The following is a 42,825-nucleotide window of genomic DNA, read 5'->3' on the forward strand; positions in this document are numbered from 1 at the left end:
AGCTCATCGGCGCTGCCGCTCAAGGTCACCGTCCCCGGCCCGCCCATGCGCAGCACGGCACGCCCCGCCTGCAGCCCACGCGCTTCCAGGTCCCCCGACCCCTGCACCTCGCCCTCGAACTCGCGGATAGTGCCCGCCACGCACACATCGCCCGGCCCGTTCTGGACCGTATTCACGCCCTCGGCCTCCAGGTCGCAGCCGTCGAAGTCGCCCGATCCCCTGACCTCGACCCGCAATGCGCGCGCACGGCCGCGCAGATTCACGTCGCCGGGCCCGCTCAGGCGCGCCACCGCCCGCTCCAGGCGCAAGTCCTCGCCCTCGAGGTCGCCCGAGCCGCTGACACGCGCCGCCAGTTCCCTGCCGATGCCGGCCACCTGCACGTCGCCGGGGCCGGACATGTCCAGCTCGAGCTTGTCCGCCCGCAGCCGGCGCAAATCGAGGTCGCCGCTGCCGCTGCTGGCAACGCGCAGCTCGCGCACCTCGCCGCGGGCGTGCACGTCACCCGGGCCGCTGGACGTCAGGCTGAAGCGCGGGCCGGCCACGCGCTCGAGTTCGACGTCGCCGCTGCCGCTGGTGTCCAGGCTGCGCAAGCCGGCCGCGCCGATACGCACCACGACTTCCTCGTGCTTCTTGCCGAAGCTGAGCTGGATGTTCCAGCGCGACTTTTGCCGCACGACCAGCTTACCGTTGCGCACCGTGGTTTCGATGTCGGCCAGGCGCGCCGGATCGCCCGACAGCTCCAGGCCTGGCGGCCCATCGGTGACGATCACGCGGAACGGTCCGGCCAGTTCGATGGCGTCGAAGGCCGGAACGGTGCGCTTTTCGGTGGTGTGGGGGCCGTGCCTGTCCTGGGCGCTGGCGGGGTGGAGCAGGGTGAGGCCGGCGCAGAGGGCGGCGGTCAGGGTGAGCGGGGCAATGCGCTTGCGTTGGCTATTCATGGTTTCCTTTGTTGTTTTTGTGATGAACACAGCGTCTACGATAAGTGAAATTGAACGAAGATACGCGGTTCAACCGACGAACGAACGAAATGAAGGGGCCAGCGGTCGAAGAAGGGAGCTGAGCCGCGCTTGATTTCCCGTCCGCTCGTTCGCACTTGAGATCCATGTCATTTCGAGGAGTTCGCATGTCCAGCCTGACCGTTCGCAAGATCGACGTCGACCTGTCCCGGGGCTTCAGGCGCCACTGGAACGGTGGCGACGCTTACCGCACCCAGTTGTTCAATGCCTTGTCGATGAGCTTTCCTCGCGGTGAGCAATTGTTCATCGACGCGGTGCGCGACGTGCCCCAGGATTGCCTGACGGACCCGGTACTGCGCGCCGAGGTCAAGGACTTCATCGGCCAGGAAGCGACCCACCGCTACCTGCATGCGCAGTACAACAAGGGGCTCGAAGACCACGGCCTGCCCTACACGCGCGAAGAAAAACTCAAGAAACGCCTCGCCCGTGTCGATAAGCTGGGAGTGCTGGACCGCCTGGCGATCACCTGCGCGCTGGAACACTACACGGCGGTGCTGGCCGACGGCGTGCTGCGCCACCCCGACTGGCTGGCCGGCGCCGAGCCGCACATGAAAACCCTGTGGTACTGGCATGCGGTCGAGGAAACCGAGCACAAGGGCGTAGCCTTCGACGCCTACGTGGCAGCCGGCGGCGGCTACCGGCGCCGGGTGGCGTGGTACCTGCATGCCAGCATCGTGTTTGCCTACGACAGTTTCATGCAGACCCTGCATAACCTGCGCAATGATGGACAATTGTTCCGCCTGCGCACCTGGGGCAGTGCACTCCATACCTGGTTCGGGCGCAGCGGCCTGGCCTGGCACCTGGCGAAACCGGTGCTGGAATACCTGTCGCCGCGCTTCCACCCCTGGCGGCACGACAACCGCAAGCTGATCGAAGATTGGCTGCAAGAAAACAGCGCGTCCTGGCGCCCGGTGCGGGGCAAGGCCGCCTGAGGCGCCTGCTCCCGACTACCGGGCGTGCCGGGCAGGGCGGCGAGATGTCATAATGTGCCTTCCGCAAGCGGGGCGAGAGAGAGGATAAACAAGTGATTCGTTACATGGGCACGCGCAAGAACAATACCGGCGCCACTGTCTACGTCTTTATCGTGAACGGCCTCGAGAAAGAGGTGCGCGAACACGCCCTGAAGCAGCATCCGGGCTGCTACGAAGCCTTGCCGGCCACGGCCAAGGCAAAGATCGCCGCCAACCGCAACTGGCTGTCGAAGGCGTGAGCGTGGGCCGGGTGCGCATCGCTGCCGCTGCCGTTCACGGGCTGGCGCTGGCTTGCGCCTGTTCCTGGGCCGGCGCCGCGGCGCTGCCATCGACCTTCGAGCCGACCGTGGGCGGGGCCTTGCTCTGCCGTAGCCAGCTCGACAACGCTTATTTCCACGCCTACCTGAGCACCGCCTTCGGCCCGCCCTACAAGCACGAGGGCGGGGCCTACTGGTTCAAGCTCGACGCCACCCTGTGGGGCAAGCCCGTCAAGGAAGTCATGGTCAGCGACGACACGAGCGAACTGGTGTTCGTGGCGGCCGTTGCCGACAGCAGGCCGGATGAGCTGGCCGAGGCGATCCGCACCAGCGCCGGCATCCGCCACCGCGCGGTCGACGCCTCGCCGTATCCCTTACGCGTATCAAACCCCGGCAGCGTCATCGCTTATCAGAACAACAAATCCAAAATATACTGCGCAAGATACAAACCCTTGCCGCCGGCACCCTAGCTTCGCATGTACAACCAATACTTCAGCCTGAAGGGCGCGCCGTTCTCGATCGCGCCCGACCCGCGCTACCTGTTCATGAGCGAGCGCCACCGCGAGGCGCTGGCCCACCTGCTGTATGGGATCGGCAGCGGCGGCGGCTTCGTGCTGCTGACCGGCGAAATCGGCGCCGGCAAGACCACGGTTTGCCGCTGTTTCATCGAGCAGGTGCCCGAGAACTGCCGCCTTGCCTACATCTTCAACCCGAAGCTGACCGTGGCCGAGCTGCTGCAGTCGGTGTGCGAGGAATTCCGCATCGCCGTGCCGGCAGGGCAAGGCGGCGTGAAGGCCTATGTCGACGCCATCAACGATTATTTGCTGGCCTCGCATGCCCAGGGGCGCAACAACGTGCTCGTCATCGACGAGGCCCAGAATCTGTCGGCCGAGGTGCTGGAGCAGCTGCGCCTGCTGACCAACCTCGAAACGAGCGAACGCAAGCTGCTGCAGATCATCCTGATCGGCCAGCCGGAACTGCGCACCATGCTGGCGCGTCCGGAACTGGAGCAGCTGGCCCAGCGCGTGATCGCGCGCTACCACCTGGGGCCGCTTTCCGAAGCTGAAACCGGCGCCTACATCGCGCACCGCATGGCGGTGGCCGGCTTCCAGGGCGCGCCGGTGTTTCCGCCTGCGGTGGTCCCCGTCGTGCACCGCATCACCCATGGCGTGCCGCGCCGCATCAACCTGCTATGCGACCGCGCGCTGCTGGGCGCCTATGTCGAGAACAGCCGCGAGGTGACGAAAAAGATCCTGCGCACCGCCGCCGGCGAAGTGTTTGCCGGCGAAGCGGCGGCCCCGGCCCCTTCACCGCGCTGGCCGCTGGTGGCGGGCGGCGTGCTGGCCGGCGCCGTGCTCAGCGCCGCGGCGGCCTGGCAGGTGCTGCCGCATGGCGCGCCGGCGCAGGCGGCAAGCGCGACGGCCGCTCCGGTGCACAAGATCAAGCCGGTGCAGGCAGCGGCTGCGCCGGCAGCCAGCGCGGGCTTGCCGGCAGGGCATGCCGACGAAGCCGCGGCGCTGCGCGTGCTGGCCGGGCTGTGGGGAGAAACATTGCCCGCGGGCGAACCCTGCCAGGCGGCGCTGCGCCGCAACCTGCGCTGCCATCAGGGCAAGGGCGGCCTGTTCGAGCTGCGCCAGCTGGACCGTCCCGCCGTGTTGACCCTGCGCGACGGCGCCAGGACGCGCTATGCAGTGCTCACCGGCATGGACGAGGAATCCGCAAGCTTCGAGGCGGGCGGCAAGCGCGAGCGCATGGACCTGGCGGCGCTGGCGCTGCGTTTCACCGGCGAATTCACCACCTTCTGGAAAGTGCCGCGCAGCTTCCGCGACCAGGTCGCCACCGGCGACGAAGGGCCGGACGTCGACTGGCTCGCCGCCCAGCTGGCGCGCCTGGACGGCACCGCGCCGCCGCCGGCACGCCAGGCCTTCGGCACCCATACCCAGGAATTGCTGCGCGCATTCCAGGCCAAGCAGAACCTGAAGGCCGACGGCGTGGCCGGACCGCGCACCTTCATGCGCCTGAATCAGCTCGGCGGCGTGAGCGAGCCGCGCCTGCTCGCCGCCGCCAGGACGGGACAATAAATGTCGTACATTCTCGAAGCACTCAAGAAAGCGCAGGCCGAACGCCAGCTCGGCAGCGCCCCGGATATCCACACACCGGCGCCCAGCCATGTTCCCGCGCCGGCTGCCGGCGCCAGCCGCAAGCCGCTGCTGATCGGGCTGTCGGCCGGGATCGTGATTGCCGGCATTGCCGGCGTCCTGGCCTGGCGTTCCCAGGCGCCTGCGCCGCAGGTGGCTGTGCTGGCTTCCAGTGCGCAGGGGGCGGGCGGGGCGGCTATGCCGGCGCCGGCGGTTTCATCGGATGTGGCCGCGCCGGCGCCTTCGTTGGCGGCAAGTGCGCCATCGCCTGTGGCGGCTGCGCCGGCTTCGACGCCGGCTCCAGCTCCAGCTCCGGTGCCGACGCCGAGTCCAGCAACGGCTGCAAGCAATCCCAGTGCATCGCCGGGCGCGGCGGCCCCGGTCGCGGCGCCCCGCGAGCTGCCTGCGCAAGTTCCGCGCCAGGCAGCCAATGCCATGACGGCCGCCGAAGCAGCACCCGCGTCACGGCCGTCAAGCACGACACCGCCAGCCGGCGAGGCGGCGCGCCCGCGCCCGTCCACGCAGCCGGATGGCAAGGCGCCAGCCGCCCGCAGCACCCCGGCGCTCGCAAGCGTCGCCGCTGCCAGCCCGGAGGCGGTCTACCTGCCGGCTCCCGCCGCACGTGCGCCCGATCCGGCGCCGGTGGCGCGCGCCCCCGAGCCGGCCGAGGAAAACCTGCGCACCCTGCAGCAGTTGCCGGAAGCGATACAGCGCGAGGTGCCGAGGGTCAGTGTCGGCGGCTACATCTATTCGCCGAATCCCGCCGACCGCCTGCTGCTGGTCGACAAGATGCTGCGCCGCGAAGGCGAGGAGCTGGCGCCCGGCCTGGTGCTGGAACGCCTGATGCCGAAGTATGCCGTCATGAACTACCGGGGTACCCGCTATCGTGTCGCGTATTGATGACGGCCCCGGGCCCGGCCCGGTATTGGCCGTGGTCGGCTGGTCGGGCAGCGGCAAGACGACCCTGCTCGAATTCCTGGTCGGCGCCCTGGCGCAGCGCGGCCTGCGCGTGAACATCGTCAAGCACAGCCACCACGACATCGTGCTCGAACCGCCGCAGAAGGATAGCGCGCGCCTGCGCATGGCCGGCGCGGCCGAGGTGATGATTGCTTCGCCTTACCGCTACGCCATCATGCGCGAACTGCGCGGCGCGGAAGAGCCCAGCCTGCGCGAACAGCTGGCGCGCCTGGGTCCGGCCGACCTGACCCTGGTCGAAGGCTATAAATGGGAAGCGCTACCCAAGCTGGAAGTGTATCGGCCCGGACTGGGCAAGCCGCCGCTGCACGCCGACGATCCGCTGGTGGTGGCGGTGGCCTCGGACGCGCCTGCGCCCGATGCGCTCGCGCCCGACACCGCATGGCTGGACCTGAATGCGCGCGACAGCGTCCTGGCTTGGCTCAGCAATTGGATGATGACAAAGCCTAAAGTTCCCGGAGCTTGAGCCGTTAAGTAGGGATAACCCTCTACAGGAGACCGATATGGACGTCCTCGCCATCGCCAAGCTGTCCACCACCATGGCAGAAACCGGTAACAAGCAGGAAGTTGCGATGACCATGCTGAAGAAGCAGCAAGACATCCAGCGTTCGCACGCCGCCCAGCTGCTGGAGGGTATCCAGCCACCGCAGCCGGCGCAGAACCTGCCGGCTCACCTGGGCAATACCATCAACACCACGGCCTGAATAACAACGCCGCGTCACGACGCGGCGTTGTTGTATGCGTTCAGTGCAATGCGCTCAGTGAAAAGCGCTCAGTGAAAAGCGCGCAGGATGCGCGCTTCGCCGGAGTAGTCGGCGAAACGTTCGTTGGCGAGGCGCGTGGCTTCCATCATGCGGGTCAGCTGCGCATCCTCGAAACGTTCGAGCTCCTCGTTGGCGGCATTGAGCGCCATGGCCAGCTTGGCGCGCGCATTCTGGTACAGCACGCTGGTGTAGTGATCGGTGTTCTTCAGCAGTTCTTCCGCGTTTTCGATCACGAGGCGCAGGTCGCCGATCAGCCGCTCCTGCGTTTGGGGTTGGTTGTCGTCCGGGGTATTCATTGTGTTCACCTCAACCGGTTAGTCACATCCTGGAGTGTCCGGCAATGTCCCGGGGCCAGGTTGCTGTCTCTTGCCCCGAGCGTTGTGCCAGCCGCTCTTAAAATATAAGCAAGGACTACCGGTCGCGTTTGTCTGATCTCAAACGCACGAAGCTCAGGCCGGCAGCCCCATTTACGCCACGGAAATCTGCACGTCGCCCACCGTCACGGTCTGGCCGGTGCGGATCTTGGCGGTCTTGCGCAGTTCCTGCTTGCCATCGACCGACACCACGCCGCTGGCCACGATGTTCTTGCCGGCGCCGCCGCTGTCGCACAAACCCACCAGTTTCAGCAGCTGGTTGAGTTCGACGAACTCGGATGTCAGTTCGAAAGTTGTCTTTTGCATTCTATCCTCGGGAAAAATTGTGGGGCGTACGGTTGAGGACGCCATTTTTATCGGCGCGCATGCCCCACACCGTCCTTACGCCGGGTCCGGCCGCGTCATGTCGATCGGAACGATCCACTGGGAGAACTGTTCCGCACTGACGTGGCCCGATTGCAGGGCCGCCTCGCGCAGCGTGATGCCTTCGTGCTGCGCATGCTTGGCGATCTGCGCGGCGCGATCATACCCGATGTGGGGCGCCAGTGCGGTCACCAGCATCAGCGACTGCTCCATGAGTTCGCCGATGCGCGTACGGTTCGGTTCGATGCCCTGGGCGCAGTGCTCGTCGAAGGAGCGCATGCCGTCGGCCAGCAGGCGCGCGCTTTGCAGAAAATTGTGCGCGATCATGGGCTTGAACACGTTCAGCTCGAAGTTGCCCTGCGAGCCGCCGATGGTGAGCGCGACGTCGTTGCCGAACACCTGGCAGCAGAGCATGGTCATCGCCTCGCACTGGGTCGGGTTCACCTTGCCTGGCATGATCGAGCTGCCCGGCTCGTTTTCCGGGATCGTGATCTCACCCAGGCCCGAGCGCGGGCCGGACGCCATCCAGCGGATGTCGTTGGCGATCTTCATGAGGGCGGCGGCCAGGGTCTTGAAGGCGCCGTGGGCGGCGACCAGGGCGTCGTGCCCGGCCAGGGCCGCGAACTTGTTGCTAGCACTCTTGAACGACAGCCCGGTGCGCGAGCCGAGCTCGGCGGCGATGCGCGCGGCGAACTCGGGGTGCGCATTCAGGCCGGTGCCGACCGCGGTGCCGCCGGCGGCCAGGGCCAGCAGGCCGGGCAGGGAAGCGCGAATCGCGGCTTCGGAAAATTCGAGCTGGGCCACGTAGCCCGAGAACTCCTGGCCCAGCGTCAGCGGGGTGGCGTCCTGCAGGTGGGTGCGGCCGATCTTGACGATGTCGGCGAAGTCGCGCGACTTCACCGTGAGCGTGCCGCGCAGGCGCGCCAGGGCCGGCAAGACTTCCTTCGAGACCGCGAGCGCCGCCGCCACGTGCATGGCGGTGGGGAAGATGTCGTTCGAGGACTGGCCCATGTTGACGTGGTCGTTCGGGTGCAGCAGGCGCGCCTCGCCGCGCTCGCCGCCCATCAGCTCGGAGCCGCGGTTGGCCAGCACCTCGTTCATGTTCATGTTGCTCTGGGTGCCAGAGCCGGTCTGCCACACGGCAAGCGGGAATTCGGCGGGATGCCTGCCGTCGAGGACTTCGTCGGCAGCGGCCATGATGGCGTCGGCCTTGTCCTTCGGCAGCTTGCCTAGCGAGCGGTTGACGGCGGCGGCGGCGCGCTTGACCTGGGCCAGCGCGGCCACCAGTTCCGGTGCCATTTTTTCGGTGGAAATGTGGAAGTGGTGCAGGGAGCGCTGGGTCTGGGCGCCCCATAGATGGCCGGAAGGTACCTCGATCGGGCCAAAGCTGTCTTTTTCGATACGGTTTTCCATTGGCGGTCCTGTTATTTCGAAGGCTGGAGCTAAAGAGTGTAGCGCAACACCCGTTAATTACGCTGAGGCTACAAATTCACCCCCCATATATGGCGATTCGCCCTTTCCACCTGTTTGCCGGCTTGCTGCTTCCGTTTGCGGTGCCCGGTCTTGTCCACGCTGCGGAGCTCGGCGACGCGCGCGTGCTGTCTTATATCGGCCAGCCGCTGGCTGCCGAAGTCGAGCTGACTTCCGTCGAGGATGCATCGAAACCCGTGCAGGCCCAGCTGGCGCGCCGCGACGTCTACCGCGGCGCCAACGTCGCCATGCCGCCGGTGCTTTCCGGCCTCGACATTGCTGTGATCCGCCAGGGCGGCAAACAGTTCCTGCGTCTGGCTTCGGTCAAACCGGTTGAAAGCAAGCACTTGCACGTCTACCTGGAACTGGTCGACGGCGGACAGCGTTCGGTGCGCCTGGTGACACTGTGGCTGACACCGGACCCGGACCCGGCGCCGCCACCGGTGGCTGTGCCTGTTCCGGCGCCGGTCCTTACCCCGGTTCCTGTTCCGCCGCCTGCCGAGCCTGCCGCGCCTGCAGCGATAGCCGCGCAGCCAGCCAAGGCCGCCAATCCCCCGGCGCCGCTGCCCAGGCCCGTGCCGTCGAAACGCCGTCCCGTGGCTGCCCCAGCCGCGACCGGTACGCATCCTGCCGAGGACGCGGCGCACGCCGCCCCGCCGAAGCCAGTCGTTGCCGGGCCGGTTGCCAAGCCGGATGCCGCAGCCGCCAGGCCGGCTGGGTCGCCCGCGGCCTGCGCCCCGGCGCCGGCCGCTGCCGAACTCAACGCCTGCGCCGTGCTGGGTGCGAAAAACGAAGCGCTGCGCCATGAGCTTGGCCAGCTCGAGGACAAGGTCAAGGTGCTGCAGGTGGCAACCGGCGTAAAGTCGGCTTCCGAAGCCGATGCCGAGACCGTCGCCAGGGCGAATGCGAAACTCGATGCGGATGCGCAGGCAAAGCCGGACGCCAGGCCGGAGGCCGGTCCGAAGCCGGCGCCGCGCATCCACCGCAAGCCGAAACCGGCCGCGCCGCCGGAAGAGCCGATGCCCTGGCTGGCCATCGGCGGCGCCCTGGCGGGCCTGCTGGCGCTGGCCGGACTGCTCCTGGTGTGGCGCCGCCGCCGCGCGGCCGCAGGCAAGGAACTGAAGACGGCGCGCGAGCCGGAAGTCGTGGTGCTGCCCCAGGATGGCGGCGCGGCGAAGCCGAGCCTGATGTCCGTGCTGAAGGCGCGCCTGGCGGCTTTGCAGGCCAGGAAGCGTCCGGCGCAGGCTGCGCGTACCGAACCGCAAGCCGCCGACGGGCCGCCGCTTACCCAGCCGGAATAAGCCGCCGGCAAGGAAAAAAAGGGCGCGCACGAATTGGTCTACACAAGCTGGAAAATTCGGTTATACTGAATTCGCTGGTTAATAAAACCACAAAAAAACGGCCCCAGGGTCCGGCGCAGCCACCACCGATAGCGTGGCGCGGGAACCGGATGTACGTCGCAAGATGCCTGTGTACGGAAGCGGTTGTCTGCCAACAGCGGCAGTCGACGCCGGATGCAACCGGCAAAGAGGCGGCACCAGGACTAGCCTGGTGTTCGCTCTCCGAATTCATGCAAACGGACACGTTCCGCGTGCAGCAAAGCCAAGGCGCCCACGGGCGCCTTTTTTGTTGCCTGCTTCTTTGCTGCCTGCCCTCCAGGCGTCCGCCGATTGTTCCCGTGCTGTCCGCTTGCCGTGGTTGCACGGCAGGAGTCTTCCCAAGCTATTCCTCGCGCCCAACAAAAAAGCGCCGGTAGGCGCTTGTTCGTTCGAGCAGCTCGGCTCAGTGCGCGCACATCGCGCGGTCGAGCTGGCCCATCCATGGCTCGGTGATGTCGCGGATCGCGCGGTCGTTGGCCATGATCTGCTTCAGCAGGTCGATCTTGCGCAGGCGGCGTGCGCCCTCGAGGGCAGGGACGCCGGTCGCGGCAGCACTGGCCTGGCTGGCGCACTCGCCCTGCAGCGTATCGAACCCGTTCCAGTCACCAGATTGCGCGGCGCCAGCCATCTTGCCCGTGAGGCCGGCAATATTTTCGTACATAGCGAGGACTTCGTTCTGGTTCATCTTGGCACCGCGACAATTTTTCCGGCCGGATTACCGGTTGTCTTCCTTTTACGGCAGTGTTTTTGGAAACTTTAGGCCTTTTGCTAAAAATTTTTGAAAAATCTTTTATCAACACGGTCGCCGCCGGCGGCCCCTCTGATTTGCATCATGGCGATATGATGGGCAATATGCGGCCAAGAACTTCGGTCCGGAAGTCCGGGTCGAAGCCGAGGACGTGAACAAACGCATCCGCACCGCCGCAACGTCATCGCAAGGTCACCGCACAATATAAGGAAGCACATGACTATTCGCTGGACCCTGACCAGGACCGCCGTCGCCCTGGCCCTTGCTGGCGCCACTTGCGCCGCGCCAGGCTTTGCCGCTGCCCAGGCCGCCGCGCCCGCCGCCTCCAAGGCCGACAAGCCGGCCGCCATGACCGTGCTGCCCGGCGACGATTTCTTCGCCTATGCCAACGGCGACTGGCTGGCGAAAACCGAGATCCCGGCCGACCGCGGTTCCTGGAGCGCCATGGGCGTCCTGGCCGAAGACACGAATACCCGCATCGCGAAGATGATCGAGGCGCTGGGCGCGGCGCAGGGAACGTCCGGCGACGCGCGCAAGGTGGCCGACTTCTACGCCGCCTACATGGACGAAGCCGCCATCGAGAAACGCGGCCTGGCCCCGGTCAAGCCGATGCTGGCGGACATCGCCGCGATCAAGGACAAGGCGGCGCTGGTGCGCGCGCTGGGCGCCTCGGTGCGCGCCGACGTCGACCCGCTGAACGCCACCGATTTCTTCACCGAGAACCTGTTCGGCGTATGGGTCGCGCAAGGCCTGAACGATCCCTCGCGCAACTTGCCTTACCTGCTGCAGGGCGGCCTGGGCATGCCCGACCGCGCCTACTACCTGGAAAACAACACGCGCATGGCCGAGCTGCGCACGAAGTACCAGCAGCACATCGCCGCCATGCTGAAGCTGGCCGGCTTCGACAAGAGCGACGAACGCGCCGCCCGTGTATTCGAGCTCGAGCTGGCGCTGGCGCAAACCCATGCCACGCGCGAGGAGTCGGCCGACATCCAGAAGTCGAACACGGTCTGGACCCTGAAGGATTTCGCCGCCAAAGCACCGGGCGTCGACTGGAACGCTTTCTTCAAGGCGGCACGCCTGTCCGGCCAGGAACGCTTCCAGGTCTACCATCCGGGCGCGGTGACGGGCGCGGCGCGCCTGCTGGCGCATGCCGACGTCGCCGTCTGGCGCGATTACCTCGCCTTCCACAAGCTGAATGGCTATGCCAGCCTGCTGCCGAAAGCCTTTGCCGACCAGCGTTTCGAGTTCAACGGCAAGGCCCTGACCGGCACCCCGCAGCAATCGGTACGCTGGAAGCGTGCCCTGGCCGCTACCAACGAAGCCATGGACGAAGCCGTCGGCAAGCTCTATGTCGAGCGCTATTTCCCAGCCGCAGACAAGGCGCGCGTACAAAAGATGGTCGCCAACATCATCGAAGCCTTCAGCGCACGTATCGACAAGCTGGAATGGATGGCGCCGGCTACCCGCGCCCAGGCCCAGGCGAAAGTCAAATCGCTGTACGTGGGCGTGGGCTACCCGGACCAATGGAAATCCTACGCTGGCCTGCAGGTGAAGCGCGACGATGCTTTCGGCAATGCCGTGCGCGCCGAGGAATTCCATTACGCGCAAGAGCTGGCCAAGCTCGGCAAGAAGCCGCAGCGCACTGACTGGGCCATGCCGCCGCAACTGGTGAATGCCGTGAATCTGCCCCTGCAGAATGCGCTGAACTTCCCGGCCGCCATCCTGCAGCCGCCGTTCTTCGACCCGAAGGCGTCCGACGCCGCCAATTACGGCGCGATCGGCGCCATCATCGGCCACGAGATCAGCCACAGCTTCGACGACCAGGGCGCCCAGTTCGATGCCCAGGGCCGCCTGCGCGACTGGTGGACGAAAGAAGACCTGGCCCACTTCAGGGCTGCCTCCGGCAAATTGGTGGCGCAGTACAACACCTACCGGCCTTTCCCGGACCTGGCGGTGAACGGGCAACTGACCCTGAGCGAAAACCTGGCCGACCTGGCCGGTCTGCAGGCGGCCTTCGACGCTTATTCAGCCTCGCCGGCGGGCAAGGCGGCAGGCGTCGACGGCGAGCGCCAGTTCTTTACCGGCTTCGCCCAGGGCTGGCGCACCAAGATGCGCGAAGCCTCGCTGCGCCGCGCGGTGCTGACCGACGGCCACGCACCGGCTCAGTACCGCACCTACATCGTGCGCAACCTGGACGGCTGGTACCGGGCCTTTGACGTCAAGCCCGGCCAGGCGCTGTACCTGGCGCCGCAGGACCGGGTGCGGATCTGGTGATGAGGGAGGACGACGACTCCGCCGGCCGCGCTGCCGGCGACGCGCCCGGCGCTTTTGACACCATCACGCAGCGCACGCTCGCGCATTACGAGCGCAACGCCAAGCAATTTTTTACCGGAACGATCGACCACGACGTCAGCCAGAACATCGCGGCGCTGCTGGCTGCCATCGAGGCGCCGGCGCCGTTCACGCTGCTCGACCTCGGCTGCGGGCCCGGGCGCGATCTGAAAACCTTCAGCGCGCTCGGGCACCGCGCCATCGGGCTCGATGGTTCGGCCGAGTTCGTTGCCATGGCGCGCGCCTACAGCGGCTGCGACGTCTGGCGCCAGGACTTCCTGCACCTGGACTTGCCGCAGGCAAGCTTCGACGGCGTGTTCGCGAATGCCTCGCTGTTCCATGTGCCGAGCGCGGCGCTGCCCGCGGTGCTGGCGGCGCTGCACGGCGCCCTGAAGCCGGGCGGCGTGCTGTTCAGCTCGAACCCGCGCGGCCACAACGAAGAGGGCTGGAACGGGCCGCGCTACGGCAGTTATTACGACTATCCGACCTGGGAGCGGCACCTGGCCGCGGCGGGCTTCGTGGCGCTGCACCATTATTACCGGCCGGAAGGCTTGCCGCGCGAACGGCAACCCTGGCTGGCCAGCCTGTGGCGCAAACCCAGTGTTAACCAGCGCACAGAGATGCCCAGGCATCAGGCTTAAGGTGTAGCTTCGTTTCACTACATCAAAGAGGTAATGTCATGAACGAAGACCAGATCAAGGGCAAGGCCAAGGACATCGGCGGCAAGGTCCAGCAAAAGATCGGCGAAGCCGTGGGCAGCCGCCAGCAGCAGTCCGAGGGCTTGTCGAACCAGGCCGAAGGCAAGGTCCAGGAGAAGAAGGGCGATCTGAAGGACATCGTCAAGGGAAACCGCTAAGCGCGCCGCGCCCAACCGCGCCTTTCAATGAACAACAGCCGCGATGCGTCGCGGCTGTTTTGTTTTATATAGGGCGCCATCCGCGCCCCTGCCGCCGGTTATGACTTGTCGTCTTCCTCGACCTTGTCTCCCAGCATATCTTCTACGTACAGCATCTGCACCAGCACCTTCAGCGCGGCCGTCAGCGGCGTCGCCAGTGCCACGCCGGCAAAGCCGAACAGGGTGCCGAACACCAGTTGCATGGCGATGATGAGCGCCGGCGGCAAATCGACGGCGCGCGACTCGATCATCGGCTGCAGAATATAGCCCTGCACCAGCTGGATGCCGGCGAACAGCAGGACCACGTACAAGGCCATGTCGGGACTGATCGAGAACGCGATCAGCACCGCCGGCACGCCGGCCATGATGGGCCCGACGTAGGGAACGAAATCCAGCAGGCCGGCAATGATGCCGAGGATCAGGGCCAGCGGCACGCCCAGCAGGCTCAGGCCGACGGAGGTGACGACGCCAACGATCAGCATCGAGACCGAGGTGCCCAGCAGCCAGCTCGACAGGTTGCCGCCCATTTTCTGCAGCACCTGGCGCGCGCGCGGACGTTTCGGCTGGGGTATCAGCTTGACGAGGCCGCTTGTATACAGGTGCGGCGAGGCGGCGAAATAAATGCCGACGACCATGATGATGACCACGTTGCCGATGGCGCCGAAGATGCCGGTAAAGAACAGACCGGCATTCGGCATCATCGAGGACATCTGCTTCATGGCGTCTTCCGGCGCCGGCAGCTCCGAGGCCAGGCGCTGCAGCATCGGATGCTGCTTGACGAATTCCTGCAGCTTGCCGATCGACTGCGGCACCGCCTCGGCCAGCTTGTTCGACTGTTCGGCAATCTGCGGCGCCATGGCCCAGCCGCCCAGCCCGATCACGGCGAACAGCAGCAGCACCACGACGGCCAGGGCGATCGGCCGCTTGATGCCGGTGTAGCGCGCCAGCAGCTGGCTGAGCTTATACAGCAGGACGGAAAACAGGATGCAGGCGAAAAGCAGCAGCAGGGCATCGACGGCGAACCAGGCGGCGGCCAGGCCGAGGATGAAGAGGACGCCGACGCCGTCGATGATAGCGGTGCGTTTCATCAGCTTGCGCTTGGGTACGGCTTCGGGTTCGCCGGTTTCGGGGAGAGTGGAAATCTGTTCGCTCATGCTTGTGCTCGATTAACAAAAGAATAACGGCACAGTACCATCACGTCGGTACAACCGGCGCATGGATGAGCATCAAGGTGCACTTCTGCGATATGGACGAGCTGTGTGCGTGGCCGTACAGATGGGCAGGGCATGGGGGCGTATTCTAGACCCATCGCGCGGCACATCGACCGCGCCTTTTACGCAAGGAGAACGACCATGAACGAAGATCAAGTCAAAGGCAAACTGAAAGACATCGGCGGCAAAATCCAGGAAGAAGCCGGCAAGCTGGTCGACAACAAGGAAACCGAAGCGAAAGGCCTGAAGAACCAGGTCGAAGGCAAGACCCAGGAAAAATACGGCGACGCCAAGGAAACGCTGAAAGACGGCATCGACCGCGTCTAAGCTGCGCCTGGCCGCCTGACCGCGCCGGGTTATCCCGGCCGGCCGCGGCCTGCAAAAAAACGGGCCCCGGCGTCTGCGACGCACGGGGCCCGTTTGCTGTTGACTTCGCCGTCGGCGATTACTGGATTTCGTAGGCGCCGATGTCGATCGTGCCGCCCTTGGTCGCACGGGTCGAGTACGACGCGGTGTGCTTGTAGCTGGCAGTCGGCTTCAGGGCCAGGCCGCCGGCCGAGTTGCCCGGGTTCGAGCCGGCGTTGACGATCTGCGCGTTGGTTGCCGGACGCAGGTCGTAGGTTGCCTTGTTGACGAAGTTGCCTGCCACCGAGCGGTAGTTGGTCTTCTGCACCGCCGTGGCCTGGGCCGTCACCGTGCCGCCGCCGGCGAAGATGTTGTTGATCAGCTTGGCCGGCGTGGCCGCGTTGCGGATCGTAACGAAGGTGCCGCGCGAGCTTTCGTCGTTCACGAAGGTATTGTTGATCACGTACAGGTCGGTCTTGCGGGTGCCCACGCCTTCTTCGCCGTACGACACCATGGCCGGGTTGTTGTTCGACGCCGGTTGCTGGATCACGTTGCCGATCAGGTAGGTGGTGCCGCCGTTCGGCACGTTGACTTCGTAGCTCGGCTTGCCTGCCGCGGTGCTGCCGGTTTCGCCCGAGCGCAGGCTCGAGAAGCGGTTGTACGCGATCATGTTGTACAGGCCGCGGGTCTTCAGGTTGTGGCCGACGTTCGCGTCGTGCGAGAAGTTGTAGCGGAAGTAGAGTTTCGCAACCTTGCCGATGTACACGTTGTGGGTGTAGCCGTCGCCGCGGCCGTTGTGGCCGAACTCGTTGTATTCCATGGTCACGGTGCTGGCTTCGTTCACGCCGCTCAGGACACCGTTCTCGTTGTCGTGCAGGAAGGAATTACGCAGCGTGAAGTTGGTGCCTTCCAGGCGCAGGGCGGCGCCGTTCTTGTCGGGGACTGCGGCGCCCGACATCTCGACGTTGTCGACCGTGATGTCATTGCCGCGCACGACCCAGATCGCCTTGCCGCCGGAATTCTTGCCGCCGGCCTTGATGTGCGGACGGCCGTTCACGCCGCGGATGGTGAGCTTGCTGGCGGAAATCGCGCAGACGTCGCCCGAATAGGTGCCAGCCTGGATGTCGACGGTGTCGCCGGCCTTGGCGGCGGCAAAAGCCTTGCATGGGGTGGCGTAGGTCTTGCCTGCGCCGACGCTCAGGGTGGCGGCCGAAGCCGGTGCTGCGATGGCGGCGCCGAGCACGAGAGCGGAGGCGGCGAAAGCGATGCGGGTGGTGCTGAAACGGATCGATTGCATTGGTATTCCTCTGTAGTGCGCGCTCCGGAAAGAGCGTCTGTGAGATCACGAATACGCAGAATACCGTGAGGAATTAATTCCGTGCGGACATAATTTGTTACAGCAAACCTAAACAGCCGAGTTCAGTTCAAATACTTCTCATAGGAAAGAAAGTGGATCTCACGATGAAATTCGACACAAAAAAAATTTATTCGTCGTTGCGAAAAGACGACAAATATCGTTGACTTTTTTCGTAATTACAGAACAAATAATTACAACAGAGAAAGACTTTTTTTCCACTAGGAAAAATAAAAGGCCGGTTTAGCCACTGTTCATGCGGCTTCCGGCCTTTTTGGTAACTGAAAATTGCAACTGGACGCTAAATCATTGTGGTGCGGTCCCGCCCAGGTTCTTCTTGAAGAAGGCTTCGATCAGGCCATACACGTGGCGTTGGCTGGTGCGGCCCGAGATGCCGTGCTTGGCGCCCGGGTAGGTCATCAGGTCGAACTGGACGTTGCGCTTGACGAGTTCGTCGATCAGGCGGGTGCTGTTGGTGAACAAGACATTATCGTCGGCCATGCCGTGGATCAGCAGCAGCGGCGACTTCAGGCCATCCAGGTGAGCGAACACGCCGCTGCGCGCATACGCGTCCGGGTCCGACTTCGGCGTGGCGCCGACGAACTGTTCCGTGTAGTGGGTGTCGTACAGCGCCCAGTCGGTGACCGGCGCCACCGACACGCCCATCGCGATCTTGTCGGATGCGGCCGCCAGCAGGCGCAGGGTCATGAAGCCGCCATAGCTCCAGCCGAACACGCCCACGCGCTTCGGATCGACAAAGCTCTGCTGGGCCAGCCAGTCGATGCCGGTGACCTGGTCTTCGACTTCGTTCTTGCCGAGGTTGTTATAGATGACGTCGGTGAACTGGCGCTCGCGGCGGCTCGAGCCGCGGTTGTCCAGGCGGAACACCACAAAGCCTTGCTGGGCCATGTACTGGTCAAAGTAATTGCCCCAGGTACGGGTCACGCGCTGCGAGTGCGGGCCGCCGTAGGTGAACAGGAAGACCGGGTATTTTTTCGTCGCATCGAAATTGGCCGGCTTGATCATCGAGTAATGCAGGGTCTGGCCATCGTGCGCCTTGATCGTGCCGAATTCGGTCGGCAGCAAATCGGGCAAGTACTTGGCGAACGGGTGGTTCGCGTTCAGCTCGTTGTGCTGCAGCCACTCGACCATGGCGCCGTCGGCGCGGCGGATCGACACTTGCGGCGGGGTGGTCGGGCTCGAATAGGTGTCGACAAAGATTTTGCCGTTGCCTGCGAACGCGGCCTCGTGCCAGCCGTCGCCCTTGCTGATGCGGGCCGGCTTGCTGGCGTTGCTGCCGTTCAGGGCCAGCGCATAGGTCTGCTTGTCGATGACGGCGTCGCGATTCGACGACACGTACACCTTGCCGGCCTTTTCGTCGACGGCCAGCACGTTGTCCACGCCCCATTCACCGCTGGAAATCGGGTTGATCAGCTTGCCGTTCAGGTCGTACAAATACAGGTGGTTCCGGCCGCTGCGCTCGGAAGCCCAGATAAAGGCCGGGCGATTCTTCAGGAAACGCAGGTCGTTGTGGATGCTGACCCAGGTCGGCGAGGTTTCGGTGAGCAGGGTGCGCTGGGCCAGGCTGGCGGCATCGACGGCCACCAGGTCGAGGCGCTTCTGGTCGCGCGTCTGGCGCTGGTAGGCCAGGGTCTTGCCGTCGGCACTCCAGTCGGCGCGCACCAGGTAGATGTCCTTGTCGGCGCCGAGGTCGACTTTGCGCGAGACGCCGGTGTCCGGCGACACGATGAAGAGGTCCACCAGCACGTTCGGGTCGCCGGCGGCAGGGTAGTGCTGGTCGATCACTTCGGTGCGGTCGGCAAAGATCTCGAAGCGGCGCGCCACCGGCACCGGCGCTTCGTCGTAGCGTTTATAAGCAATGGCCGAGTCGTCCGGCGCCCAATAGTAGCCGGTGGTCTGGTCCATTTCTTCCTGGGCGATGAACTCGGCCTCGCCGTTGTGCACGGTGCCCTTGCCGTCTGTCGTCAGCTGGCGCTCGGCGCCGGTCTTCAAATCGATGGCGAACAGGTTCTGGTTGCGCACGAAGGAAACGTAGCGGCCCTTCGGCGAAATCTTTGGATCGAGCACATTGCCCGATGCAACCTTGCGCGCGGTGTCGGGGTTGGCGACGTCGACCAGGTACAGGTCGCCGGCGATCGGCACCAGCAGCTGCTTGCCGTCGGGCGACCAGCTATAGCTGATGATGCCCGACAGGCTGGCGGTACGCGCGCGTTCGCGGCGCGCTTTTTCCTCGAGCGACAGTTCCTCGTTCGGGACCAGTTTCTTGGAGTCGACCAGGCGGCGCGTGGTCTTGTCCTTCATGTTGTATTCCCACAGGTCTTGCTGGAACTGGTTGTCGTCGCGGCCGCGCAGGAAGGTCACGCGCTCGCCGTCGGGCGAGACCTTCAGGGTTTTCACGCCGGGACCGGCAAGCGAAGGCTCGCCGTGGATACGGTCGAGGGTCAGGCGTTCCGCCGAAGCGGGCGCAGCCGCAAGCGCGGCCAGCAGGCAAAGGATTAAGCGCATTGTGTGTCTCGTTAAAATTAGCTAAATGCAACGGACGAGACAATAACAGAGTAGGCCTCCAAAAGCAGTATGTATCGCCCCTCTCACGGTTGAGTTTGCAACTATACTGTTTGTAAATTTATAAGGAGAACCATGAAGACACGCATCATTTCCCAGTCCGCCGCGGCCCTGGCTGCGCTGTGCATGAGCGCGGCGGCGATGGCCTTGCCCCTGGCGCAGTTCGAAGGTCAGTACACCCTGGTGTCCTCGACCACCGAACCGGATTCCAACTGGCGCTACACCAAGGGCCGCATCGCGATCAAGAAGCTCGACGACCGGCATGTGTCCATCCTGCACGCCTGCGAATGGATGAAGAGTCCGAAGGAAGTCTGCAGCCAGCGCTATGTGGCGCAATGGCGCAGCGGCGCGATCTATCTGCAGGACAGGAATACCTGGCACGAGCGCATGGGCTTCGAGCCGGCAGCGCGCCGGCTGACCGTGTTGACGCAGGGCGTCGACGGCACGCTGCGGCGCGATGTCTATGAAGCGACGACGGCCCCGCTGACCGACAAGGCGCTGGTGCGCCGCATGAAGCGCGAGCAGGACGCGGTGGACGACCTGATCGACGAGCCGGCCTTCGGTGAGTTCGGCAAGTGGGAATACCGCAAGAACCGCATCGAGGTCGCACGCTGAGCCAGGCCTTCAGGCGAGGTGCGCGGCGCGGACCTTCTGGCGTGACAGGCGGTCGAAGGACCAGGTCAGCAGCACGGCGGCAATCGTCAGGCCCAGCACCAGGCCGATCCAGAAGCCGGTGGTTTCCATCGGCGCGCTGGGTGCAAGCCCGAACCAGGCCGGTGCAATACCCAGGATATAACCCAGCGGCAGCGAAAAGCCCCAGAAGGCGACCAGCTGGATGATCATCGGCGGGCGCGTGACCTGGTAGCCGCGGATGGCCGAAGCGGTGGCGACCTGGGTCGCGTCCGACAGCTGGAACAGCGCCGCGAACAGCAGCAGGTGCACGCAGGCTTCCTGCACCGCCGGGTCCGAGGTATAGGCGCGCGCGATTTCCCAGCGGAAGATCGCGATACAGGCCGCCGACAGCACGCCGAAGGCGACCGACATCCCCACGCCGACCCAGGCGACAAAACGCGCCCGCACCGGATTGCCTTCGCCCATCGCCTGGCCGACGCGCGTCAGCAGGCCGATGCCAAAGCTCATCGGCACCATGAACACCAGCGAAGAAAAGTTCAGCGCCACCTGGTGCGCCGACACCTGCACCACGCCGAAGCGCGCCACGAGCAGGCTGATCAGGCCGAAGGCGCTGACCTCGGCAAAATAGGTGACACCGATCGGCAGGCCGAGGCGGAACATGTCGCGAATCTCTTTCCAGTCCGGCCCTTCCATCTTCGTGAACGGGTAGGTCATGCGGTAGGCGCTGGAGAACTTGATCCACACCACCATCGCAATCAGCATCAGCCACATGCCCACCGCCGTCGACACCGCGCAGCCGACCGCACCCAGCTGCGGGAAACCCCAGTTGCCGAACACCAGCAGCCAGTTGCTGGCGATATTGAACAGCAGCCCGAAGATGGCGATGATCATGATCGGCTTGGTCTGGTTGATGCTGGTCGTGTAGCCATACAGCGCGCGGTAGCAGGCAAAGGCCGGCATGCCGACGCTGGTCACATGCAGGAACAGCGAGGCGCGGTCGGCCACCGCCTGGTCGAGGCCGATGTGGTCGAACAGCAGGGTGGCCAGGTTGGCCGCGAGGCAGGCGACCAGGCCGACGATCAGCCCCTTCCACAGCGACTGGCGCACCGAATGCGGAATCTTGTCGTAGCGCCCGCCGCCGATCTCGTGGGCGACGACGGTGTTAATCGCCATCATCGTGCCCATCACGGTGACCAGCACGATCGACCACACCGAGGCGCCGAGCGACACGGCGGCCAGCTCTTCGGCGCTGACGTGGCCGGTCATCGCCACGTCGGCCACGCCCATGCCCACCGTCGCCAGCTGCCCGACCAGCATCGGCCAGGACAGCTTCCAGAGCGTGGCGATTTCGGCGCGGACGGGAGAAGGGGTATTGCTGAGTGTGGCGCTGGTGCTCATGGGGCGATTTCTTGTTCTTGGAAACCCTCGATTTTACTGGCTAAGCGACAAGCTCGTGAGGGCGGGTGTCTGGCGTGCGCCGCAATGGTGCAGAGGTGGACGTCTTTAATTTTGTATTGACGGCCCCATATGGGAAGCATTCGTGAACACTGCTTTTGGGAGTGCACTGTGGAATACAAGGACTATTACGAGACCCTTGGCGTCGACAGGACGGCGTCCGCGGACGACATCAAGAAGGCGTACCGCAAGCAGGTGCGCAAGTACCACCCGGATGTCAGCAAGCACAAGGACGCGGACGCGAAGACGAAGGAAATCAACGAAGCCTACGAAGTGCTGAGCGACGCCGACAAGCGCGCCGCCTACGACGCCCGTGGACGTGCCTATGCGGGCACACAATACGCGGGTGAGCAGTACGAGGCGCCGGACTGGAACGGGCACTTCGACTTCGGCGGCGCCGGTGCCGATGAGTTCTTTGCCGACCTGTTCGCCAAGGCCGGCGGTACGCGCCGCGGCGGCTTCCAGATGCGCGGCGACGACATCCACGCCGCCATTACCATCGACCTGGCGGACGCCTATCACGGCGCAACACGGACCGTGAACCTGCGCCTGCCGCAGCAGGACGGCCGCGGCCGTACGGCGCTGCGTGACAAGACGCTGAACGTGACCATCCCGCGCGGCGTGACGCCGGGGCAGCAATTGCGCCTGGCGGGGCAGGGGCACGAGGGGCATGGCGGCGCCGGTCCGGGCGATTTGTATCTCGAAATCCAGTTCTCGCAGGATGCGCGGTATCGCGTGGACGGTGCGCACGTGTACGAAACGGTGCCGGTGACGCCGTGGGAAGCGGCGCTCGGCGGCAGCGTGTCGGTGCAGACGCCGTCGGGCAAGGTCGAGGTGGCGGTGCCGGCCGGCTCGCAGAGCGGGCGCAAGCTGCGCTTGAAGGGCAAGGGGATTCCGACCGCGACGCCGGGCGACCTGTTCCTGGTGCTGGAAGTGGTGCTGCCGCCGGCCGACAACGACAAAGCGCGGGCGTTTTACCAGGCGATGGCGCGCGACCTGGCGTTTAATCCGCGCGTCGCGTAGCGTGCCGCGTAGCGCGCGCCATTTCCCGATGCGGCCTCCTACAATCGATAACAAATGATTCACAGTTATTCATCTTGAGGAGGTCGTATGGAGCAGAGTAATCATGGTGGCGTTGACCAGGCGGTCGAAGGCGTCGGTGTGGCACGCACGCTGCAGGGCAAGCGCATTGCCGTGCTGATGACGGACGGCGTGGAGCAGGTCGAATACACGGGGCCGCGCAGCTTCCTCGAAGAGCAGGGCGCGCAGGTGATCCTGGTTTCGCCGAAGGGCGTGGGCGAGGACGTGCAGGGCATGAACCACGACCAGCCGGGCGACACCTTCAAGGTCGAGATGAACATCAAGAATGCGGTGCCGGGCGACTTCGATGCGCTGGTGTTGCCGGGTGGCGAAGAAAATCCGAAGCTGCTGCGCAAGGATGCGGACTCGGTGGCTTTTGTGCGGAATTTCTATGCCGAGGACAAGCCATTGGCCGCGATCTGCCATGGGCCGTGGGTCTTGATCGATGCGGGGATTGCCGAGTCGAAGCACCTGACCAGCTATCCCGAGATCCAGGACGACATGCGTGCAGCCGGGGCGGAGTGGGTCGACCAGGAGGTGGTGATCGACGACAAGCTGATCACGAGCCGCAAGCCGGATGATATTCCGGCGTTTAACGAGGCCTTGTTCAAGGCCTTGCGGGTGGATCCGCAGGCTGCGGATGCGGGCGCGAGTTCTTGATAGCCGGTCTGAGATGTTAATTTGGCACTGAAAATCGTATTATTTTTCAGTGCCGAATAAAGATAGACAACGGAATGTCCAATATTCATAGATTTATTAGTGAAATTTAGTAGTCGTGCTGTAGCATCATTTTTACCCAGATAAAATAGGCAGGGTCATTTACAGAAATTTCCTGTGTGATCCATGGGTCCTGTCGCTCGGCTCCCTTGAATTGACTCCGCAATGTAATCTTCCCCTTTGCCCATGATGCATGCATAGATTTCAATTGGTAGGTCCCAGTGAAATCGTAAACCTCATCAAACCATTCTATGTCATAAGGCTGGTTATAGCGAAATATTTTGACTGCATCTAAGAACAGATAAACGATGTCGATAAAATCTTCTGCTTGCTGTTGCGTTGGGATATGGTATTCGTGTTCTACAAGGTTTCTAAGGTTATTAATCTTCCGGAATATTCTCGGTCTTAGAATGCCGCATTTTTCTAAAAAATCAAGGCGACTCGGGAAATTTTGCAATTGCTTGTTTAAGTTACTTGCACCAAATCCTTCGCATAAAATCTCCACCTGCGCATGAAGCGCTCTTTTCGCATTAGATAGAGAGTTTATTAGTAATTTTTCAGACGCGCCCGATGGCAGATCTTCCGAGGCATATTCCAGGAAAATCTCAGGGATTGCTTTGCTCGTATGATGCATTGCGCCGTGAGTATATTGATCGGCTTGATACCTAGTTATAGTATCTGGAGAAAACAAAGGGCGTTGAACTGCTGTAGTTGAAATCATGACGTTAGGCTGTTTTCAAGCTAGGTTTCGCAATTACCTCATCAGGTATATCTAAGTTAGAGCTAAAGAACATTATTTCAGAGCCAGTGTAGCGTTCTTGGGCCGTGTAGTTTAAACCGTAAGTGAGAAAAGGAGCTGGCTCATACATGTTTCTTATCTCCTCAACATTGTCGTATGACACAACCCAAGGACGGTTAAAGCGCGGCTTCTTCAGATAAGTTGCAATATTTACGTGATCAGAATGGCTGTAGAAATTTCGATATAGTCCTTGTCCTTTTACGTAATATGGAGGGTCGAGATAAATTAAGGATTTAGTGGGCAAAAAATCCTTAGAGCGTTTCAGAATTGATAGCGCGTCTTCGTTGTAAACAGATATTTTGTTTGTATTTTTGGCTATGCGAATGATTCGCTCAGCTAAGACAGATTTTTTAAAACGCGCATCTAATTTATAATCACCGGATTGCGATAGCCCACCAATTACTCCAGCTTTTAGAATTCCTGAGCGATTTGTTCGATTCATAAAAAGAGTCGCAAATCCTCGAGAAATTTGGTCCGCTTCAATCTCTCCTCGCATAATTGATCGCCAATGATGCCATTGGTCCATATCGACGGGGGTGTCATGAATTAAGCGAAGTAATTCATTAGGGTATTTAGTTACAGTTTCCCAGAAGTCAAAAATTGCCGGGTCGAAATCATTGATATGAACATGACTTACTGTGTTGTCGTATAGCAACTCTAAGGCAATCCCGGCACCACCAGCATATGGTTCAAAATAGTGCCCGCCTACGAGATTGTTGAGTTGAAGAATCTTAGTAATGAACGGTGCAAATTTTGCTTTCCCTCCTGGATAACGTAGAGGAGTATAAAGCTTGTTGGAATACATATAAGTGCGCTGTGTCTAGTGGAGCTAATTAGCTAATTTTTTATTTCCAGTTGCTGATAACACTGCAGAAATTAAATTCTGGATGAATTTTTCAACGCCTTCTTCATTTTCTTCTAGCCATCGTTGATAGAGCTTAATTTGATCAAAGCGTGACTGTCGTTCAATAAACCAATCTTTAGCAGACTTCCGATCATTTATATTGTAATTTCCGTCTAAGAAATTTGCTTTAATCGTGGCGCTTGTAATCTTGGATTTCTTGAATAGATCCCAAGTTTTGACATGTTCATTTGGGTGCTCATTTAAAGACATGCAAAACGTATGTAGAATCACTTCAGGCGACTGCTTAACTTCTTTGTTTCGATCTTCGGGCAGTTTAATTATTGCTTTGGTTTTCTTCACCGGCTTAGTATCCGAGTCCGCATCTAAAACAATAACTACCTGTTTGAAATATGGATCCTGCTTGTAGAGTTGCATAAGATTACTGCAACCCATTTTGGCTGAGATTGGATCTGGCAAAAAACCAGTTTCTTGTTTAATTCTTTGTTTGGTTTTGGGTGTCAGAATTAACTTCAATACATATAATGCTTCATCATCCTCTGTGTAAATCTTTACACGCTGGATATTGGGTTTGTTTGGTTCTGGCAATGCAGCATACATATCCCTCTTGATGTCTTCGAACGTCAAGTCTTCCTGGATGTAAGGATTAAGGGGTTCCATCAAATATACGACAGTATCGTGCCCTTTCCCAACAGGATTTTTGATTTGTGCTTGGTCCGTCATAATTTTTTCAATGACAGTCAAGGAATGGGTAGTCACGACAACTTGTAGCGAGAGCAATTTTGCTTCTCTTAGCAAAGTTGCTATCAAATCATTTTGTGTGCGAGGGTGGAAACAGGCGTCGACCTCATCGATAATCAATAATCCCCCAGGATATTCACCCCCAAGTTCGCGCTTCAATTTTTTAAATGAAGCGAGTGCGGTAACAATAGAACTTAGCGAATCTTGCCCTAATGAAACAGCTTTGGAGTCATAAGGATAAGCTGGATGTTTCGACTTTTTTAGAGTGTTTGCTATACGCTGATCAATAATCGTTTTATTTGCAAATGCACCAGTAGTAATAACTGAGTTAATCGTTTCCTGAATATACTTGGCATCGGTTTTGTCGATATTTTTGTCTTCTGCGACTTCGACGTTTGTCGGATGGCTTTCACCTAGAGGAATCATTCTGGACATGCCAAGATAGATAGTAGGCAAAGGAACCTTAGCATCAGGGCCAACAGTAACTCCTTCTGAGATGAATTCATCCTTTGGCTCATTGCGTGGCACTACTCTCAACGAAATCTCTCGTTTAGTCCCTCGTATTGTTATACGTTTTGTGGTGTTGCATCGCTTTGTAAGAGCCTTACCATTTATCTCATAATCAATTTCAGCTTGGGGCTTTTCATCAGGATTTTCAAAAAAATCGTATTTTGGCGATAATGTAAAAATCTCTTGAAAATTTGCTTGATATAAGCGTTCGAAATAGCTTCTATTGTCTACGGTGGTGAGGCCAGATCCATTGGCAAGAAGACCAAGAATTGTTGATTTTCCGCTACCATTATGTCCAGCGATAACTGTAAGCCTTGGGGCAAGGGGAATTGTCAGATTTGCTAACTTGCGGAAAGGAATTGCTCCGAATCGAATTGCTTTTAGCTTAATAGTAGGCATATCGCAAAGTATAAAATGACATGAATACTAGTAATTATTGCATGATTCTAAGAGGCAAGGATACTTTTACAGGTGTAAAATCGCCAGCTCTTTTGTTTACATTATTGGGGATGAGTGATGGTCAAGTAACGTATGAATATAAAAAAGGCTGTCTCATTGATCATGCTGAGAACTAGCGTTCAAAGCAATTTCAATATGACAGCCTTTAGATCACTGCTAAATGTAATAGCGGGCAGTGAGGACAAATTTTGGTGGAGGCGGCGGGAATCGAACCCGCGTCCGCAAGCACTCTACAGACAGTTCTACATACTTAGCACTATCAATTAATTTAACCTGGACAACGGGGATGTGCACCCTTTGTACAAGCGAGTTACCTTAAATTTCGGAAGCACCCAAGTAACCCGAGTGATTCCTAGCCTCTGTAAATGACTCTACTTGCCTTGCGGCCCACCCCAGAGGCGAGGTAGTGTAGAGCTAGCAGCAATTAAGCTGCGAGTGCGTACGAGTTATCGTTTGCAGTTATTGATTTCTGGGTGTATTTACGAGGTAACCAGCCCTCGGTATGCCCTGCGCTGCTTTGCAACCCACGTCGAAACCAGGTCGCCCCCCAACGAAAGAACTTCCATTGTACTCCAAAGCGGGTACGTGTGCACTGCGTGTTGCTTTGATGTGTGAAGCGAACGGTGCTCGGAGTTCCGCGTGGGCACAGCGTGCCCACCCTACGGTCAACGCTGGCGGAAGAACTGCTGCGCGTTAGCGCGGCAGTTCCTTATGTTGCTTAACGGTTGCCGGCGTTGCGCTGGGCGATCTCGTTGCCGAGGTAGCCGCCGCCGATCACGCCAGCCAGCGTTGCCAGCTTTTTGCCGTTGCCGCCGCCGACCTGGTTACCGATCAGGCCGCCGATGACGGCGCCGGTGGCGACGCCGACATAGCTCGAGCCTTGCTGGACCGGGGCCGGGGCAGGCGCCGGGTGGTAGGCCGGTTCGGCGTAGCGGACCGGCTGCGGGGCGGGGCGGTGCTCGACGACGCGCGGTTTTTGTACGACGGTTTGCTTGACCACGGTGTGCTTCACCACCGGCGCCGGTTCCCGCTTGACCACGATCACCGGGGCGTTGGCGGTCGCCGGCTGCACGTAGGTGGTCGTGCCTGGGGCGGCGCTGACCACGACCGGTGTCGGGGCGGCTGCCAGCTGGGCCGGCAGTGCGGTCGGCTGCAGCTGGGCGGCAGCCGGGGCAATCGGGGCGGCGGCCAGAGGGACGGCTTGCGGCTCGGGTGCGCTGCGCGACGAGGGCAGCAGGCCGGTGATGGCGGCGGCGCCGGTCAGGCTGACGATGATCACCGAGGCGGCAGCGGCGGCCATCAGGGGATGGATACGGGTGGTGGCTTGGGTGGTGGTCATGTTCTCTGCTCCATGTGGTGTTGCGTTGTTCGATGGATGCAGATTACGGAAATGGACGGTTACACGGTAGACCTGAGGCTGTATCAGTCGTAATCAGATGTAAGGGACAAATTTGATAGGGTGAAGCGTAGGCAGCGGAACCGTCCACCTTGTGTGGATGCGGACGTCAATTGACCGCGTGGGCAGTAGGGCTGGCTAAATGCCAGCGCTACAAATGCCCACCCTCCGTCATGCGATTGAAGCAACTGGCGAGGAGACTGTGGCGCATGAACGCAGCAGGGCCAGCAGATCCAGCGGCGTGGCGCACAGGTAGTCGGCACCCCAGGTCGACGGTTCGACCGAGCCGCAATAGCCCCAGGCGCACGCGACCGTCACCATGTTGGCGGCGCGGCCAGCTTCAATGTCGCGCAGGTCGTCGCCGACGTACCAGCAGTGCTCGGGCGCGATGCCGAGGCGGCGCGCGCCTTCCAGCAGCGGGGCCGGATGGGGTTTCGAAAACGGCATCGTATCGCCAGACACGATACAGCCCGCGTGGTCAAGCTTAATCTGCGGAATCAGGGGATCGGTGAAGCGCGCAGGCTTGTTGGTGACCACGCCCCAGGCCATGCCAGCGTCCGTAATGCCCTGTAACAGTGCGTCGATGCCCTCGAACAGGGTGCTGTCGACGGCCATGTGGTCCTGGTAGCGGTCGAACCAGGCGAGGCGCAATTCCTCGTAGCCGGCGTCGCCCGGCGCCAGGCCGAAGGCGGCGCCGATCATGCCGCGCGCGCCGGCCGAGGCGGTGGGGCGCAGGATGGCGTAGGGCGTGGGCGCGAGGCCGCGCTCGGTGCGCAGCCAGTTGACGGCGGCGGCGAGGTCGGGCGCGGTGTCGGCCAGCGTGCCGTCGAGGTCGAACAGAACGGCGCGCGGCGCGGGCGTGGCAGGGGAGATCATCGTGTCTGGCGCAGGGTCAAAGCGGTTTCGTGCACGCCACCATGTAGTTCACATCGGTGTCGTTGTTGAGCGAATAGATTTTGGTGAGCGGGTTGTAGCTCAGGCCCTTCATGCCGTCCACCTGCAGGCCGGCCAGGCGCAGGTATTGCGACAGTTCGGCCGGGGTGATGAACTTGCCGTAGTCGTGGGTGCCGCGCGGCAGCATGCGCAGCACGTATTCGGCGCCGATCACGGCCAGCAAATAGGCCTTCGGATTGCGGTTGATGGTCGAGAAGAACAGCTTGCCGCCCGGTTTTACCAGTGCAGCGGCGGCGCGCACGATCGAGGCGGGGTCCGGCACGTGCTCGAGCATTTCCATGCAGGTGACGACGTCGTACTGGCCGGGTTCTTCGGCAGCCATGTCTTCGGCGGCGATCAGCTTGTAGCGCACTTCCACGCCCGACTCCAGGCTATGCAGGTCGGCCACTTTCAGCGCCTTTTTCGACAAATCGATGCCGGTGACCTTCGCGCCCTTGCGCGCCATCGATTCCGACAGCACGCCGCCGCCGCAGCCGATGTCGATCACGTTCTTGCCGGCCATCGGCGCGCGCGCGTTGATCCATTCCAGGCGCAGCGGATTGATTTCGTGGAGCGGTCGGAATTCCGAGGTCGGGTCCCACCAGCGGTGGGCCAGTTCACTGAATTTCGAGATTTCGAGGGGGTCGGCGTTCGTAGTCATAGGTCGGAATAATAGCGGGAAACTCTGCGCCGTGAGGTACAAGCGGGCGACAAAAGTGCCGGGGACGAAAAAAACCCCGCGTGAGCGGGGTTCGAAAGCTTGTTGCAAGCGGGTGGCAGGCCACCCGCTCTTACGCCCGATTACTGCTGGCGGCTGCGGGTGCCGACCACTTCGATCTCGACGCGGCGGTTCTTCGCACGGCCATCCGAGCTCTTGTTGTCTGCAACCGGCTGGCCTTCGCCCTTGCCTTCGGTGTAGATGCGGTTGGCATCGACGCCCTTGCCTTGCAGGTAGGCCTTGACGGCTTCGGCGCGGCGGATCGACAGCTTCTGGTTGTAGGCATCGGTGCCGATCGAGTCGGTGTGGCCGACGGCGATGATGACTTCCAGGTTCATGTCGCCCAGTTTCGAGGTCAGTTCGTCGAGCGAAGCCTTGCCTTCCGGCTTCAGGACAGCCTTGTCGAAGTCGAAGAAGGCGTCAGCCGAGTAGCTCACTTTTTCCGAGGTCGGGACCGGAGCCGGTGCCGGGGTTGGTGCAGGTGCCGGCGGCGTGGCTTCGACCGGTGGCGGCGGGGCCACGCACTTGCCGTTTTCGAGTTTTTCAGGCGGGACGCACAGCGGCGCGTCGCAGCCAGGGACCGCGTCGGCCGGGGTCCAGTAGCCGGTACGCCAGCACAGGCCGAAAGGATCGCGCGCGATCACGCCGCGGCTGTCCTGGACGTAGGCGCTGTACGGCTTGTTCGCCTGGATGTCGGTGGTCAGCGGCGCGTATGGCGGTGCGCTTTGAGCAAACGCACTGCCAGCCATCGCTGCCGAAGCTGCGAGCATGAGGGTTGCAATTTTCTTCATATTTTTCTTCCTTTCGGTTTTAAATCCATCCGTTGCGGGCTGAGCGCATTGACGTAAGCAGAATATTAACATCCATGCAGCCGTGTACGGTTCGCATTGCGAAATTAGCAATTAACTTCTCATCCATTTTGCCATATGCGCCATGACCGCACGACCGCACGATGCCCATTTGCGGTGCATCACATTTTGACACGTTGTTTCTGCGCAACAATGTATTGCCAGAGCACGCTAGCTTGACGAAGGTTTATGACAAGCATGTGTCAAAAGGTCAATTGTGTGTGCTTGGCAAGTAGCCGGCGGAGAAGGAGAGTTGCCTGCGAATTACGCTGCGGGAGGGTCGCCCATGGTAAAATCCTCCGCTTGTAATTCATAAATCCACAGCCTGAAAGCAGTCGACACGCCCAATGGATCAATTCGCAAAAGAAACAGTCCCGATTTCCCTCGAAGAAGAGATGCGCAAGAGCTACCTCGATTACGCGATGAGCGTGATCGTGGGCCGTGCGCTGCCGGATGTGCGCGATGGCCTGAAGCCTGTGCACCGCCGCGTGCTCTACTCGATGCACGAGAGTAATTACAACTTCAACCGCCCGTACGTGAAGTGCGCGCGCGTGGTCGGCGACACCATGGGTAAGTACCACCCGCACGGCGACTCGTCGATCTACGACACGCTGGTGCGCATGGCCCAGGACTTTTCGCTGCGCTACACGCTGGTCGACGGCCAGGGTAACTTCGGTTCGATCGACGGCGACAGCGCGGCGGCCATGCGTTACACCGAGTGCCGCCTGGACAAGATTTCCAGCGAACTGCTGGCCGACATCGACAAGGACACCGTCGACTACCAGCCGAACTACGACGGCAAGGAAAAAGAACCGACCGTCTTGCCGACCAAGATCCCGAACCTGCTGATCAACGGCTCGTCGGGCATCGCGGTCGGCATGGCCACCAACATTCCGCCGCATAACCTGTCGGAAGTCATCAACGGCGCCCAGCACCTGCTGCGCAACCCGGACTGCACGATCGACGAGCTGATCGAGCTGATCCCGGCGCCGGACTTCCCGACGGCCGGCATCATCTACGGCGTCTCGGGCGTGCGCGACGGTTACCGCACCGGCCGCGGCCGCGTGGTGATGCGCGCCAAGACCCACTTCGAAGAGTACGGCAAGGATGGCGGCCGCGTGGCCATCATCATCGACGAGCTGCCGTACCAGGTGAACAAGAAGTCGCTGCTCGAGCGTATCGCCGACAACGTCCGCGAGAAAAAGCTGGAAGGCATTTCCGACATCCGCGACGAGTCCGACAAGTCGGGCATGCGCGTGGTCATCGAACTCAAGCGCGGCGAAGTGCCGGAAGTGGTGCTGAACAACCTGTACAAGCAGACCCAGCTGCAAGACACCTTCGGCATGAACATGGTGGCGCTGGTGAACGGCCAGCCGAAGCTGCTGAACCTGAAGCAGATGCTGGAGTGCTTCCTGTCGCACCGCCGCGAAGTGGTCACGCGCCGCACCGTGTTCGAGCTGCGCAAGGCGCGCGAGCGCGGCCACATGCTGGAAGGCCTGGCGGTGGCGCTGGCGAACATCGACGACTTCATCGCCATCATCAAGGCGGCGCCGACGCCGCCGGTGGCGAAGGTGGAACTGATGCAGCGCGCCTGGGACTCGTCCCTGGTGCGCGAAATGCTCACGCGTACCGACCTCGGTGCGTCGGGCGGCATCGAGGCTTTCCGTCCCGAGCACCTGCCGAAGCACTACGGCATGCAGCACGACGGCCTGTACAAGCTGTCCGACGAGCAGGCCCAGGAAATCCTGCAGATGCGCCTGCAGCGCCTGACCGGCCTGGAACAGGACAAGATCGTCAACGAGTACAAGGAAGTGATGGCCCACATCGCCGATCTGCTCGACATCCTGGCGCGTCCGGAACGCGTGACGACCATCATCAGCGACGAGATGGCCCAGATCAAGTCCGACTACACGGAAAACGGCAAGGACGCGCGCCGCTCGGCCATCGAGCACAATGCCAACGAGCTCGAGACCGAAGACCTGATCACGCCGCAGGACATGGTGGTGACGCTCTCGCACACCGGCTACATGAAGTCGCAGCCGATCGCCGAATACCGTGCGCAGAAGCGGGGCGGGCGCGGCAAGCAGGCGATGGCGACCAAGGACGAGGACTGGATCGACCAGCTGTTCATCGCCAACACCCACGACTACATGCTGTGCTTCTCGAACCGCGGCCGCATGTACTGGCTGAAGGTGTGGGAAGTGCCGCAGGGCTCGCGCAACTCGCGCGGCAAGCCGATCGTGAACATGTTCCCGCTGCAGGACAACGAGAAGATCACGGTGATCCTGCCGCTGTCGGGCGAAAACCGGACCTTCCCGGAAGACCATTACGTGTTCATGGCGACCTCGCTCGGCACCGTCAAGAAGACGCCGTTGCGTGACTTCAGCAACCCGCGCAAGGCCGGCATCATTGCGGTCGACCTCGACGAGGGCGACTTCCTGATCGGCGCCGCGCTGACCGACGGCGAGCACGACGTGATGCTGTTCTCGGACGGCGGCAAGGCGGTGCGCTTCGACGAGAACGACGTGCGTCCGATGGGCCGCCAGGCGCGCGGCGTGCGCGGCATGAACCTGGAAGAGGGCCAGAACGTGATCGCCCTGCTGGTGGCCGAGAACGAGCAGCAGTCGGTGCTGACGGCCACCGAGAACGGCTTCGGCAAGCGTACCCCGATCCTGGAGTACACCCGCCACGGCCGCGGCACCAAGGGCATGATCGCGATCCAGCAGTCCGAACGCAACGGTAAGGTGGTGGCCGCGACCCTGGTCGACGTCAACGACGAGATCATGCTGATCACCACCGGCGGCGTCCTGATCCGCACCCGCGTGGCCGAGATCCGCGAGATGGGCCGTGCGACCCAGGGCGTCACGCTCATCGCGGTCGAGGATGGCACCAAGCTGTCGGGCCTGCAGCGCGTGGTCGAGACCGATCTCGAAGAGGTCGAGCTCGAACAGGCGCCGGAATAAAGGCCGCGAACGCCACCCCTGCGCGGGTGGCGTTTTTTTTCGTGGGTCCGTCCTGCGATGCACTGAAAGTACACGACAATGAAAAAAGTTTTGCTTGCCCTGGCCACCGCGGCCACCTTCCTTGCCATGCCCGCGCTGGCGCAGACGGCGCCCGGCGCCGACCCGCAGACCATGGCGGCCGTAAAGACCATGCTCGACGCGATGGAAGCGCGCAAGATGACGATGGCGGCCTATGCCGAGATGGAAAAGGCGATGCCGGCGATGATGCAGTCGCAGTTCACCTCGATGATCGACAGCGATGCGAGCCTGAACGCCCAGCAGAAGCAGGAAATGCATGCCCGCATGGAGCGTGCCTTGCCGGCCATGATCGACGGCATGTGGGCGATCATGCGCGACCCGGCCGTGGTCGACCAGATGATGGAGCAGATGGCGCTGATGTATGCCAACAACTTCACCACGGCCGAGATCAATGAACTGGCGGCCTTCTACCGCACCCCGGTGGGGCGCAAGATGATCGCCACCGTGCCGAAGATTTCGGCCGACAGCATGGCGATGTCGCAGCGCGTGATCATGCCGCGCTTGAACCAACTGATGCAGACCTTCGTACAGGATCTCCAGAAATAGTCAGCATACGCGAAAGGACCGCATGACCCAGGTATTCAACTTTTCCGCAGGACCGGCTGTCCTGCCCAAGGAAGTGCTGCAGCAGGCCGCGAGCGAGATGCTCGACTGGCAGGGCAGCGGCATGTCGGTGATGGAGATGTCGCACCGCGGTCCCGAATTCATCTCGATCTACAGGCAGGCCGAGGCCGACCTGCGCGAGCTGCTGGCCGTGCCGGCTAACTACCGCATCCTGTTCATGCAGGGCGGCGGGCTGGGACAGAACGCCATCATCCCGATGAACCTGCTGGGCCGCGTGCGCGAACCGGCCGTGATCGACTTCGTGCACACGGGATCGTGGTCGGGCAAGTCGGTCAAGGAAGCGGCGCGCTATGCGCAGGTGAATGTCGCGGCCTCCAGCCAGGCCGGGGGATTTACGTCGGTGCCGGCGCAGGCGTCGTGGCAGCTGACCGAGGGCGCGGCTTACCTGCACGTGTGCACCAACGAAACTATCGACGGGGTCGAGTACAACTTCGTGCCGCAGCCGCCTGCCGGCGTGCCGCTGGTGGCGGATATGTCCTCGCACATCCTGTCGCGGCAAATCGACGTGTCGCAGTACGGCGTGATCTTTGCCGGGGCGCAGAAGAACATCGGGCCGGCTGGGCTGACCCTGGTGATCGTGCGCGAGGATTTGCTGGAGCATGCACTGCCGATTTGTCCGTCCGCCTTCAACTGGAAGAACGTGGCCGAGCACGAATCGATGTTCAATACGCCGCCGACCTATGCGATCTATATCGCGGGACTCGTGTTTGCGCACCTGAAGGCGCAGGGTGGCGTGGCGGCGATGGAAGCGCGTAATATCGAAAAGGCGCGCTTGCTGTACGAGGCGCTGGACCGCGACGATTTCTACGCCAACCGCGTGGATGAATCATGTCGCTCGCGCATGAATATCCCGTTTTATTTACGCGACGAATCACTGAATGAAGCATTCCTGGCCGGCGCCAAGGCGCGCGGGCTGCTGCAGCTGAAGGGCCACAAGTCCGTCGGCGGTATGCGGGCATCCATCTACAATGCGATGCCGATCGAAGGTGTGCAGGCACTGGTCGATTATTTGAACGAGTTTGCGGGGCGGTAAGCGGCCTGCGGCCGATGGCGGATGCTTCGCCTGCGGTCGGGGTTGAATAGCCTTTGACTTTCGTAGGGTGGGCACCTGTGCCCACGCGGTACGGCGGTTGAGCAGCGATTGCCTGGCCGACGTCGGGTGCCGCCGCATATCGAGCGATGAGACAGCGTGGGCACAGGTGCCTTACGCGGCCCGGCCCACCCTACAACTGCGAACACCACACCAGTCTTAACTAGCACAACAATGAACGACAAACTCCTCCCCCTGCGCCAGCAGATCGATGCCATCGACGCCCAAATCCTCGACCTGCTGAGCCAGCGCGGCCGGCTGGCCCAGGAAGTCGGCCACGTGAAGGCCGAAACCGACGCCCCCGTGTTCCGCCCCGAGCGTGAAGCCCAGGTGCTGCGGGGCGTGGCCGAACGCAACGGCGGTCCGCTCAACGACCACGACCTGCAAACCATCTTCCGCGAAGTCATGTCCGCCTGCCGCGCGCTGGAAAAGCGCGTCACCGTGGCCTACCTCGGCCCGGCCGGCACCTTCAGCGAGCAGGCCGTCTATCAACAGTTCGGCAGCGCCGTCGAAGGCCTGCCTTGCGCCTCGATCGACGAGGTCTTCCGCGCCGCCGAAGCCGGCACCGCCGACTTCGGCGTGGTCCCGGTCGAGAACTCGTCGGAAGGCGCGGTCAACCGCACGCTGGACCTGATGCTGGCCACCACCACCATCATCAGCGGCGAAGTCTCGATCCCGGTCCACCACAGCCTGATGAGCAAGAGCGGCAGCATGGAGGGCATCACCACCATCTGCGCCCACTCGCAGGCACTGGCCCAGTGCCAGGTCTGGCTGAACCTGCATCATCCCGGCATCGCGCGCCGCGCCGTGGCCTCGAATGCGGAGGCGGCGGTGATGGCCAGCCGCGACCCGTCGGTGGCGGCGATTGCCAGCGAAATGGCGGGCGAACAGTATCAGCTCGGCGTGGTGCAGGCCCACATCCAGGACGACCCGCACAATCGCACGCGTTTTGTCGTGATCGGCCAGCATGCCACCACGCCCTCGGGCAAGGACCGCACCTCGCTGGTGCTGGCGGTGCCGAACAAGGCGGGCGCCGTCTACAACCTGCTGGCGCCGCTGGCCACGCACGGCGTGTCGATGAGCCGGTTCGAATCGCGCCCGGCGCGCACCGGTAACTGGGAGTATTACTTCTACGTCGACGTCGAGGGTCACCGCCAGGACGCGCCGGTCGCGCGCGCCCTGCAAGACCTGCAGGACAATGCCGCCTTCTACAAGCTGCTGGGTTCCTACCCGGTCGGCCTCTAATTTCCATTTTTTTGAGATCTCACCATGACGCAATTCGGTCCAGAGTACGTTCGTGCCATCGCCCCTTACCAGGCCGGCAAACCCATCGCTGAAGTCGCCCGCGAATTCGGTCTCGACGAAGCCACCATCGTCAAGCTCGCATCGAACGAGAACCCGTTCGGCGTGCCGGAATCGAGCAAGGCCGCGATGGCCAAGGCCGCCGCGGAACTGGGCCGTTACCCGGACGCCAACGGCTTCGAACTGAAGGCCGCGCTGGCCGAGCGCTACGACGTGCCGGCCGACTGGATCACCCTCGGTAACGGCAGCAACGACATCCTGGAAATCGCCGCCCACGCCTTCGTACAAAAGGGTGAGGCGGTGGTGTACTCGCAGTATTCGTTCGCCGTGTATGCGCTGGCGACGCAAGGCGTGGGCGCGCGCGCCATCGTGGTGCCGGCCGTGAAGTATGGCCACGACCTCGACGCCATGGCTGCCGCCATCGATGCCGACACGCGTCTGGTGTTCGTGGCCAATCCGAACAACCCGACCGGCACCTTCATCGGCGCGCAAGAGATCGAAGCCTTCCTGAACAAGGTTCCTTCGAACGTGATCGTCGTGCTGGACGAGGCCTATAACGAATACCTGGCGCCCGAATACCAGTTCGAGTCCGCCAGCTGGGTGCGCAAGTACCCGAACCTGGTCGTCTCGCGCACCTTCTCCAAGGCCTATGGCCTGGCCGGCCTGCGCGTCGGCTTCGCGATTGCCCAGCCGGCCGTCACCGATTTGATGAACCGCATCCGCCAGCCCTTCAACGTGAATTCGCTGGCCCAGGCTGCGGCGATTGCGGCGCTGAACGACAAGGAGTTCCTGGCCAAGGGCGCCGAGAACAACGCGGCTGGCTACAAGCAGCTGACCGCCGCCTTCGATGAGTTGGGCCTGGAATACGTGCCGTCCTTCGGCAACTTCGTGCTGGTGCGCGTGGGCGACGACGACGGGGCCGGTGCACGCGTCAACCTGGCGCTGCTGAAGCAGGGCGTGATCGTGCGTCCGGTGGGCGCCTACGGCCTGCCGCAATGGCTGCGCATCTCGATCGGCCTGCCGCAGGAAAACGCGGCCTTTATCGACGCACTGAAGAAGACGCTGGCGTAAATGCTGGGCAAAGTCGTCATCGTCGGCGTCGGGCTGATCGGCGGTTCGTTTGCGCTGGCGCTCAAAGCCGCCGGCGCCGTGCGCGAAGTGGTCGGCCTGGAGCGTTCGCCGCAAGCGCTGGCGCGTGCGCTGGAGCTGGGCATCGTCGATGTGGCGACCACCTCTCCGCAAGAGGCGATGAATGGGGCCGACCTGGTGCTGCTGGCCGCACCGGTGGCGCAGACGGCGCGGATACTCGAAGCGCTGCTGCCGCACCTGGAGCCGGGCACGGTGATCACGGACGCCGGCAGCACCAAGTCCGACGTCGCCGCCACCGCGCGCGCCGTGCTGGGCGAGCGTGCCAGGCAGTTCGTGCCCGGCCATCCGATTGCCGGCCGCGAATCGAACGGTCCCGACGCCGCGCTGCCCGATCTCTACCAGGGCAAGAAAACGGTGATCACGCCGCTGCCGGAAAATGCCCCGGGCGACGTCGGCCTGGTCGCCGCGGCCTGGCGCCTGTGCGGCGCGGTCATCCACACGCTCACGCCCGGGCAGCACGACAGCGTATTCGCCGCGGTCAGCCATCTGCCGCACCTGCTGGCCTTTGCCCTGGTCGACGACATCGCGCACAAACCGCACGCCGACCTGCTGTTCCAGTACGCCGCCAGCGGCTTCCGCGACTTCACGCGCATCGCCGGCTCCTCGCCCGAAATGTGGCGCGACATCAGCCTGGCCAACCGCGATGCGCTTCTTACCGAGCTGGATGCATATCTGGCACAATTGACAGCATTGCGCGCACGCCTGGCCGCGAACGACGGTCCCGGGCTGGAAGCCATCTATACGAATGCGCAGCGCGCCCGCCGGGCCTGGAGCGAGGCCATCGAGACAGCCGAGCCTCCGGTCCCAGGATCAGCTTCAAATCAGGAACCTCAATGACGCAGCAAAAGCCGAAACACTACCCGCAGCACATCGACCTGGAACCCGTGATGCACGTGGAGGGCACGGTGCGCCTGCCGGGTTCGAAAAGCATCTCGAACCGCACGCTCCTCCTTAGCGCGCTCGCCGAAGGCACGACCACGATCCACGACCTGCTGGCCTCGGACGACACCCTGGTCATGCTGGGCGCGCTGCGCTCGCTCGGCATCGAGTGGGAAGAAATCGACGAGCGCACCATCATCGTCCACGGCAAAGCCGGCGAACTGCCGAACCATGAAGCCGACCTCTTCATGGGCAATGCCGGCACCGCGATCCGTCCGCTGACGGCGGCCCTGGCCGTGATCGGCGGCAGCTATACCCTGCACGGCGTCTCGCGCATGCACGAACGCCCGATCGGCGACCTGGTCGACGCCCTCAACGAAGTCGGCGCCCAGATCGAGTACACCGGCGAACCGGGCTTCCCGCCGCTGCACATCAAGCGCGGCCATATCCACGCGAACCGCATGTCGGTGCGCGGCAATGTGTCGAGCCAGTTCCTCACGGCCCTGCTGATGGCCGCGCCGCTGATGACGCGCGGCCACGCCGTCACCATCGACGTGGAGGGCGAACTGATCTCGAAACCCTACATCGAGATCACCCTGAATCTGATGCGCCGCTTCGGCGTGGAAGTGGAACAGGCCGGCTGGTCTTCGTTCACCGTGCAGCCGGGCCAGCGCTACCAGAGCCCGGGCAGCATCCACGTCGAGGGCGACGCGTCCTCGGCTTCCTACTTCCTGGCGGCCGGCGCGATCGGCGGCGGGCCGGTGCGGGTCGAGGGCGTGGGCGAGCTCAGCATCCAGGGCGACGTGCGCTTTGCCGACGCATTGGAACGCATGGGCGCGACGATTACCCGTGGCGACAACTGGATCGAGGCGCGCTCGAACGGCGTCCTGAAAGCGATCGACGCCGACTTCAACCACATTCCCGATGCGGCGATGACGATTGCCGTGGCCGCGTTGTATGCCGACGGCACCAGCACCCTGCGCAACATCGCCAGCTGGCGGGTAAAGGAAACCGACCGCCTGGCGGCGATGGCGACCGAGCTGCGCAAGGTCGGCGCCATCGTGGAAGAGGGCGCCGACTACCTGCGCGTGACGCCGCCGCACGAACTGCTGCCGGCCACCGTCGACACCTACGACGACCACCGCATGGCGATGTGCTTCTCGCTCGCCGCGCTCGACGGCAAGGCGCGCCGCGGCAACGCCATGCGCATCAACGACCCGAAGTGCGTCGCCAAGACTTTCCCCGACTACTTCGAGGCGTTTGCCGGCATCGCCAGGAACGAATTGTTTTGAACCGTTTTAAAAAGAAAAATCATGCCTAACTCCCACATCCCCGTCATCACCATCGACGGCCCGACCGCCTCGGGCAAGGGCACCGTTGCCGCGCGCGTGGCCGACCGCCTCGGCTACCACCTGCTCGACTCGGGCGCGCTGTACCGCCTGACGGCGCTGTCGGCGATCCGCGCCGGTGTCGCGCTCGACGACGAGCACGCGGTGGCGAAGCTGGGCGCCGAGCTGCCGGCCACGTTTTCGAACGGCGACATCTTCCTTGCCGGAGAAGAAGTGGGAGCGGCGATCCGCGCCGAGGAAGTGGGCAACAGCGCCTCGAAGATCGCGGCCTTCCCGGCGGTGCGCCAGGCCCTGTACGGCCTGCAGCTGGGCTTCCGCAAGGCGCCCGGCCTGGTGGCCGACGGGCGCGACATGGGGACCGTCATCTTCCCGAACGCCCGCCTCAAAGTGTTCCTCACGGCAAGTGTAGAAGCACGTGCGGAACGCCGATATAAGCAATTGATTGGCAAAGGAATTTCTGCTAATATGGAAGGTCTGCTGGCTGATTTGCAGGCGCGCGACGAACGCGATACCCATCGCAGCGTCGCCCCGCTGGTGCCGGCAGAGGGTGCGTATATCCTCGATACGTCAGACATGACGGTTGATGAAGCAGTGGAACAAGTGCTCCATTGGAACGCATTGTTGTAAATACCTGGATGTTTCCGGATGCTTTAATTCGGACCCGTAGTACAGCCGTAAAGGAGCCTGTGAGGCGTTTGCCGCACGGGCATTTGTTTCAACCTGACCCAGTTCAGAACCACACTATCGCTGGTCCTGCTGGCTAACATGTAAATCACCTATGTCTACTGCAACCACCCAAGATACCGGTATGGAAAGCTTCGCAGCCCTCTTCGAGGAATCGCTGCAACGCCAGGATATGCGTTCGGGCGAAGTCATCTCGGCTGAAGTCGTCCGCCTGGATCACAACTTCGTCATCGTCAACGCTGGCCTGAAGTCGGAAGCCTTCATCCCGGTCGAAGAATTCAAGAACGACCAGGGCGAACTGGAAGTTCAAATCGGCGATTTCGTTTCCGTGGCTATCGAGTCGCTGGAAAACGGCTTCGGCGACACCATCCTGTCGCGCGACAAGGCCAAGCGTCTGGCTTCGTGGCTGGCACTGGAAAAAGCGATGGAATCGGGCGAAATCGTCACCGGTACCGTCAACGGTAAAGTCAAAGGCGGCCTGACCGTCCTGACCAACGGCATCCGTGCCTTCCTGCCGGGTTCGCTGGTCGACACCCGTCCAGTCAAGGACACCACCCCGTTCGAAGGCAAGACCCTGGAATTCAAGGTCATCAAGCTGGACCGCAAGCGTAACAACGTCGTCCTGTCGCGCCGCGCCGTCATCGAAGCATCGATGGGCGAAGAACGCGCCAAGCTGATGGAAACCCTGAAAGAAGGCACCGTGGTTACCGGCGTCGTCAAGAACATCACCGACTACGGTGCGTTCGTCGACCTGGGCGGCATCGACGGCCTGCTGCACATCACCGACCTGGCATGGCGTCGCGTGCGTCACCCGTCGGAAGTCCTGTCGGTTGGCCAAGAGATCACCGCTAAAGTCCTGAAATACGATCAAGAGAAGAACCGTGTTTCGCTGGGCGTGAAGCAACTGGGCGATGACCCATGGACCGGTCTGTCGCGTCGTTACCCACAAGGCACCCGCCTGTTCGGTAAAGTCACCAACCTGACCGACTACGGCGCGTTCGTCGAAGTGGAACAAGGCATCGAAGGCCTGGTCCACGTGTCGGAAATGGACTGGACCAACAAGAACGTGGCCCCGAACAAAGTCGTGCAGCTGGGCGACGAAGTCGAAGTCATGGTCCTGGAAATCGACGAAGAGCGTCGCCGTATCTCGCTGGGCATGAAGCAGTGCAAGGCGAACCCATGGGACGACTTCGGCATGACCCACAAGAAGGGCGACAAGGTCAAGGGTTCGATCAAGTCGATCACCGACTTCGGCGTGTTCATCGGCCTGCCAGGCAACATCGATGGTCTGGTGCACCTGTCCGACCTGTCGTGGACCGAAGCCGGCGAAGAAGCTGTCCGCCGCTTCAAGAAGGGCGACGAGCTGGAAGCCGTTGTTCTGGCCATCGACGTCGAGCGCGAGCGTGTTTCGCTGGGCGTCAAGCAGCTGGAAGGCGACCCGTTCAACAACTTCGCAGCCCTGAACGACAAGGGTTCGCTGGTCACCGGCACCGTGAAATCGGTTGAGCCAAAAGGCGCCGTGATCGCCCTGAACGAAGAAGTCGAAGGCTACCTGCGCGCTTCGGAAATCTCGCGCGACCGCGTGGAAGATGCCGGCACCCACCTGAAAGTGGGCGACAAGGTCGAAGCCCTGGTCATCAACATCGATCGCAAGGCTCGCAGCATCCAGCTGTCGATCAAGGCGAAAGACAGTGCCGACACCCAGGAAGCGATGAGCAAGCTGGCTTCGGACAGCAGCGCCGCATCGGGCACCACCAGCCTGGGCGCACTGCTGAAGGCCAAGTTCGATAACAAGAACTAATAGCCTGTCGAGGCGACCAGATGACCAAGTCCGAGCTGATTGCACGACTGGCTGAGCGTTACTCTCAGCTGGTCGCCAAGGATGCGGAGTACGCTGTCAAGACCATCCTCGATGCGATGACCAACGCCCTGGCGACCGGGCAGCGCATCGAGATCCGTGGTTTCGGCAGCTTCGCGTTGAACAGCCGTCCGCCCCGCATCGGACGCAACCCGAAGTCCGGCGACAAGGTGATGGTGCCCGAAAAACGGGTGCCCCACTTCAAGCCGGGCAAGCAGTTGCGCGAGCGGGTGGATGCGATGGTCGGGCAACCGATTATCGAAGACTGAATCGTCTGCCAGCCAACAAGAACGGCGTCCTTCGGGGCGCCGTTTTTTTTCGTGCGTATGTAGCTGCTGGTCTTCCGATGCGGCCCGCGACGTTGACCGTACGGTGGGCACTTGTTTAGCACAGGGACATGGGTAACACATGTGCCGGGCTATTCTAGCTGCTCTCGCCGTCGATTCGTAGATCGATATTCTTTACTTCCCAGTTGCAGTAGAAGACGTTGTAGACGCCGTCGATATTTGATGGACGCACAG

Annotated in this window: 41 protein-coding genes and 1 other RNA gene; 25 read left to right on the forward strand and 17 right to left on the reverse strand. The window is 62.2% G+C overall.

Annotation, left to right across the window (positions count from 1 at the left end; translation table 11 throughout):
• A partial coding sequence (locus tag LK540_RS23485) for a head GIN domain-containing protein (protein WP_229439824.1) occupies positions 1-938 on the reverse strand: 938 nt, incomplete at its 3' end.
• Between the two features lie 185 nt (positions 939-1,123).
• Between LK540_RS23485 and LK540_RS23490 the strand changes: the two genes are divergently transcribed.
• The 7 genes from LK540_RS23490 (at position 1,124) to LK540_RS23520 (ending at position 6,061) form a co-directional block, all read left to right on the forward strand.
• Positions 1,124-1,948: a metal-dependent hydrolase gene (locus tag LK540_RS23490; protein ID WP_229439825.1), complete on the forward strand. Its 825-nt coding sequence runs from the start codon at positions 1,124-1,126 to the stop codon at positions 1,946-1,948.
• 92 nt (positions 1,949-2,040) lie between these two features.
• A complete protein-coding gene (locus LK540_RS23495; protein WP_229439826.1) occupies positions 2,041-2,226 on the forward strand; it encodes a hypothetical protein in 186 nt (61 codons plus the stop codon).
• Positions 2,223-2,714: a hypothetical protein gene (locus LK540_RS23500; RefSeq protein ID WP_229439827.1), complete on the forward strand. Its 492-nt coding sequence runs from the start codon at positions 2,223-2,225 to the stop codon at positions 2,712-2,714. Before LK540_RS23495 ends, LK540_RS23500 begins: the two co-directional genes overlap by 4 nt.
• A gap of 6 nt (positions 2,715-2,720) precedes the next feature.
• On the forward strand, positions 2,721-4,325 hold the full coding sequence (locus LK540_RS23505) for an ExeA family protein (RefSeq protein ID WP_229439828.1): 1,605 nt from the start codon (positions 2,721-2,723) through the stop codon (positions 4,323-4,325).
• On the forward strand, positions 4,326-5,282 hold the full coding sequence (locus LK540_RS23510) for a general secretion pathway protein GspB (protein WP_229439829.1): 957 nt from the start codon (positions 4,326-4,328) through the stop codon (positions 5,280-5,282).
• Positions 5,269-5,823: a molybdopterin-guanine dinucleotide biosynthesis protein B gene (gene mobB, locus LK540_RS23515; protein WP_229439830.1), complete on the forward strand. Its 555-nt coding sequence runs from the start codon at positions 5,269-5,271 to the stop codon at positions 5,821-5,823. The genes LK540_RS23510 and mobB overlap by 14 nt, the downstream gene beginning before the upstream one ends.
• A 37-nt stretch (positions 5,824-5,860) precedes the next feature.
• Positions 5,861-6,061 carry a YjfB family protein gene (locus tag LK540_RS23520; protein ID WP_229439831.1) on the forward strand — a complete coding sequence of 67 codons (201 nt, stop codon included), beginning with the start codon at positions 5,861-5,863 and terminating at the stop codon, positions 6,059-6,061.
• A 68-nt stretch (positions 6,062-6,129) separates the two neighbouring features.
• Here the strand turns inward: LK540_RS23520 and LK540_RS23525 are convergent, their stop codons facing one another.
• From LK540_RS23525 to fumC, 3 genes are all read right to left on the reverse strand, one after another.
• On the reverse strand, positions 6,130-6,417 hold the full coding sequence (locus tag LK540_RS23525; RefSeq protein WP_229439832.1) for a DUF883 domain-containing protein: 288 nt from the start codon (positions 6,415-6,417) through the stop codon (positions 6,130-6,132).
• 171 nt (positions 6,418-6,588) lie between these two features.
• A complete protein-coding gene (locus LK540_RS23530; RefSeq protein ID WP_229439833.1) occupies positions 6,589-6,801 on the reverse strand; it encodes an RNA-binding S4 domain-containing protein in 213 nt (70 codons plus the stop codon).
• A 75-nt stretch (positions 6,802-6,876) separates the two neighbouring features.
• A complete protein-coding gene (fumC, locus tag LK540_RS23535; protein ID WP_229439834.1) occupies positions 6,877-8,271 on the reverse strand; it encodes a class II fumarate hydratase in 1,395 nt (464 codons plus the stop codon).
• A gap of 89 nt (positions 8,272-8,360) precedes the next feature.
• Between fumC and LK540_RS23540 the strand changes: the two genes are divergently transcribed.
• The gene (locus LK540_RS23540; RefSeq protein ID WP_229439835.1) at positions 8,361-9,629 is read left to right on the forward strand and encodes an LPXTG cell wall anchor domain-containing protein; all 1,269 of its coding nucleotides are present in this window, start codon (positions 8,361-8,363) and stop codon (positions 9,627-9,629) included.
• Between the two features lie 481 nt (positions 9,630-10,110).
• Here the strand turns inward: LK540_RS23540 and LK540_RS23545 are convergent, their stop codons facing one another.
• Positions 10,111-10,368, reverse strand: a complete 258-nt coding sequence (locus tag LK540_RS23545; RefSeq protein ID WP_307729202.1) for a flagellar protein FliT — start codon at positions 10,366-10,368, stop codon at positions 10,111-10,113.
• A 303-nt stretch (positions 10,369-10,671) separates the two neighbouring features.
• Between LK540_RS23545 and LK540_RS23550 the strand changes: the two genes are divergently transcribed.
• The 3 genes from LK540_RS23550 to LK540_RS23560 are packed head-to-tail and all read left to right on the forward strand — an operon-like array spanning position 10,672 to position 13,645.
• Positions 10,672-12,732 (forward strand): M13 family metallopeptidase, encoded by a 2,061-nt coding sequence (locus tag LK540_RS23550; protein WP_229439837.1) that lies wholly within the window; start codon positions 10,672-10,674, stop codon positions 12,730-12,732.
• Complete coding sequence (locus LK540_RS23555; RefSeq protein ID WP_229439838.1) at positions 12,732-13,430, forward strand: bifunctional 2-polyprenyl-6-hydroxyphenol methylase/3-demethylubiquinol 3-O-methyltransferase UbiG; 699 nt, start codon at positions 12,732-12,734, stop codon at positions 13,428-13,430. The genes LK540_RS23550 and LK540_RS23555 overlap by 1 nt, the downstream gene beginning before the upstream one ends.
• A gap of 38 nt (positions 13,431-13,468) precedes the next feature.
• Positions 13,469-13,645, forward strand: a complete 177-nt coding sequence (locus tag LK540_RS23560; protein WP_229439839.1) for a CsbD family protein — start codon at positions 13,469-13,471, stop codon at positions 13,643-13,645.
• Positions 13,646-13,743: 98 nt separating this feature from the next.
• On the opposite strand, the gene LK540_RS23565 is transcribed toward LK540_RS23560, so the two are convergent.
• Positions 13,744-14,838 (reverse strand): AI-2E family transporter, encoded by a 1,095-nt coding sequence (locus LK540_RS23565; protein WP_229439840.1) that lies wholly within the window; start codon positions 14,836-14,838, stop codon positions 13,744-13,746.
• Positions 14,839-15,036: 198 nt separating this feature from the next.
• On the opposite strand from LK540_RS23565, the gene LK540_RS23570 reads away from it, so the two are divergent.
• Complete coding sequence (locus LK540_RS23570; protein ID WP_229439841.1) at positions 15,037-15,222, forward strand: CsbD family protein; 186 nt, start codon at positions 15,037-15,039, stop codon at positions 15,220-15,222.
• Between the two features lie 118 nt (positions 15,223-15,340).
• Here the strand turns inward: LK540_RS23570 and LK540_RS23575 are convergent, their stop codons facing one another.
• Positions 15,341-16,537, reverse strand: a complete 1,197-nt coding sequence (locus LK540_RS23575; protein ID WP_229439842.1) for a hypothetical protein — start codon at positions 16,535-16,537, stop codon at positions 15,341-15,343.
• Between the two features lie 363 nt (positions 16,538-16,900).
• Complete coding sequence (locus LK540_RS23580; RefSeq protein ID WP_229439843.1) at positions 16,901-19,120, reverse strand: S9 family peptidase; 2,220 nt, start codon at positions 19,118-19,120, stop codon at positions 16,901-16,903.
• 132 nt (positions 19,121-19,252) lie between these two features.
• Here LK540_RS23580 and LK540_RS23585 point away from each other — a divergent pair, with 132 nt between their 5' ends.
• The gene (locus LK540_RS23585; RefSeq protein ID WP_229439844.1) at positions 19,253-19,792 is read left to right on the forward strand and encodes a hypothetical protein; all 540 of its coding nucleotides are present in this window, start codon (positions 19,253-19,255) and stop codon (positions 19,790-19,792) included.
• 9 nt (positions 19,793-19,801) lie between these two features.
• Here the strand turns inward: LK540_RS23585 and LK540_RS23590 are convergent, their stop codons facing one another.
• Positions 19,802-21,208: an MATE family efflux transporter gene (locus tag LK540_RS23590; RefSeq protein WP_229439845.1), complete on the reverse strand. Its 1,407-nt coding sequence runs from the start codon at positions 21,206-21,208 to the stop codon at positions 19,802-19,804.
• A 168-nt stretch (positions 21,209-21,376) separates the two neighbouring features.
• Here LK540_RS23590 and LK540_RS23595 point away from each other — a divergent pair, with 168 nt between their 5' ends.
• Both LK540_RS23595 and LK540_RS23600 read left to right on the forward strand, forming a co-directional pair.
• Entirely contained in the window at positions 21,377-22,288 is a 912-nt protein-coding gene (locus tag LK540_RS23595) for a DnaJ C-terminal domain-containing protein (protein ID WP_229439846.1), read from the forward strand.
• Between the two features lie 87 nt (positions 22,289-22,375).
• Positions 22,376-23,005 carry a type 1 glutamine amidotransferase domain-containing protein gene (locus tag LK540_RS23600; protein WP_229439847.1) on the forward strand — a complete coding sequence of 210 codons (630 nt, stop codon included), beginning with the start codon at positions 22,376-22,378 and terminating at the stop codon, positions 23,003-23,005.
• 106 nt (positions 23,006-23,111) lie between these two features.
• Here the strand turns inward: LK540_RS23600 and LK540_RS23605 are convergent, their stop codons facing one another.
• The 8 genes from LK540_RS23605 to ompA form a co-directional block, all read right to left on the reverse strand.
• Positions 23,112-23,783, reverse strand: coding sequence for a hypothetical protein (locus LK540_RS23605; RefSeq protein ID WP_229439848.1), 672 nt, complete (start codon positions 23,781-23,783; stop codon positions 23,112-23,114).
• 4 nt (positions 23,784-23,787) lie between these two features.
• On the reverse strand, positions 23,788-24,666 hold the full coding sequence (locus LK540_RS23610) for a DNA adenine methylase (protein ID WP_229439849.1): 879 nt from the start codon (positions 24,664-24,666) through the stop codon (positions 23,788-23,790).
• 24 nt (positions 24,667-24,690) lie between these two features.
• On the reverse strand, positions 24,691-26,373 hold the full coding sequence (locus tag LK540_RS23615) for an AAA family ATPase (RefSeq protein WP_229439850.1): 1,683 nt from the start codon (positions 26,371-26,373) through the stop codon (positions 24,691-24,693).
• A gap of 249 nt (positions 26,374-26,622) precedes the next feature.
• Positions 26,623-26,981, reverse strand: a transfer-messenger RNA (tmRNA) gene (gene ssrA / locus LK540_RS23620).
• A gap of 170 nt (positions 26,982-27,151) precedes the next feature.
• Entirely contained in the window at positions 27,152-27,772 is a 621-nt protein-coding gene (locus LK540_RS23625; protein ID WP_229439851.1) for a glycine zipper 2TM domain-containing protein, read from the reverse strand.
• A 228-nt stretch (positions 27,773-28,000) separates the two neighbouring features.
• Positions 28,001-28,705: an HAD family hydrolase gene (locus LK540_RS23630; protein ID WP_229439852.1), complete on the reverse strand. Its 705-nt coding sequence runs from the start codon at positions 28,703-28,705 to the stop codon at positions 28,001-28,003.
• A 16-nt stretch (positions 28,706-28,721) separates the two neighbouring features.
• Entirely contained in the window at positions 28,722-29,423 is a 702-nt protein-coding gene (ubiG, locus tag LK540_RS23635) for a bifunctional 2-polyprenyl-6-hydroxyphenol methylase/3-demethylubiquinol 3-O-methyltransferase UbiG (RefSeq protein ID WP_229439853.1), read from the reverse strand.
• 140 nt (positions 29,424-29,563) lie between these two features.
• Positions 29,564-30,271, reverse strand: coding sequence for an outer membrane protein OmpA (gene ompA / locus LK540_RS23640; RefSeq protein ID WP_229439854.1), 708 nt, complete (start codon positions 30,269-30,271; stop codon positions 29,564-29,566).
• 404 nt (positions 30,272-30,675) lie between these two features.
• On the opposite strand from ompA, the gene gyrA reads away from it, so the two are divergent.
• The 10 genes from gyrA (at position 30,676) to LK540_RS23690 (ending at position 42,573) form a co-directional block, all read left to right on the forward strand.
• Positions 30,676-33,291: a DNA gyrase subunit A gene (gyrA, locus tag LK540_RS23645; protein WP_229439855.1), complete on the forward strand. Its 2,616-nt coding sequence runs from the start codon at positions 30,676-30,678 to the stop codon at positions 33,289-33,291.
• 78 nt (positions 33,292-33,369) lie between these two features.
• Positions 33,370-33,915 (forward strand): DUF2059 domain-containing protein, encoded by a 546-nt coding sequence (locus tag LK540_RS23650; RefSeq protein ID WP_229439856.1) that lies wholly within the window; start codon positions 33,370-33,372, stop codon positions 33,913-33,915.
• A 22-nt stretch (positions 33,916-33,937) separates the two neighbouring features.
• Complete coding sequence (gene serC / locus LK540_RS23655; RefSeq protein WP_229439857.1) at positions 33,938-35,026, forward strand: 3-phosphoserine/phosphohydroxythreonine transaminase; 1,089 nt, start codon at positions 33,938-33,940, stop codon at positions 35,024-35,026.
• A gap of 231 nt (positions 35,027-35,257) precedes the next feature.
• Entirely contained in the window at positions 35,258-36,328 is a 1,071-nt protein-coding gene (gene pheA / locus LK540_RS23660) for a prephenate dehydratase (protein WP_229439858.1), read from the forward strand.
• Between the two features lie 24 nt (positions 36,329-36,352).
• Positions 36,353-37,456, forward strand: a complete 1,104-nt coding sequence (gene hisC / locus LK540_RS23665) for a histidinol-phosphate transaminase (RefSeq protein WP_229439859.1) — start codon at positions 36,353-36,355, stop codon at positions 37,454-37,456.
• The gene (locus tag LK540_RS23670; RefSeq protein WP_229439860.1) at positions 37,457-38,371 is read left to right on the forward strand and encodes a prephenate dehydrogenase/arogenate dehydrogenase family protein; all 915 of its coding nucleotides are present in this window, start codon (positions 37,457-37,459) and stop codon (positions 38,369-38,371) included.
• The gene (aroA, locus tag LK540_RS23675) at positions 38,368-39,705 is read left to right on the forward strand and encodes a 3-phosphoshikimate 1-carboxyvinyltransferase (protein WP_229439861.1); all 1,338 of its coding nucleotides are present in this window, start codon (positions 38,368-38,370) and stop codon (positions 39,703-39,705) included. Before LK540_RS23670 ends, aroA begins: the two co-directional genes overlap by 4 nt.
• A gap of 21 nt (positions 39,706-39,726) precedes the next feature.
• A complete protein-coding gene (cmk, locus tag LK540_RS23680; protein WP_229439862.1) occupies positions 39,727-40,389 on the forward strand; it encodes a (d)CMP kinase in 663 nt (220 codons plus the stop codon).
• 151 nt (positions 40,390-40,540) lie between these two features.
• The gene (gene rpsA, locus LK540_RS23685) at positions 40,541-42,247 is read left to right on the forward strand and encodes a 30S ribosomal protein S1 (RefSeq protein WP_267498895.1); all 1,707 of its coding nucleotides are present in this window, start codon (positions 40,541-40,543) and stop codon (positions 42,245-42,247) included.
• Between the two features lie 20 nt (positions 42,248-42,267).
• Positions 42,268-42,573, forward strand: a complete 306-nt coding sequence (locus LK540_RS23690; RefSeq protein WP_056344442.1) for an integration host factor subunit beta — start codon at positions 42,268-42,270, stop codon at positions 42,571-42,573.
• The last annotated feature ends 252 nt before the right edge of the window (positions 42,574-42,825 follow it).

It is taken from the genome of Massilia sp. IC2-278 (assembly GCF_020708045.1).
Taxonomy (GTDB): Bacteria; Pseudomonadota; Gammaproteobacteria; order Burkholderiales; family Burkholderiaceae_D; genus Telluria.

Excerpts from the sequence above, each read along its gene's own strand:
- LK540_RS23565 (WP_229439840.1), bottom strand. The coding sequence starts at position 14,838 with ATGAGCGAACAGATTTCCACTCTCCCCGAAACCGGCGAACCCGAAGCC.
- LK540_RS23545 (WP_307729202.1), bottom strand. The coding sequence starts at position 10,368 with ATGTACGAAAATATTGCCGGCCTCACGGGCAAGATGGCTGGCGCCGCG.
- LK540_RS23540 (WP_229439835.1), top strand. The coding sequence starts at position 8,361 with ATGGCGATTCGCCCTTTCCACCTGTTTGCCGGCTTGCTGCTTCCGTTT.
- LK540_RS23600 (WP_229439847.1), top strand. The coding sequence starts at position 22,376 with ATGGAGCAGAGTAATCATGGTGGCGTTGACCAGGCGGTCGAAGGCGTC.
- LK540_RS23580 (WP_229439843.1), bottom strand. The coding sequence starts at position 19,120 with ATGCGCTTAATCCTTTGCCTGCTGGCCGCGCTTGCGGCTGCGCCCGCT.
- LK540_RS23520 (WP_229439831.1), top strand. The coding sequence starts at position 5,861 with ATGGACGTCCTCGCCATCGCCAAGCTGTCCACCACCATGGCAGAAACC.
- LK540_RS23590 (WP_229439845.1), bottom strand. The coding sequence starts at position 21,208 with ATGAGCACCAGCGCCACACTCAGCAATACCCCTTCTCCCGTCCGCGCC.
- LK540_RS23625 (WP_229439851.1), bottom strand. The coding sequence starts at position 27,772 with ATGACCACCACCCAAGCCACCACCCGTATCCATCCCCTGATGGCCGCC.
- serC (WP_229439857.1), top strand. The coding sequence starts at position 33,938 with ATGACCCAGGTATTCAACTTTTCCGCAGGACCGGCTGTCCTGCCCAAG.
- rpsA (WP_267498895.1), top strand. The coding sequence starts at position 40,541 with ATGTCTACTGCAACCACCCAAGATACCGGTATGGAAAGCTTCGCAGCC.
- LK540_RS23560 (WP_229439839.1), top strand. The coding sequence starts at position 13,469 with ATGAACGAAGACCAGATCAAGGGCAAGGCCAAGGACATCGGCGGCAAG.
- ubiG (WP_229439853.1), bottom strand. The coding sequence starts at position 29,423 with ATGACTACGAACGCCGACCCCCTCGAAATCTCGAAATTCAGTGAACTG.
- LK540_RS23550 (WP_229439837.1), top strand. The coding sequence starts at position 10,672 with ATGACTATTCGCTGGACCCTGACCAGGACCGCCGTCGCCCTGGCCCTT.
- gyrA (WP_229439855.1), top strand. The coding sequence starts at position 30,676 with ATGGATCAATTCGCAAAAGAAACAGTCCCGATTTCCCTCGAAGAAGAG.
- LK540_RS23490 (WP_229439825.1), top strand. The coding sequence starts at position 1,124 with ATGTCCAGCCTGACCGTTCGCAAGATCGACGTCGACCTGTCCCGGGGC.
- cmk (WP_229439862.1), top strand. The coding sequence starts at position 39,727 with ATGCCTAACTCCCACATCCCCGTCATCACCATCGACGGCCCGACCGCC.
- LK540_RS23575 (WP_229439842.1), bottom strand. The coding sequence starts at position 16,537 with ATGCAATCGATCCGTTTCAGCACCACCCGCATCGCTTTCGCCGCCTCC.
- LK540_RS23690 (WP_056344442.1), top strand. The coding sequence starts at position 42,268 with ATGACCAAGTCCGAGCTGATTGCACGACTGGCTGAGCGTTACTCTCAG.
- LK540_RS23615 (WP_229439850.1), bottom strand. The coding sequence starts at position 26,373 with ATGCCTACTATTAAGCTAAAAGCAATTCGATTCGGAGCAATTCCTTTC.
- LK540_RS23555 (WP_229439838.1), top strand. The coding sequence starts at position 12,732 with ATGAGGGAGGACGACGACTCCGCCGGCCGCGCTGCCGGCGACGCGCCC.
- fumC (WP_229439834.1), bottom strand. The coding sequence starts at position 8,271 with ATGGAAAACCGTATCGAAAAAGACAGCTTTGGCCCGATCGAGGTACCT.
- LK540_RS23505 (WP_229439828.1), top strand. The coding sequence starts at position 2,721 with ATGTACAACCAATACTTCAGCCTGAAGGGCGCGCCGTTCTCGATCGCG.
- ompA (WP_229439854.1), bottom strand. The coding sequence starts at position 30,271 with ATGAAGAAAATTGCAACCCTCATGCTCGCAGCTTCGGCAGCGATGGCT.
- LK540_RS23570 (WP_229439841.1), top strand. The coding sequence starts at position 15,037 with ATGAACGAAGATCAAGTCAAAGGCAAACTGAAAGACATCGGCGGCAAA.
- LK540_RS23585 (WP_229439844.1), top strand. The coding sequence starts at position 19,253 with ATGAAGACACGCATCATTTCCCAGTCCGCCGCGGCCCTGGCTGCGCTG.
- LK540_RS23510 (WP_229439829.1), top strand. The coding sequence starts at position 4,326 with ATGTCGTACATTCTCGAAGCACTCAAGAAAGCGCAGGCCGAACGCCAG.
- LK540_RS23630 (WP_229439852.1), bottom strand. The coding sequence starts at position 28,705 with ATGATCTCCCCTGCCACGCCCGCGCCGCGCGCCGTTCTGTTCGACCTC.
- pheA (WP_229439858.1), top strand. The coding sequence starts at position 35,258 with ATGAACGACAAACTCCTCCCCCTGCGCCAGCAGATCGATGCCATCGAC.
- LK540_RS23610 (WP_229439849.1), bottom strand. The coding sequence starts at position 24,666 with ATGTATTCCAACAAGCTTTATACTCCTCTACGTTATCCAGGAGGGAAA.
- hisC (WP_229439859.1), top strand. The coding sequence starts at position 36,353 with ATGACGCAATTCGGTCCAGAGTACGTTCGTGCCATCGCCCCTTACCAG.
- LK540_RS23605 (WP_229439848.1), bottom strand. The coding sequence starts at position 23,783 with ATGATTTCAACTACAGCAGTTCAACGCCCTTTGTTTTCTCCAGATACT.
- LK540_RS23530 (WP_229439833.1), bottom strand. The coding sequence starts at position 6,801 with ATGCAAAAGACAACTTTCGAACTGACATCCGAGTTCGTCGAACTCAAC.
- aroA (WP_229439861.1), top strand. The coding sequence starts at position 38,368 with ATGACGCAGCAAAAGCCGAAACACTACCCGCAGCACATCGACCTGGAA.
- LK540_RS23525 (WP_229439832.1), bottom strand. The coding sequence starts at position 6,417 with ATGAATACCCCGGACGACAACCAACCCCAAACGCAGGAGCGGCTGATC.
- LK540_RS23670 (WP_229439860.1), top strand. The coding sequence starts at position 37,457 with ATGCTGGGCAAAGTCGTCATCGTCGGCGTCGGGCTGATCGGCGGTTCG.
- LK540_RS23650 (WP_229439856.1), top strand. The coding sequence starts at position 33,370 with ATGAAAAAAGTTTTGCTTGCCCTGGCCACCGCGGCCACCTTCCTTGCC.